This is a genomic window from Halomonas sp. Mc5H-6 (genome assembly GCF_024124705.1).
GTDB lineage: Bacteria > Pseudomonadota > Gammaproteobacteria > Pseudomonadales > Halomonadaceae > Vreelandella > Vreelandella subterranea.
In genome coordinates this window covers 1-57,671 of record NZ_JAMXSI010000009.1, presented here as the reverse complement: position 1 = coordinate 57,671, position 57,671 = coordinate 1, and the positions used below count along the sequence as shown (strand labels likewise).

General features: G+C 59.5%; 44 protein-coding genes (1 of these 44 running past the window's edge). 34 read left to right on the top strand and 10 right to left on the bottom strand.

Annotated features, from left to right (window positions below):
* From NH395_RS13295 to NH395_RS13275, 6 genes are all read left to right on the top strand, one after another.
* Positions 1-1,679, top strand: the 3' portion of a protein-coding gene (locus NH395_RS13295; protein ID WP_253025518.1) for a DEAD/DEAH box helicase family protein. Its footprint begins 991 nt before the window's first position; the window shows 1,679 of its 2,670 coding nt (coding positions 992-2,670); its start codon lies off the left edge, out of view; its stop codon occupies positions 1,677-1,679.
* A complete protein-coding gene (locus NH395_RS13290) occupies positions 1,676-3,262 on the top strand; it encodes a restriction endonuclease subunit S (RefSeq protein ID WP_253025516.1) in 1,587 nt (528 codons plus the stop codon). The genes NH395_RS13295 and NH395_RS13290 overlap by 4 nt, the downstream gene beginning before the upstream one ends.
* 64 nt (positions 3,263-3,326) lie before the next feature.
* Positions 3,327-4,322, top strand: coding sequence for an ATP-binding protein (locus NH395_RS13285; RefSeq protein ID WP_253025515.1), 996 nt, complete (start codon positions 3,327-3,329; stop codon positions 4,320-4,322).
* Between the two features lie 15 nt (positions 4,323-4,337).
* Complete coding sequence (locus NH395_RS13280) at positions 4,338-6,839, top strand: S8 family peptidase (RefSeq protein ID WP_253025514.1); 2,502 nt, start codon at positions 4,338-4,340, stop codon at positions 6,837-6,839.
* A gap of 173 nt (positions 6,840-7,012) precedes the next feature.
* Positions 7,013-7,141: a Fic family protein gene (locus NH395_RS18485; protein WP_366065879.1), complete on the top strand. Its 129-nt coding sequence runs from the start codon at positions 7,013-7,015 to the stop codon at positions 7,139-7,141.
* The gene (locus NH395_RS13275) at positions 7,141-8,613 is read left to right on the top strand and encodes a class I SAM-dependent DNA methyltransferase (RefSeq protein ID WP_253025513.1); all 1,473 of its coding nucleotides are present in this window, start codon (positions 7,141-7,143) and stop codon (positions 8,611-8,613) included. The genes NH395_RS18485 and NH395_RS13275 overlap by 1 nt, the downstream gene beginning before the upstream one ends.
* 28 nt (positions 8,614-8,641) lie before the next feature.
* Here the strand turns inward: NH395_RS13275 and NH395_RS13270 are convergent, their stop codons facing one another.
* From NH395_RS13270 to NH395_RS13255, 4 genes are all read right to left on the bottom strand, one after another.
* Complete coding sequence (locus NH395_RS13270; protein ID WP_253025512.1) at positions 8,642-9,010, bottom strand: hypothetical protein; 369 nt, start codon at positions 9,008-9,010, stop codon at positions 8,642-8,644.
* A gap of 116 nt (positions 9,011-9,126) precedes the next feature.
* A complete protein-coding gene (locus tag NH395_RS13265) occupies positions 9,127-10,320 on the bottom strand; it encodes a Xaa-Pro peptidase family protein (RefSeq protein ID WP_253025511.1) in 1,194 nt (397 codons plus the stop codon).
* Between the two features lie 57 nt (positions 10,321-10,377).
* On the bottom strand, positions 10,378-11,058 hold the full coding sequence (locus tag NH395_RS13260; protein WP_253025510.1) for a lysozyme-like domain containing protein: 681 nt from the start codon (positions 11,056-11,058) through the stop codon (positions 10,378-10,380).
* A 94-nt stretch (positions 11,059-11,152) separates the two neighbouring features.
* The gene (locus NH395_RS13255; RefSeq protein ID WP_253025509.1) at positions 11,153-12,571 is read right to left on the bottom strand and encodes a PLP-dependent aminotransferase family protein; all 1,419 of its coding nucleotides are present in this window, start codon (positions 12,569-12,571) and stop codon (positions 11,153-11,155) included.
* 238 nt (positions 12,572-12,809) lie between these two features.
* Between NH395_RS13255 and NH395_RS13250 the strand changes: the two genes are divergently transcribed.
* The gene (locus NH395_RS13250; RefSeq protein ID WP_253025508.1) at positions 12,810-14,225 is read left to right on the top strand and encodes an APC family permease; all 1,416 of its coding nucleotides are present in this window, start codon (positions 12,810-12,812) and stop codon (positions 14,223-14,225) included.
* A 57-nt stretch (positions 14,226-14,282) separates the two neighbouring features.
* Entirely contained in the window at positions 14,283-15,734 is a 1,452-nt protein-coding gene (locus NH395_RS13245; protein ID WP_253025507.1) for an NAD-dependent succinate-semialdehyde dehydrogenase, read from the top strand.
* 33 nt (positions 15,735-15,767) lie between these two features.
* On the opposite strand, the gene NH395_RS13240 is transcribed toward NH395_RS13245, so the two are convergent.
* Positions 15,768-17,348, bottom strand: coding sequence for an FAD-binding domain-containing protein (locus NH395_RS13240; RefSeq protein WP_253025506.1), 1,581 nt, complete (start codon positions 17,346-17,348; stop codon positions 15,768-15,770).
* A 137-nt stretch (positions 17,349-17,485) separates the two neighbouring features.
* Between NH395_RS13240 and NH395_RS13235 the strand changes: the two genes are divergently transcribed.
* The 8 genes from NH395_RS13235 to NH395_RS13200 all read left to right on the top strand — a co-directional run bounded on the left by NH395_RS13235 (position 17,486) and on the right by NH395_RS13200 (position 27,507).
* Positions 17,486-17,788, top strand: a complete 303-nt coding sequence (locus NH395_RS13235; protein WP_066314808.1) for an antibiotic biosynthesis monooxygenase — start codon at positions 17,486-17,488, stop codon at positions 17,786-17,788.
* A 293-nt stretch (positions 17,789-18,081) separates the two neighbouring features.
* Positions 18,082-19,224: a GlxA family transcriptional regulator gene (locus NH395_RS13230; protein WP_253025504.1), complete on the top strand. Its 1,143-nt coding sequence runs from the start codon at positions 18,082-18,084 to the stop codon at positions 19,222-19,224.
* A gap of 265 nt (positions 19,225-19,489) precedes the next feature.
* The gene (locus tag NH395_RS13225) at positions 19,490-20,467 is read left to right on the top strand and encodes a dipeptidase (protein ID WP_253025502.1); all 978 of its coding nucleotides are present in this window, start codon (positions 19,490-19,492) and stop codon (positions 20,465-20,467) included.
* A gap of 187 nt (positions 20,468-20,654) precedes the next feature.
* Positions 20,655-21,200 carry a DUF5943 domain-containing protein gene (locus NH395_RS13220; protein ID WP_092824483.1) on the top strand — a complete coding sequence of 182 codons (546 nt, stop codon included), beginning with the start codon at positions 20,655-20,657 and terminating at the stop codon, positions 21,198-21,200.
* A 24-nt stretch (positions 21,201-21,224) separates the two neighbouring features.
* The gene (gene dgcA, locus NH395_RS13215; RefSeq protein WP_253025500.1) at positions 21,225-23,309 is read left to right on the top strand and encodes a dimethylglycine demethylation protein DgcA; all 2,085 of its coding nucleotides are present in this window, start codon (positions 21,225-21,227) and stop codon (positions 23,307-23,309) included.
* Between the two features lie 109 nt (positions 23,310-23,418).
* The gene (locus tag NH395_RS13210; RefSeq protein ID WP_253025499.1) at positions 23,419-25,434 is read left to right on the top strand and encodes a (Fe-S)-binding protein; all 2,016 of its coding nucleotides are present in this window, start codon (positions 23,419-23,421) and stop codon (positions 25,432-25,434) included.
* On the top strand, positions 25,431-26,708 hold the full coding sequence (locus NH395_RS13205) for an electron transfer flavoprotein subunit alpha/FixB family protein (protein ID WP_253025497.1): 1,278 nt from the start codon (positions 25,431-25,433) through the stop codon (positions 26,706-26,708). Before NH395_RS13210 ends, NH395_RS13205 begins: the two co-directional genes overlap by 4 nt.
* Positions 26,698-27,507 (top strand): electron transfer flavoprotein subunit beta, encoded by an 810-nt coding sequence (locus NH395_RS13200; protein ID WP_092824474.1) that lies wholly within the window; start codon positions 26,698-26,700, stop codon positions 27,505-27,507. The genes NH395_RS13205 and NH395_RS13200 overlap by 11 nt, the downstream gene beginning before the upstream one ends.
* 74 nt (positions 27,508-27,581) lie before the next feature.
* Here NH395_RS13200 and NH395_RS13195 read toward each other — a convergent pair whose 3' ends face one another.
* The 3 genes from NH395_RS13195 to NH395_RS13185 all read right to left on the bottom strand — a co-directional run bounded on the left by NH395_RS13195 (position 27,582) and on the right by NH395_RS13185 (position 32,062).
* Positions 27,582-28,469: a DMT family transporter gene (locus NH395_RS13195; protein WP_199284109.1), complete on the bottom strand. Its 888-nt coding sequence runs from the start codon at positions 28,467-28,469 to the stop codon at positions 27,582-27,584.
* A gap of 107 nt (positions 28,470-28,576) precedes the next feature.
* Positions 28,577-30,328: a sodium:solute symporter family protein gene (locus tag NH395_RS13190; RefSeq protein WP_253025495.1), complete on the bottom strand. Its 1,752-nt coding sequence runs from the start codon at positions 30,326-30,328 to the stop codon at positions 28,577-28,579.
* Between the two features lie 153 nt (positions 30,329-30,481).
* Positions 30,482-32,062: a BCCT family transporter gene (locus NH395_RS13185; protein ID WP_253025493.1), complete on the bottom strand. Its 1,581-nt coding sequence runs from the start codon at positions 32,060-32,062 to the stop codon at positions 30,482-30,484.
* Between the two features lie 244 nt (positions 32,063-32,306).
* On the opposite strand from NH395_RS13185, the gene fdhA reads away from it, so the two are divergent.
* The 3 genes from fdhA to fdhF all read left to right on the top strand — a co-directional run bounded on the left by fdhA (position 32,307) and on the right by fdhF (position 38,242).
* Positions 32,307-33,497 carry a formaldehyde dehydrogenase, glutathione-independent gene (gene fdhA / locus NH395_RS13180; protein ID WP_092824470.1) on the top strand — a complete coding sequence of 397 codons (1,191 nt, stop codon included), beginning with the start codon at positions 32,307-32,309 and terminating at the stop codon, positions 33,495-33,497.
* Between the two features lie 161 nt (positions 33,498-33,658).
* The gene (locus NH395_RS13175; RefSeq protein ID WP_253025491.1) at positions 33,659-35,377 is read left to right on the top strand and encodes an NAD(P)H-dependent oxidoreductase subunit E; all 1,719 of its coding nucleotides are present in this window, start codon (positions 33,659-33,661) and stop codon (positions 35,375-35,377) included.
* 12 nt (positions 35,378-35,389) lie between these two features.
* Positions 35,390-38,242: a formate dehydrogenase subunit alpha gene (fdhF, locus tag NH395_RS13170; protein WP_253025489.1), complete on the top strand. Its 2,853-nt coding sequence runs from the start codon at positions 35,390-35,392 to the stop codon at positions 38,240-38,242.
* Positions 38,243-38,314: 72 nt separating this feature from the next.
* Here the strand turns inward: fdhF and NH395_RS13165 are convergent, their stop codons facing one another.
* Positions 38,315-39,601 (bottom strand): aromatic ring-hydroxylating dioxygenase subunit alpha, encoded by a 1,287-nt coding sequence (locus NH395_RS13165; RefSeq protein WP_253025487.1) that lies wholly within the window; start codon positions 39,599-39,601, stop codon positions 38,315-38,317.
* A 363-nt stretch (positions 39,602-39,964) separates the two neighbouring features.
* On the opposite strand from NH395_RS13165, the gene NH395_RS13160 reads away from it, so the two are divergent.
* The 15 genes from NH395_RS13160 (at position 39,965) to NH395_RS13090 (ending at position 57,251) form a co-directional block, all read left to right on the top strand.
* A complete protein-coding gene (locus NH395_RS13160; RefSeq protein ID WP_199284102.1) occupies positions 39,965-41,071 on the top strand; it encodes a hybrid-cluster NAD(P)-dependent oxidoreductase in 1,107 nt (368 codons plus the stop codon).
* A gap of 25 nt (positions 41,072-41,096) precedes the next feature.
* Entirely contained in the window at positions 41,097-42,131 is a 1,035-nt protein-coding gene (locus NH395_RS13155) for a GlxA family transcriptional regulator (protein ID WP_092824454.1), read from the top strand.
* Positions 42,132-42,363: 232 nt separating this feature from the next.
* Positions 42,364-43,665 carry a serine hydroxymethyltransferase gene (glyA, locus tag NH395_RS13150; protein WP_253025485.1) on the top strand — a complete coding sequence of 434 codons (1,302 nt, stop codon included), beginning with the start codon at positions 42,364-42,366 and terminating at the stop codon, positions 43,663-43,665.
* Positions 43,666-43,690: 25 nt separating this feature from the next.
* Positions 43,691-44,941 (top strand): sarcosine oxidase subunit beta family protein, encoded by a 1,251-nt coding sequence (locus NH395_RS13145; RefSeq protein ID WP_253025483.1) that lies wholly within the window; start codon positions 43,691-43,693, stop codon positions 44,939-44,941.
* 14 nt (positions 44,942-44,955) lie between these two features.
* Entirely contained in the window at positions 44,956-45,315 is a 360-nt protein-coding gene (locus tag NH395_RS13140; protein ID WP_066314862.1) for a sarcosine oxidase subunit delta, read from the top strand.
* Positions 45,312-48,362, top strand: coding sequence for a sarcosine oxidase subunit alpha (locus NH395_RS13135; RefSeq protein WP_253025481.1), 3,051 nt, complete (start codon positions 45,312-45,314; stop codon positions 48,360-48,362). Before NH395_RS13140 ends, NH395_RS13135 begins: the two co-directional genes overlap by 4 nt.
* Complete coding sequence (gene soxG, locus NH395_RS13130; protein ID WP_199284100.1) at positions 48,355-49,017, top strand: sarcosine oxidase subunit gamma family protein; 663 nt, start codon at positions 48,355-48,357, stop codon at positions 49,015-49,017. The genes NH395_RS13135 and soxG overlap by 8 nt, the downstream gene beginning before the upstream one ends.
* 63 nt (positions 49,018-49,080) lie before the next feature.
* Positions 49,081-49,947 (top strand): formyltetrahydrofolate deformylase, encoded by an 867-nt coding sequence (purU, locus tag NH395_RS13125; RefSeq protein ID WP_066314869.1) that lies wholly within the window; start codon positions 49,081-49,083, stop codon positions 49,945-49,947.
* Positions 49,948-49,983: 36 nt separating this feature from the next.
* A complete protein-coding gene (locus NH395_RS13120; protein ID WP_199284099.1) occupies positions 49,984-51,363 on the top strand; it encodes an L-serine ammonia-lyase in 1,380 nt (459 codons plus the stop codon).
* Positions 51,364-51,520: 157 nt separating this feature from the next.
* Complete coding sequence (locus NH395_RS13115) at positions 51,521-52,894, top strand: aspartate aminotransferase family protein (protein WP_290443831.1); 1,374 nt, start codon at positions 51,521-51,523, stop codon at positions 52,892-52,894.
* A gap of 20 nt (positions 52,895-52,914) precedes the next feature.
* Complete coding sequence (locus tag NH395_RS13110; RefSeq protein ID WP_253025469.1) at positions 52,915-54,411, top strand: CoA-acylating methylmalonate-semialdehyde dehydrogenase; 1,497 nt, start codon at positions 52,915-52,917, stop codon at positions 54,409-54,411.
* Between the two features lie 100 nt (positions 54,412-54,511).
* Positions 54,512-55,132: a TetR/AcrR family transcriptional regulator gene (locus NH395_RS13105; RefSeq protein ID WP_092824418.1), complete on the top strand. Its 621-nt coding sequence runs from the start codon at positions 54,512-54,514 to the stop codon at positions 55,130-55,132.
* Between the two features lie 69 nt (positions 55,133-55,201).
* Positions 55,202-55,741, top strand: a complete 540-nt coding sequence (locus NH395_RS13100) for a hypothetical protein (RefSeq protein ID WP_253025467.1) — start codon at positions 55,202-55,204, stop codon at positions 55,739-55,741.
* Entirely contained in the window at positions 55,728-56,660 is a 933-nt protein-coding gene (locus NH395_RS13095) for a nucleotidyl transferase AbiEii/AbiGii toxin family protein (RefSeq protein WP_253025465.1), read from the top strand. The genes NH395_RS13100 and NH395_RS13095 overlap by 14 nt, the downstream gene beginning before the upstream one ends.
* A 135-nt stretch (positions 56,661-56,795) precedes the next feature.
* Positions 56,796-57,251 (top strand): NUDIX domain-containing protein, encoded by a 456-nt coding sequence (locus NH395_RS13090; protein WP_253025464.1) that lies wholly within the window; start codon positions 56,796-56,798, stop codon positions 57,249-57,251.
* A 6-nt stretch (positions 57,252-57,257) separates the two neighbouring features.
* On the opposite strand, the gene NH395_RS13085 is transcribed toward NH395_RS13090, so the two are convergent.
* Positions 57,258-57,557, bottom strand: a complete 300-nt coding sequence (locus NH395_RS13085) for an Lrp/AsnC family transcriptional regulator (RefSeq protein ID WP_253025462.1) — start codon at positions 57,555-57,557, stop codon at positions 57,258-57,260.
* Between the last annotated feature and the right edge of the window lie 114 nt (positions 57,558-57,671).

Below are 57,671 nucleotides of genomic sequence, written 5' to 3'. Positions count from 1 at the left end.
AAAACGTGGTCAGCGAATACACTCACGAAAAAGCCGTTGCCGACAAGGTCAACGTGGGCAACGAGATCTACCTGATCGAGACCGAAATCACCCAAGGCGGTGAGACGCTCAAGCCTGAGCAGCTTATTGAGAAACGCGAACGCGATACCCGGGCTAAACGTTGGGAAACCCAGGATGACGAGCAGGCCTACGCTGCTACCCAGCTCGACCGTTCAGTCGTTAATCCCGACCAGATCCGCACCGTCATTCGTGCGTTCCACGACAAATGGCGCGAGATATTCCCTGGCCGCATCGAACTCCCCAAAACGCTGATTTTCGCCAAGACCGATAGCCACGCCGACGACATCCTCCAGACTGTCCGCCAGGAGTTTGGTGAGGGCAACGACTTCTGTCGCAAGATCACCAATGGCGCGAAGAACCCGAAATCTTCACTTTCGGCCTTTCGCAACGATTATTACCCGCGCATAGCCGTCACCGTGGATATGATTGCTACCGGCACCGACGTAAAACCGCTCGAATGCCTGATCTTCATGCGCGACGTAAAATCGAAAAACTATTTCGAGCAGATGAAGGGGCGTGGCACCCGGGTGATGAAAGCCGACGACCTTAAAAAGGTATCGCCCTCTGCTCAAGCCAAGACCCACTATGTGATTGTGGATGCGGTAGGCGTGACCAAGTCGCTCAAAACCGCCAGCCAGCCGTTAGATTCCAAACCCTCGATTCCCTTCAAGGATCTCGCCATGGGGCTGATGATGGGTGATCGTTCAGAAGAAACCGTCAGTTCGCTTGCTTCCCGTCTTGCGCGGCTCGACCATAAGCTTGGCGCTGAAGACCACCAGAAAATTACAGACGAGGCGGGCACATCGCTCACTGCCATCGTGAGTGATCTCTTCGATGCCATTGACCCTGACAAGGTGGAAGCCGACGCCAAGGCCGCCGGCCACCCCGAGCCGGATGACGCCGCCATGCAAACCGCACGGGAGGAACGCATCAAGCAGGCGGCCAATATATTCACCGGCCCACTGATTACCTTGATGGATACCGTTCGACGCGATAACGAGCAAACCATCGACCACGACAATCTTGATACACTGCTGCGCACCGAATGGGCAGGCGATGTAGCGGAAAATGCAAAGCAGATCGCCCAGGAGTTCGAGGAATACCTTGATGAAAACCGCGACCAGATAGAGGCGCTGACCATCTATTTCAACACCCCTGCCCGCCGCTCGGAAGTTACCTTCGCCATGGTCAAGGACGTGCTGAAAAAGCTCACCGATGACCGCCCGCGGCTGGCTCCGCTAATCGTGTGGAAGGCCTATGCACACTTGGATGAGTATAAAGGTAGCAACCCCGCCAGCGATCTCACAGCGCTGGTGGCGCTGATCCGCCGGGTGACGGGGCTAGACCCAACGCTGACGCACTACTCTGAACGCGTGCGGCGTAACTTTCAGAACTGGGTGTTAAACCGCCACGCAGGCCACGGCGAAAAATTTACTGAAGAACAGATGGCATGGCTACGCATGATCCGCGACCACCTTGCCACCTCTTTCACCATCGAGCGCGATGATCTCGACATGGCTCCCTTTGACAACCAAGGCGGTCTGGGGCAAATGTACGCCCTTTTTGGCGATGGTATGGACGATATGATGACTGAAATTAATAAGGCGTTATCGGCATGACGGATTTGCCATGTGGTTGGATCAATACATCGCTTTCAGAGATTTGTGGTATCAATCCTCGCCTGGATAAGTCTGCTTTCGAGAAGGATGAACTCGTATCTTTTATCCCCATGCCTGCTGTTGAGGCGGAGACCGGCAACGTCGACGTTTCAGAGGTACGTACGTTTTCGCAGGTCAAACAGGGCTATACACCATTCAAAAAGGATGATGTTCTTTTCGCTAAAATTACTCCGTGTATGGAAAACGGAAAAATGGCGATTGTTCCTGAGATGGCTAGCGAATACGGCTTCGGGTCTACCGAATTCCATGTGTTGAGACCAGCAAAAGACATTGATCCCCGGTTCATCTATCACGTCGTTTCTAATCAGAGCTTTCGCTATCATGCCGAACACAACATGACCGGTGCTGTAGGACAAAAACGTGTCCCGGTCACGATTCTGGAAGAGCATGAAATTTGGTTGCCCCCTATCAAAGAACAACTTCGCATCGTAGAGAAAATCGAAACGCTTTTCGACGAAATAGATAAAGGCGTCGAGAGCCTGAAAGCGGCAAAAGCTACCCTCGGCTTCTACCGCCAGTCGCTACTGAAATCTGCTTTTGAAGGTCGCCTTACCGCCGACTGGCGCGAACAAAACCCTGACAAGCTGGAAGACCCTGAAACACTGCTTGCCCGTATCCAGGCTGAGCGCGAAACACGCTATAAAGCTGCGCTGGACGACTGGCAAGAAGCTCTTGATGCTTGGCGAACTGGTGGCGAATTTGGCAAGAAACCTGCGAAGCCGAAGCGGCCAACAGGTGTAAAAGCACAGCATATTTCAGATGAAAATAGCCCATACTTTCCATGTGATTGGGGTAATGCTCGCTTTGGTACCCTCAACGTGACTGTCTCAGATGGCCCGTTTGGTTCAAATCTTAAGACCAGCGACTATACCAGTAAAGGTGTAAGGGTTATTCGTCTCGAAAATATTGGCTATGGTGATTTTCTCGAAGATAAGTGCTCTTACGTTTCAGAGGAGAAGTACGAAACAATCAAGAAACACTCCGTTTATCCAGAAACAATTGTTATTTCATCATTCGTCACGGATGCCGTGCGTTCTTGCATCGTACCGAAGAGCATTCCTCTGGCTATCAATAAAGCAGACTGCTTTGCTGCTGTGTTGAAAGGCGATCAAACAAACCTAACTTTCGCGGCATACTATTTTCAAAGTCCGCAAGTTTTTAACCAAGTCAATGGTCTTATACATGGTGTTGGTCGCCCACGGATCAACACAACACAAGTGAAGGAGCTTCATTTCCCAATCTGCTCGCCCGCCGAACAAGCCGAAATCGTCCGACTCCTCGACGAAAAACTGGATGCCGCCGATGCCCTGGAGGCTGAGATCGACGCTAGCCTCACTCGTGCAAGCGCGCTTCGCCAATCCATTCTGAAAAAGGCGTTTTCTGGTCAGTTGGTGCCTCAAGATCCCAACGATGAACCGGCTAGCGTACTGCTAGAGCGAATCAAGGCGGAAAAAACTGTCAGTCGGGGTGAGAGGGCAAGCTCGAAGCGTGGACGTAACGCTGGTAAAAAGGCAACCGCGTGATCGAACTCGTCGAGAACCTAGCGCTTTCAAGGTACACTCATGCTGTATCGAGGAGGGCAATCTCATGGCCAGTGCAAATCAATTAAAAGCATTACTTCAGTCGCACCTGGAGGGCAATGACTCGCGCTTTTATTCTGTGGCGATGCAGGTGGCAGCGCACGAGGCAAAGCAGGGCCATGGAAAGCTGGCGGAAGAAATTCGTTCCCTTGTCGACCAAGCCAAATCGCGTCGTAATGTAACCTCTGAAGGTAAAACCGTTCCCATCAGCAAGCCACGGGGTGAATTGGCTAACCTGCTCAGTGTGAGCTATCCCAAGTCACGTTTGGTCGATATGGTGTTAGATGAGGACTTGGAGCAGCAGTTACATCGTATTATTCGCGAGCAGAAGCATGCGTCTGAAATCCTGTCTCATGGTTTGCAGCCACGCAGAAAAATACTGCTGGTCGGGCCTCCCGGGACAGGTAAAACGATGACCGCTTCGGTCCTGGCTGGTGAGCTTGGTCTGCCGCTTTTCCAGGTTAGGCTTGATGGCCTGATCACCAAGTTCATGGGGGAAACCGCTGCCAAGCTAAGACAAATCTTTGAATCGACCCACCAAGCCCGGGGGGTGTATTTTTTTGATGAATTCGACGCGATTGGTTCCCAACGAGGATTAGCAAATGATGTTGGGGAAGTCCGGCGGATCTTGAATAGCTTTTTGCAGATGATCGAGCAGGACGACTCGCATAGCCTCATCATAGGTGCCACTAACCATCCGGATATTTTAGATAACGCGCTGTTTCGCCGGTTTGATGACTTGCTGCATTACGAGCTTCCCGACGACATTCACATCGCCAGCATATTAAAAACACGCTTACACCGTTTGGCGGTCAAAAACACCTCATGGAAGCGATTAGCATCGAAGGCGCTTGGCCTTAGCTATGCAGAGTTGACCCGAGCGGCGGATGAAGTCTTGAAAACAGCCTTGATCGAACGTGCTGATAAAATTCATGAAAAAGATATATCCCATGCGTTGGAAGAGCGTCGGCAACTGTCCAATCGGTTAAATAAAATAAGCTGAAGTTAAGGACATCGCATGCCGGATAACGAGAGGAATAACCGCCCCCACTTCATTTTCCAGAATAATGGTGAAACTGAACGCTTTGTATCGCCCACTACAGGTGGCGGTGGTAGCGATACTCCCCCCAGAGATCGACAAGCGCATGGCAATGCACTGTTACACAAGCTTCAGCAATTAACACCGGCCTTGGAAGACGCCGTAGCACGGCAGCATCAAGCGGGCATTGATGAAGGTGTGGGTCTGCAAATTGAATTTGAAAGCTTTCCAGACGTTGAGTTGGCTTTTGAATCCCTTGCTCGCGAGGCCTCGGGTATTGAGCTTCGCAACGTCAGGCAGGATGGCAACAAGACGTTTGCCACTGTGTTTGTGCCCGATGGGAAGCTCCATTTTTTTGAAAAACGTATCACCGCTTATCTTGATCAAAGTAAAGATAAAAAGAGCGGCCCCGCGCATAGTAAGTTGCTGAATGCTATTTCCGAGATTCGTGCTGCGACCCTGCAAGCCCTATGGACTGATACGCCTGATGCCATGCCAACAGCCGACGATGAGCAGCTTTGGTGGGAAGTGTGGCTGCCAACAAGAGGTGATCGGCAGGCGGTTATCAGTCAGTTCAGGCAGATGGCCGCTGGGTTGAGCTTCCGCTTGGCACCAGGGGAGCTATATTTCCCCGAACGGTCAGTGTTGCTTATTCATGGTTCAGTCGGTCAGATGAAACGGTCGATGCTGACGTTGAACAGTATCGCTGAATTGCGACGTGCCAAGGAAACGGCAGAGTTCTTTGATTCTATCTCCCCCGGTGAGCAACCAGAATGGTTTGACGATCTAATCGCTAGGTTGACAGTACCAACTGAAAGCAATGATGTGCCTTATATATGCCTCCTTGATACCGGCGTTAATAATGGCCATCCGTTGCTGCGGCACGTTGTGGAAGACGCTGATCAACACAGTGTGGAGCCAGATTGGGGCATTGATGATTCTGATGGGCATGGTACGGGCATGGCGGGTATTGCTGCTCTAGGTAATTTAGTCGATGTCTTATCTACTCAACACCCGATTTCAATTGCCCACAGACTCGAATCGGTGAAATTGATTCCGCAAGATGGTTATAACGGTGGCGATGCCCAACACCACGGGTACCTGACAGCGGAAGCAGTGGGTCGCCCTGCTGTGACAGCACCGCACCGGAAACGCGTTTTCAGTATGGCCATTACGGCGAAAGATAATCGCGACCGAGGTCGCCCCTCTGCATGGTCAGCCGCACTGGACAGACTTGCTTATGACGCCGACGAGCAGGGCGAAGCGCCTAGATTGTTTGTCATTTCTGCTGGAAACATCAAAGACCCGAATGCCTGGATGGAATATCCAGATAGTAATTCCTCTGATGCGATACATGATCCTGGACAAGCGTGGAACGTTTTGACAGTGGGTGCCATGACCCATTTGGTAAGTATTACAGAACCGGACACGGAACATTACGCACCCATCGCCGAAGAAGGTGGGTTAAGCCCTTTCAGTACCACCTCTCAAACCTGGCAGCCATATTGGCCTCTAAAGCCAGATGTGGTGTTCGAAGGAGGCAACGCTGCAAGAGATGGTTTAGGTGCCGCATGGATGACAAGCTTAAGCCTGCTGACCACCCATGCTCATACGAATGACCGCCTATTCACTTCGGCGAATGCGACCAGTGCTGCCTCTGCACTTTGTGCAAGGATGGCGGCCCAGTTAATGGCCAGCTATCCCGAGCTTTGGCCGGAAACCATTCGCGGCCTCATTGTGCATTCAGCGCAATGGACCGACGCAATGAAACGAATGTTCTTACCCGTTCGGGGTGTTCCTTCCAAGGCACAAATGACTCAACTGGTAAGACACTGTGGTTTCGGTGAACCCGATCTGGAGCGAGCTCTCTGGAGCGCAGACAACTCACTAACGTTGATCTGTGAAGAATCGCTCCGCCCATTCAAGCGTGAAGGTGGAAAAGAACCAAAGCTAAGGGATATGAACCTTCATCGTCTTCCCTGGCCCTTGGATGAGCTTGAAGCGTTGGGCGAAACACCCGTTGAAATGAGAGTGACACTGTCATATTTCATTGAGCCTAACCCCTCAGCGCGTGGTGTTGCATCGCGCTATCGGTATGAATCCCACGGACTACGTTTTGATGTAAAGCGCCCCCTGGAAAGTGAAGATGATTTCAGGGCTCGCATCAACGTGGCGGCCCGGGACGATGAAGAGCGATTGCCAGGAAACGATAACGATCCTTCCTGGGTAATCGGCAAAAAGAGTCGGCATAAAGGTTCGCTGCATTCTGATATCTGGAAAGGCAGCGCGGCCGATTTGGCCAGCCGGGGTGCTATCGCCGTTTATCCTTCAGTGGGGTGGTGGAAAACAAGGCCCGCACTTGAACGCTACGACCAGCGAGTACGATATTCGCTTATTGTTTCGATAAGCGCTCCTGGTGTCGACATTGATTTGTATACGCCAGTGGCCAACCAGATTGGTGTGTCAGTGGTTATAGAGTAATTAAAGCTGAAGGCGGCGTGCCACTGCTCTATTCGTTTGCCTGTTCAAAGGGGATTCGTAGTCGATACAGAGGGCAGTAGCCGAAGTCGCCCCCGAAGTCACCCACTAAGTCACTGACCAAGAGGGGGCTAAGCAGGGACGAAGTAAGGAGCAAGTAGGTTTGCTCCATTCTTGTGCTGAATCCACTGCCTGATACAGGGTTGATTGAAAAGACTCAAGTCGACTCGCCACGTAGTGCAACTCAGAAATACCGATTAACAGTTTTAGGCCAGCAAGTGCTTGCCACCAAGGATACCTATTGATGAACACTGCCCCCATTATTTCCAAGGTCTGGAGTTTTTGCACCACGTTGCGCGACGACGGCGTAGGCTATGGTGATTATCTGGAGCAGCTAACCTATCTTATTTTCCTCAAGATGGCTGATGAATATGCCAAGCCGCCTTACAACCGCGATGTGGGCATTCCTGAAGGGTACGACTGGGCGAGCCTGACCCGCCTGCGCGGGGCGGAGCTGGAGGTTCATTACGTCACCCTGCTGCGCAAGCTGGGCGAGCAGAGAGGCATGCTGGGCCAGATCTTCACCAAGGCGCAAAACAAAATTACCGACCCGGCCAAGCTGTACCGTCTGATCGATATGGTAGACGGCACCAAGTGGGTGACGTTGGGCGCTGATGTAAAAGGGGATATCTACGAAGGCCTGCTGGAGCGCAATGCCGAAGACACCAAATCGGGCGCGGGCCAGTATTTCACCCCTCGTGCGCTAATTCGCGCGATGGTTGAGTGCATGCGCCCTGAGCCCGGTAAAACCATCGCCGACCCTGCATGTGGCACAGGTGGTTTTTTTCTGGCGGCTCATGACTTTCTGACGAACGCCAAAAATTACGCCCTGGACAAAGATCAAAAAAGCTTCCTCAAGCACTCGACCTTTTATGGTAATGAGATCGTGGCTGGCACGCGCAGGCTCTGCTTGATGAACATGTTCTTGCATGGGATCGGCGAAATTACTGGCGATACGCTGGTGTCCCCTGCCGATGCATTGATATCGCCGTCCGATGAGACCTTTGATTATGTGCTGGCCAACCCGCCCTTTGGCAAGAAAAGCTCAATGAGCTTTACCAATGCTGAAGGGGAGCAAGCAGCCGAAGAACTGACTTACAACCGACAGGATTTTTGGGCGACCACGTCGAACAAGCAGCTCAATTTTGTGCAGCATATTAGGACGATGCTGAAAACAACCGGACGAGCGGCCGTGGTGGTGCCGGACAACGTGCTGTTTGAAGGTGGCGCTGGCGAAACGATCCGCCGCAAGCTTTTACAGACCACAGATCTTCACACAATTTTGCGTTTACCAACCGGTATCTTCTATGCACAGGGCGTCAAGGCTAACGTTCTTTTCTTCGATAACCGCCCCGCCAGCCCTGATCCGCAAACGTCTAAGGTTTGGTACTACGATTACCGGACTAACGTGCACCACACGTTGAAACAAAAACCGCTGACCTACGCTCATCTAGAGGATTTTATTGCCTGCTACAACGCTAGCAATCTCCATGAGCGCACACCTACTTGGAGCGAAGAAACGCCAGACGGTCGTTGGCGGGCATTTGACAGAGAAGAGCTGCTTGCGCGGGATAAAGCGAGCCTGGATATCTTCTGGCTCCGCGATGCCTCAATGACGGATCTGGAAAACTTGCCTGAGCCTGAGATGTTGGCAGAAGAGATCATGGAAAATCTCCGCTCAGCGCTAGCGAGCTTTGAGGCTGTCAACGAACAATAACGCTCGAAGGCTCATTGGCGTGTCACTGTCACCTTTGCCAGGGCCAGCGGCGTTTGGCGGGCGTATCAATCTGCTGTAGCGCTGAGGATAGCGGCAGCATGATGGCGGCGAGCTGGCGGTGGCAGACGGCGCTGCTGAGCACCCCGGGGCACTGTCTGAGCAACAGCTCGCACTGCTGTGAGGCGATGTATAGCTGTTCGGTAACGGCGGGGGCAAACAACGGTTTTGCCTGTTGGCAGCAGTGGGTGAGCTCGCGGGATAGCATCGAGAGCATGCCGGTATCCAGCCAGCAGGGGAGCGGGTCGTCCAGGCGTCCGGCAATGGAGTGCTGGACGGCTTCAAACGAGGTGCGCAAGAACATGATGGTGTGGCGAAGCTGCCGCTGCTCGCTGTTCATGGGAATAACCTAACACTGTCGCCAATGGTTAAATGCGAAAAATAGTATTTCTCATCTGTGGTGACGATAGCGCTAGTCAATCAGCCTGTCAATGCAGCGGCTATAAGGGGTCGCTTTCAGGCTGAATTAGCCGCCTGGTAAAGCTGCCAATCGTTAGTGGTCAGTGGCTTGGCGCCCTGCTCGGTGACGACCACCGTATCGCTGAGCCCGACGCCCCATTGCCCGGGCACTCGCAGGCAAAGCGGCAGGTGAAAGACCATGTTGGCCTCAAACTGACGCCTTTGCCCCTGGGCGATATAGCCGGTGCCCTCCACCCAACTGGGTGGAAACTGCGCGCCCACGGCATAACCAAACACGCCGGAGAAAAACAGCTGGTCGCGCTGGGGTGCCAGCAGGGCATCGGCGGCCCGGGCGGCATCGTCAAAGGTGTTGCCAGGGCGCATGGCGGCGCATAGCGCCTCAAACATCGAGCGGCACAGGTCACGGGTGGCGGAAAGCGCGGCACTGGGTGTGCCGGTGACCGCCGTGCGCATCATGGGTGCGGTATAGCGCTGATAGGCGGCGCCGAACTCCAGAAAGACAGGCTCATCAGGCTGAATAATGCGCCGTTTGTGATTGACGTGAATCACGCCGATACGATGCCCACTGGTCACAATCGGCTGCAGGCTCATAAACTCGCTGCCGTTTTCCAGCAGCGCTTTGGCGCCAACGGCGGCGATATCGTTGTCGGTCATGCCGGGGCGAATGACCTGCATGGCAGCCTCTAAACCGGCGGCGGTGATGCGGGCACTCTCCTGCAGCATGTCGAGCTCGGCGGTGCTTTTCACAATCCGGACCGCATCCAGCAGGTCGCCCGCCTCGCAGAAGCGTTCCTTGCCCACCGCGTCGGCGAGGGCGTGCATGACGCCAACGCGCAGCCCGCTACTCCAGCCATCGATACCGATGCGCTGGCAGTTGGCAAGCAGGTCGGCAAGCGGGGTGAGAATTTCATCCGCGTTTTCCCAGCGATAGCCAATGATCTCGTCCACGCGTGCGGTGACAACCGCTGCGCCGGTTTCAATCGAGGCGACTTGAAGCACCAGGCGCTCCGGCGTGCACACCAGGCACGCATGCACCGAGACCTCGAAGGTATGGTAGCCGGTCAGGTAATTGATATCGGCGGGATCGGTCAGCAGCAGCGCATCGACCCCGCGGCTCGCCATCGCGCGGCGCACCTTGTCCAGGCGCGCCTGATATTCGCCGTGCGGAAAGGGCAGTTCACTCTGGGCGAGTGTCTCGGCCAGGGCTTCGCGGTAGTGATGATAATCCATGGCGGCCTCCAACATTAGGTAGGGTCAGTATAGGAGCCAACCGCCAGAATGCACCCGCTAACCTGTACGGCAGAAGGGCCACACCTGATAAAACTTGCGGCATTGGAATTCCGCCTCGCAGCTGTTGAGTTGCGACTGGTAGCGGCTGGCCCGGGTGGCCACCTGCCTGGCCGCTCGCTGTACGGCGGGTTTACCCCGGTAGCTGCCGCGTTGGTAGCCACCCGCACCTTCGTGATAGGCCAGATAAAGATGTTCGGGGTTGCTCAGTGAAATACCGGTTTGTGCCCGGGTGCGCTGGTTGTACCAGCCAATAAAGTCGGTGGCGTGTTTCATGTGTGTGCGGCGGGAAAACAGGCTGCCAGCCTGATCCTCGTATTCGCCCCACACCGGGTCTTGCGCCTGGGCGTAACCTTTGGCGGAGGACGGTCGCGGGCCGGGGATAAAGCCCAGGTAGTATTTGCGGTCCGGACGAACATGGCTGCGAAACGACGATTCCTGCTGGATGAACGACATCTGCGTGGCAATGGGCGTTCCCCAGCGCTCCTGGGATTCCCGGGCGTAGTCGTACCAGGTCGGCTGCTCGCGGAAAATTTCGCAGATATTGCTCTGATCCTGGGGCGGGTTGGGCGCGAAGGTGGCGCAGCCCGAGAGCACCAGCACCAAGGCGAGTGCTACCCAGAGGCGGAGCGTCGGTAACGCCGACGTATTTAGGCGAAAGCCATCAACAGGGCGAAGCATGAAAGGCGTCCTTGTGAATAAATGATTGTCGATAATGCGCTGTGAATAAGTGTTGGAAAGTCTGTGGGTAAATCATCGGGGCGTGGTTCAGCCATTAGCGCAACAAAGCCTCTAGACAGCGACGCAGGCGTTGGGCTTCACGCACTAATGTTTCTCCCGAGAGCATCCCCACACCCATCACCAGGCCTACCCTTGGATCGTGCTTGGCGCATACCGGGCTCAGCGGGCGCACTACCAGATGTTCTTTTAATAATGTCTGGGCGATCTGTACATCGTTGATGCCCGGCTCAAACTCGATGCAAAGACTGATGGCGCTGCTTGGCATTGAGACACTGCGCACCTTCGGCAGGGTGCGCAACTGATCATGCAGCACCTGCTGGCGGCCTAGGTAGTCGCGCTGAATGCGGTGGCACCAGGCATCCAGATCGCCGTCAAACATGAACTGCGCCAGCACGGCTTGATCCAGCATGCGGCCTTCGCGGAACAGCTCACTGCGCAGGCGGTTCATCGGTTCGGCCAGATGCCGGGGGACCACCAGATAGCCCAGGCGCAGCCCAGGGAACATCATCTTGGAAAACGAACCAACCAGCAAGTGGCGCTCGGAACGCGGGTCGAAGAGCAGGTTGGCGTGGTCGTCGCGATTAAACTCGTAGTCGTCCTCGATTACGTAGGTGGGCGATAAGGCATCGCAGAGGCGGCGCTTATGCTCGGGGTTAGTGGGTACGCTGAGCGGGTAATGATGAGAACCGGTCAGGTAGACCAGGGGGCTCGCATTTAACGCGCTGGGTAGCCGGTGGCCCTCGTCAGGCCGCCAAGGCAGCATTTCAATCGTAAGCCCTGCGGCGCTGAACACATTGCGCGCTCCCCAGTAGCAGGGTGATTCAATGGCAACACTATCCCCCACGTCTGCAAGCGCCATAGCGCATAGCTCAATGCCATTATGGGTACCGTCAGTGATAATGATCTGTTCGGTATCGCAGTGAACCTTGCGCCAGCGTGCCAGAAAATCGCGAATCGCTCGCTTTAGCGGGCCATAGCCGCCGGTGGAGTAAGACAGCAGAAGGGCGTTCTGCGGCACCGTCACGCTTGCATAAAGCTGACGCCACTTGCGCATCGGGAACTGGGCAATGTCGGGAATGCCGGGAACGAAGGACCCGTTTTGAATCATGCTGGCGCCAGGGCCACTCAATACGCGCTGGGCACGCTCGGAAAGCTGAAGGCGGGTTGGCACTTGGGTCGCCGCGGCCACGGGCTTGTTGGTCCAGGTGCCCTGACCATGGGCCGTTTTCAGCAGTTGTTCATCGAGCAGTGTCTTGATGGCCTGGGCCAGGGTTTGGCGGGCCACGCCCACGGTGCTTGCCAGGGCACGGTGAGAGGGTAACCGAAGCCCGGTGGGCCATTGTCGGGTAATCGCCTGACGCAGCGCCAATTCAATGCGTACCTGCTTGCTTAGCTGCTGGGGCTGGTGGGCATACAGATGGGCAAAGTGGTGCAAAGCCTCCTTATGGTCCATCTTGAAGGTCTCCTGTTGTGCGTTAAGGCGGCTATTACCGGTCTGTGCGACGAAAGTCGCCGATATAGTTTGCACCTATTCGGTGCATTGTAATAGTGGTCTAGTCGAAATCCGAAGTGGTCCACTCGCGTTGTGTCTGCCGCCTGCTAGCGTGCGCTTATACTGTTTTTGACAGGCTTCAGAAACCGCGCCTCAGAGCGCTGATGACAACCTCCAATAAATTGCAGGACTCTGTGTTATGACAACGTCTTCTTCAGAACAAGCCAAGCTCGTCCGGGTGTTGGCCCGCGGTGACGTATTAGCCCTGGCATTTGGTGCCATGATCGGTTGGGGCTGGATTGTCCTCACCGGCACCGCGATTCAGTCGGCTGGCAGTGTAGGGGCCATTCTCGCTTTTATTATCGGCGGGTTAGCGATTGTACTCGTTGGCCTGACCTATGCGGAGCTGGCCTCGGCCATGCCCAAAGTTGGCGGCGAGCATGTCTACAGCTACCGGGCGCTTGGCCATTGGCCGTCTTTCTTCTGTACCTGGGCCATCATCTTGGGCTATTTGAGCGTGGTCGCGTTCGAGGCGGTGGCCTTGCCGACAGTGGTAGAACACCTGGCACCGAATTATGCGGTGGGGCATTTGTGGACCATCGCCGGATGGGAAGTCAAAGCTACCTGGGTCGCGGTTGGCGTGGGCGGCTCGATTGCCATGATGATCATCAACTACTTCGGGGTAAGTACCGCCGCACTGCTGCAGAAAGTCGTCACTGGCGTCATTCTGTTAGTCGGGGTGATGTTCGTCACCGGCTCGCTGTTTGAGGGTAACACCGCCAACATGATGCCGCTGTTTTCGCAGTCTGAAGGCAGTGTCATGGCGGGTATTATCGCGGTCATCGTGATGGTGCCGTTTCTGTTTGTCGGCTTTGATGTCATCCCCCAGGCCGCGGAAGAGATCAACCTGCCTTACAAGGCAATCGGCAAGGTGCTGATGGTGTCGGTGATTCTGGCCGTGGTGTGGTACTCGCTGATTATTCTGGCCACCAGCCTGGCCCTGGATAGCGACGCGATCGCCGCCAGTTCGCTCAGCGTCCCCGATGCCATGGAACGTCTATTTAATGCGTCCTGGGCCGGTAACCTTATGGTGATAGCCGGTATTGCGGGTATCATTACCAGCTGGAACGCGTTCTACATTGGTGGCTCGCGGGCCATTTATGCGCTTGCCAATGCGGGCATGTTGCCTGCCACGTTCGCCAAGCTGCACCCGCGCTACAAAACGCCCACCAACGCGATCTTTCTGATGGGCTTTCTCTCCTGCCTGGCGCCGCTGTTCGGTCGTCCTGCGCTTGTGTGGATCGTCAACGCGGGAGGTCTGGGGATCGTACTGGCGTACCTGTTTGTGGCAGTGTCTTTCATGGTCTTGCGCGTACGCGAGCCGGATATGCCTCGTCCTTTCAAGGTGAGCAACGGCAAGCTGTGCGGCACGCTGGCGATCATTCTGTCCTTCGGCATGGCGTGTCTCTATCTACCGGGTAGCCCGGCAGCGCTGGGCGTTGCGGAATGGACGATCTTTGCCGTTTGGGTATTGCTCGGTATCGGCCTGTATATGCACGCGCTGCATACCTACGGGCGCGACTATAGCGATCGCCATATGCGAGCGGATCTATAAACCTTTGCCAAGTCGTCGAGATATGTTTTCAAGACCAAGGCTTTTCAGGAGCAATGTATGAGCTTTATCGAACAGTGGTTGCATGATGGCGTACCTGCCTTGGTGGGCGGCGAATGGCGCAAGGGCCAGCAGACCTTCGTGGTGGATAACCCCGCCACCGGCGAGACAATCGCCCAGGTGGCCGATTTAGGCGCTGACGATACCCGTGATGCCGTGGCGGCCGCCTACGAGGCCGGGCCTGCCTGGCGCGCGACACCGGCAAAACAGCGCTCGGCCTTGTTGCGCCGCTGGTTTGAGCTGATCCATGAACACGCCGACGACCTGGCCCGCCTGATGACCCTGGAGCAGGGCAAGCCGCTGGCGGAAGCCAAGGGCGAAGTCGTCTACGGTGCCTCCTTCATTGAGTTCTTCGCCGAAGAAGCCAAGCGCATGGCCGGGGAAACCCTGCCCAGCCACGGCGCGGACAAGCGCCTGCTGGTGCTGCGCGAGCCGGTCGGTGTGGTCGCCGCCATCACCCCGTGGAACTTCCCGCTGGCGATGATTACCCGCAAGTGCGCCCCGGCCCTGGCCGCGGGCTGCACCGTGGTCATCAAGCCCGCCGAAGCCACGCCGCTCACCGCCCTGGCGGCCGCTTACCTGGCGCTGGAAGCGGGCTTGCCGACGGGCACCATCAATGTGGTGACGGCATCGAAACCGGCAGCGGTGGGCGAAGTGCTCACCACTGATCCGCGGGTGCGCAAAGTCTCGTTTACCGGCTCTACCCCGGTGGGCAAGCACTTGCTTGCCCAGTGTGCCAGCACGGTTAAGAAAACCGCCATGGAACTGGGCGGTAACGCGCCCTTTATCGTCTTTGACGACGCCGATATCGACGCCGCCGTGGATGGCGCCATAGCGTCTAAATTCCGTAACACCGGGCAGACCTGCGTGTGCACCAACCGCTTCCTGGTGCAGGACGGTATTTATGAGGCGTTCGTCAGCAAGCTCACCGAGCGTGTTCAGGCCCTCCAAGTCGGCGATGGCCTGACCGAGGGCAGCGTCATCGGCCCGCTGATCAACCAGGCGGCAGTCGACAAAGTTCAGCACCATGTAGACGACGCCTTGAGTCAGGGTGCGCGCCTGCTGTGCGGTGGCAAGCCTCACGCTGCCGGCGAGCGTTTCTTTACCCCCACGGTACTGGCGGACGTGACCACCCAAATGGCCGTGGCCGACGAAGAGACCTTTGGCCCGGTCGCGCCGGTGTTCCGCTTCCAGCGCGATGAAGAAGCTATCCAGATGGCCAACGACACGCCCTTTGGTTTATCCGCATACTTCTACGCCACGGATTATCGCCGCATCTGGCATACCATGGAGCAGTTGGAATACGGCATGGTCGGCGTCAACGAAGGGCTGATCTCAACCGAGCTGGCGCCGTTCGGCGGCGTAAAAGAGTCCGGCCTTGGCCGCGAAGGCTCGCACCATGGGTTGGATGAGTTCACCGAGCTCAAGTACGTCTGCGTAGGCGGCTTGTAAGTCAGCATTGTTCAAGACATTGCTAACCAGCACCTAAGCGTTATCGAGCCCGCCATCGTCAAACAGCGAAAGCTGCTGGCGATTGGCGGGTTTTGCTTTTTTAGCGCGCTTAGCAGATGGTCGCCTCTGACTGGCAAGCTTATCCACAATGGCTTGGCTGTCTTCTCTTGCCTCGGGCGTGCGTCTGAGGTCATACAGCATCTTCTTCCAGTGGCGCGCCTCGGCTTCAAAATCGTTGGGGATGGGGTAGTTTACGTTTGGCTGAAAACCGAATCGCCGGCGCAGGCTTTCCGGCAGTGCCCAGGGCTTGGCGCGCCACTCTAATGGCAGTGCCGTTAATTCGGGCACCCAGCGGGCGACAAACTCGCCGTCGGGGTCATTATCTTCTGCCTGCTTGATGGGATTGTAGACCCGCAGCGCATTGGTGCCCGTGGCGCCAGCCTGCATTTGAACCTGGGGGTAGTGGATGCCCGGCTCGAAGTCGGTAAATAGCCGTGCCAAATGAAGAGCAGGTTCATACCAGTGCAGCCCCAGGCCAAAGGTGGCGTGGGAGATCAGCATGGCGCGCATGCGAAAGTTGAGCCAGCCGGTGGCGATCAGGCTGCGCATGCAGGCATCCACCAGCGGCACGCCGGTTTGGCCGTTCTTCCAGGCAATCAGGTTGGGGTGGTCGGGGTCGCGTTCCCGGAGGCCGCGCAGCGCCGGGTGGAGGGTTTGCGACTCGATGCTCGGCTCACTTTCCAGCTTTTGCATAAAGTGGCAGTGCCAGTAAAGCCGCGAGGTAAAGGCGCGCAGCGAGCGAGCCCAGGCGGTGTCGTCTGCATGCTTTTGCCGCTGGCGGCGCAGCGACTGGACCACTTCGCGCAGGGAGAGCGTGCCCCAGGCCAGATGGGGCGAAAGCCGCGAGCCAAACGCCCAGGCAAGCAAAGGCTTGGACAGCGAGCCGCGATAGCGCCGCCCGCGTTGAGTGACAAAGCTGCGCCATAGCGCGCGTCCTTCGTTGCGGCCGCCTGGCTGACGCTCGGGGCAGGGTGCTTTATCAAATCCAAGCGTCAGGCCGTGGAGCTGATCCACGTCAATGTGGTGGAAGGCTTGCCACCCCTCGGCCACTTGGGCGTTTTGCGGGGCCGGGAAGGTAGGCGCCGTCATTAGCGCTTCCCACTGCTTTTCCCAGGCGTTGCGATTTTCCGACCTGGACTTTAGGCCTCGCACTACGCCATGCTGGCGTGCTTCCTGCCACTCAATACCGTGTTGACGGCACCAGCGATGGACCCTTTTATCGCGCTCAAAGCTCCAGTCATTGCCGGTTTCCTGGTGGGAATGAAGAACCATGTCGCCATAGCGGGCTTTCAGCGTAGCGAGCAGTTCAAGCATATTGCCCTGCCAGAGGCACAGCGGCAGGCTTAGTGTCTTCAGTGCGTTAGAAAGGTCGATAAGCGAGTCAGCGGCAAACTGCCAGTGGCGCAGGGCGCTATCCGGCGCTTGCCACTGCTCGGGTTCGATGGCGAAGACAGGCAGCACGGGGCCCGCCGCGGCGGCGGTGGCGAGCGGCGCGTGATCATGGATACGTAAATCGCGTTTGAACCAAACAACCTGAACAGGTGCCTTAGCCATACCTTACCTTGGCGGTTGAGGGCTTTTCGCGACTAAGTCTATTCGCCGCTAGGCCACGACGTTACCATCAAGCCACCGTTTGCGTAATCAACTCAACAGGATCCGTCCAGCAGGACCCGTTCAAGAGGAGAGGCATCATGTATATCGCCATGAACCGTTTTCGTATTGCCCCAGGCCGTGAAGAGGACTTTTTAGAGGTGTGGCGCAACCGTGATTCTCATCTGGAAGACGTGCCGGGCTTCAAGCAGTTTCATATGCTGCAGGGCGAAAGCCAGGAAGACCACACCGTGTTCATCTCCCACAGCGTTTGGGAATCGGAAGAGGCCTTCCGCGACTGGACTCGCTCAGACGCCTTTCGCAAGGCTCATGCCAATGCCAAGTCGCCCGAGGGCATTTATCTCGGCCCGCCCAAGTTTGAAGGTTATGAGGTGGTGCTGTAAGGCGCTCATTAATCAGGTATCGCATGGCCATTCGGCCATGCCTATCCACCCTTCTGACGAGCCATCACAGCAAGCGGTTTGAAAGCGACATCGAGCGTTTTATTTGCGACTCGCTGCCAGATTTGCGAGATAAAATTTGTCGTGTTTTAAACGATTCGTGCCAATATACGACTAATAGAGCAGTACCCATGCGTGAGTGACAATGTGACTCAGCAACGGGAAGCCGAACAACGCCAGCGACGCCTATACCAATAAGAAAACTTGATAACTGAAAGGTGACCGAGGTAGGAAAGATGGACTCTCATCAAGCAAATGACCAGACAGCAACACCAAATCGTTCGGGCGAACCGCAAACGCTGGGCTTTCTACTGTTGGATAACTTCACATTGATTTCCCTGGCCTCTGCCATAGAGCCGTTGCGGATGGCCAATCAACTGGCCGGGCGCGAGCTGTACCGCTGGTATACCCTGACCCAGGACGGCTTGCCCGTGCGTGCCAGCGATGGTTTGCAGGTAACTCCTGATGCCTCCATGCATTCCCCGTTATCGCTCGAGTGGGTGGTCGTTTGTGGCGGCGTAGGTCCTCATCGCAGTGTCACCCGCGAGCACGTGCGCTGGCTTCAGTCCCAGTCGCGCCAATTGAGGCGTTTAGGCTCGGTGTGCACTGGCAGCTGGGCGCTTGGCCAGGCGGGGCTGCTTGACCACTATGAAACCAGTATCCACTGGGAGTGTTTGGCGTCGATGCAGGAGGCGTTTCCCAACGTTATTCTGAACGCCAACCTATTCACGATTGACCGTGACCGTTTCACGTCTTCGGGGGGAACCGCGCCACTCGATATGATGCTTAATCTGATTGGTCATGACCATGGGCGCGAGCTGTCGGCGGGTATCTCCGAAATGTTTATCTGCGAGCGCGTGCGTAACGAACAGGATCAGCAGCGTGTTCCTCTGAAACACGTGTTGGGCACGACCCAGCCCAAGCTGCTTGAGATTGTGGCGCTGATGGAGTCCAACCTTGAAGAACCGATCGAGCTCGATGAGCTGGCAAGGTACGTCAATGTATCGCGCCGCCAGCTAGAGCGGTTGTTCCAACGCTACCTGCTGTGCTCGCCGTCCAAGTATTACCTGAAACTACGGTTGGTGCGTGCCCGGCAATTACTCAAGCAAACCCCGTTGTCGATCATCGAGATTGCCTCTGTGTGCGGTTTCGTTTCGACCCCCCATTTTTCCAAGTGCTACCGCGAGTATTTCGGTGTGCCGCCGAGAAACGAACGCCTGGGCGGGTTTGAGCGCAAAAGTGATGGGAGCAAGTCGCCACCGTTAATCAGACAGTGGGGGGGCGAATCGAATGCGCTAGAGCCTTCCTCGTGCGCTCAGCAGGCGCTTGCCAACGCACAGGGAGAACCGACTTTTGCCAGCGTACTGCTGGTGAGCTGATAGCCACTGCGTCACCCCCTTAAAACGTGCTGCCCGGTGTCGGGCAGCACGTTTTTTTATGGCCGCGATGTTTACTTCCAGCATGATTCTGCCCCGCGTGACCTTGCCCGGCATGACGTTGCGATAAATGTCTTGAAGGGGCGCCAATGTAGGGGTGTGTTTGCGACACCATGACGCTTTTGGAATTTCCGCTGTCGTTTCCAAGAGCAGCCCACCCCGACGTCAGCGCTATGCTCGCTACATTCATCAATGTCGGAGCTTAGCCATGTCCCCTACAGAATTGCACGATGACGCTATCGTCATCGATGGTCTGATCATCGCCAAATGGAACCGTGAGCTGCTTGAAGATATGCGGCGCGGCGGTCTGACCGCTGCCAACTGTACGGTTTCGGTATGGGAAGGCTTCCAGGCGACCGTCGATAATATCGTCAGATCCAACCAGCTGATGGCCGAGTGCAGCGACCTGGTGCGCCCGGTGCGTACCACGGCGGATATCACCCGGGCCAAGGAAGAGGGCAAGACGGGCATCATTTACGGCTTTCAGAATGCCCACGCCTTCGAGGACCAGATCGGGTATGTCGAGATCTTCAAGCAGCTCGGCGTAGGCATCGTGCAGATGTGCTACAACACCCAGAACCTGGTGGGGACCGGCTGCTACGAGCGCGATGGCGGTCTGTCCGGCTTTGGCCGTGAGATCGTCGCTGAAATGAACCGCGTCGGCATCATGTGCGACCTTTCTCACGTCGGTGCCAAGACGTCCGAGGAAGTCATCCTCGAGTCCAAGAAGCCGGTCTGCTACTCCCACTGCCTGCCCTCCGGGCTCAAGGAGCATCCGCGCAACAAATCCGATGAAGAGCTGAAGTTCATTGCCGACCACGGCGGCTTTGTCGGCGTCACCATGTTTACCCCGTTTCTCAAGAAGGGCGTCGATTCCACCATCGACGATTACTGCGAGGCCATCGAGTACATCATGAACATCGTGGGGGAGGATGCCATTGGTATCGGCACCGACTTCACCCAGGGGCATGACCATGAATTCTTCGAGTGGTTGACCCATGACAAGGGCTATGCCCGCCGCCTGACGGACTTTGGCACGATCATCAACCCTGAGGGGATTCGCACCATCGGGGAGTTCCCCAATCTGACCGAGGCGCTCCTGAAGCGCGGCATGAGCGAGTCCCAGGTGCGCAAGATCATGGGCGAGAACTGGGTGCGCGTGCTTAAGGAGGTTTGGGGGAGCTGATGAGCCCGACTCACGCGGCTTTACCGGCGATAGGCCTACGAGGGGGCGCTGTGAATCCCTCCCTGGACGCTACTTTTGCCATCCATGGCAAAAGACCCCCTCTACGGCCTATCCCCGGCGCCGCTCCCCTTGCAGAACGGCTAATTAGCCACTTCATAACAATCAGCGAGATCTGAGGAATACAACCGTGACCAAAATGGCCCCCGCACTGCCTATCGAAGTGGATAGCGAGACCGGCGTCTGGACGAGCGACGCACTGCCGATGCTGTATGTGCCGCGACACTTCTTTATCAACAACCATGTCGCGGTAGAAGAAGCGCTGGGTGCCGAAAAGTACGCAGAGATCCTCTACCACGCCGGTTACAAGAGTGCCTGGCACTGGTGCGAGAAAGAAGCCGAATGCCATGGGATCGAGGGCGTGGCCGTCTTCGAACATTACATGACGCGCCTCTCCCAGCGCGGCTGGGGGCTCTTCATTACCGAACACATCGACCTCGATGCCGGTACGGCAAGAGTGCGCCTGGAGCACAGTGCCTTTGTTTACCAGCTTGGCAAGACGGGAAAAAAAGAAGAGTACATGTTCACCGGCTGGTTTGCCGGGGCCATGGACCAGATTCTTGCCGCGCGTGGCAGCGACCTGCGTACCGTCGCTGAGCAGACACAGAGTGCCGCTGAGCCTGGTTGTGATGTGGGTGTCTTCAACGTTGGGCCGCTGAACGACGCCACCCGCTAACCGCGGGAATGAGGAGAGAAAATCATGGCATTTGACGCAATTTTCGAGCCGATCGAGATCGGCAAGCTGACCATTCGCAATCGCGTGGTCAGCACCGCCCACGCCGAGGTACACGCCACCGACGGGGGCATGACCACTGAGCGCTACGTCAGGTACTACGAGGAAAAGGCCAAGGGTGGCTGCGGCCTATCCATCTGCGGCGGCTCCTCGGTGGTGTCCATCGACAGCCCCCAGGGCTGGTGGAGCTCGGTCAATCTTTCCACCGACCGTATCATCCCGCACTTTCAGAATCTGGCCGACGCCGTGCACAAGCATGGCGGCAAGATCATGATCCAGATCACCCACATGGGGCGCCGCTCGCGCTGGGACGGCTTCGACTGGCCGACCTTGCTGTCGCCGTCAGGGATCCGTGAACCGGTACACCGCTCCACCTGCAAGACCATCGAAGAGGAAGAAATCTGGCGCATCATCGGCGACTTCGCTCAGGCGGCTCGCCGGGCGAAGGAAGGCGGGCTGGACGGCGTCGAGCTTTCCGCGGTGCACCAGCATCTGATCGACCAGTTCTGGAGCCCGCGGGTCAACAAGCGCGAGGACGAGTGGGGCGGCAGCTTCGAGGGGCGCATGAAGTTCGGCCTGGAGGTGCTGAAGGCCGTGCGCGCCGAGGTAGGGGATGACTTCTGCGTCGGCATGCGTATCTGCGGTGACGAGTTTCACCCGGACGGCCTCTCCCACGACGACATGAAGCAGATCGCCGCCTACTACGATGCCACCGGCCAGGTCGACTTCTTTGGCGTGATCGGCTCCGGCTGCGACACCCACAACACCCTGGCCAACGTGATCCCCAACATGTCCTACCCGCCGGAGCCTTTCCTGCACCTGGCGGCAGGGATCAAGGAAGTGGTCAGCGTGCCGGTGATCCATGCCCAGAACATCAAGGACCCCAACCAGGCCCAGCGTATTCTCGAAGGGGGCTATGTGGACCTGGTGGGCATGACCCGGGCGCATATTGCCGACCCGCACCTGATCGCCAAGATCAAGATGGGCCAGGTGGACCAGATCAAGCAGTGCGTGGGCGCCAACTACTGCATCGACCGCCAGTACCAGGGCCTGGACGTGCTGTGTATCCAGAACGCGGCGACATCGCGGGAATACATGGGCCTGCCGCATATCATCGAGAAGACCGAGGGCGCCAAGCGCAAGGTCGTAGTGGTCGGCGGTGGCCCCGGTGGCATGGAGGCCGCCCGCGTGGCCGCCGAGCGCGGCCACGATGTCACCCTGTTCGAGGCGGCTGAAGCGCTGGGTGGGCAGATCACCATTGCCGCCCAGGCCCCGCAACGCGACCAGATCGCCGGTATCACCCGCTGGTTTCAGTTGGAACTGGCTCGGCTTGACGTCGACCTGCGACTGGGCACCCGCGCCGACGAGGCGACGCTGCTCGACCTGCGTCCGGATATCGTGGTGCTGGCGACGGGCGGCCAGCCCTTCCTCAGTCAGCACCCGGAGTGGGGCTACTCTGAGGATACCGGGGAAAGCCTGGTGGTCAGCACCTGGGATGTACTCTCCGGCAAGGTGGCCCCCGGCAATAACGTGCTGATCTATGACGCCATCTGCGAATTTTCCGGTGTCTCGGCGGCGGATTTCCTTGCCGAAAAGGGTGCCAAGGTGGAGATCGTTACCGACGATATCAAGCCCGGCGCGGCGGTGGGCGGTACCACCTTCCCCACCTACTACCGCAGCCTCTACGAGAAAGAGGTGATCATGTCCTCCGACCTGATGCTGCATAAGGTCTACCGTGAAGGTGACGGCCTGGTGGCAGTGCTCGAGAATGAGTACACCGGTGCCCTGGAGGAGCGCGTGGTCGATCAGGTGGTTGTGGAGAACGGCGTGCGTCCCGATGAGGCGCTTTATTATGACCTCAAGGAGCAGTCCCGCAACAAAGGCCAGGTGGACCTCGAGGCGCTCTACGCCGCCCAGGCGCAGCCCTGCCTGATGGAAGAGGGCGGCGCCAATAGCGATGGCTTCCTGCTGTTCCGTCTGGGCGACTGCACGGCGCCGCGTAATACGCACGCCGCGATCTACGACGCCCTGCGGATCTGCAAGGATTTTTAACCACCAGTTGGAAGCCAGAAGCTGGAAGCTGGAAGTGAATCGCAGCTCTTTGCCCTTTTCTTCCGGCTTCCGGCTTCCAGCTTCCAGCTCGCCCGTTAGGTGAGCTGTGATGCTAAATACAATACTTCCGATACTGATTTTTACTGCCCTGGCCCTGGCGGTGATCGGTGCCTTGCGGCGTATACGCCTGTGGCGTCAGGGGCGGCCAGCACCCGTCAACCTGTTCAAGGGGCTGGCGGCGTTGCCGCGCCGTTACCTGGTGGACCTGCACCATGTCGTTGCCCGCGACAAAATGATCTCCAATACCCACGTGGCCACCGCCGGTGGCTTCGTGGCCGCCGCCGTACTGATGATCCTGGTGCATGGCCTGGGCATCGCCAACCCGCTGCTGGGTGGGTTACTGCTGCTTGCCAGTGCCTCCATGTTCGTCGGCAGCCTCTTTGTGGCGCGGCGGCGTATCAATCCTCCGGCGCGCCTCTCCAAAGGCCCCTGGATGCGCCTGCCCAAGAGCCTGATGGCGTTTTCGGTTAGTGTCTTCCTGATCACCTTGCCCACGGTGGGCCTGCTACCCGAAGGCTTGCTTGAAGGAAGCGCCAGTTGGTTCCTCGTGGTGGTGCTGGTTGGCTTAGTGGCCTGGGGCCTGGGCGAAATGTTCTTCGGCATGACCTGGGGCGGGCCCATGAAGCACGCCTTTGCAGGTGCCCTGCATCTGGCTTTCCACCGTCGGCCGGAGCGCTTTTCTACCAAGAAAGGGGGCGGCGGCCGTTCAACGGGCCTCAAGGCGCTGAACCTGGAGGACGAGACGGCGCCCCTGGGCGTGGAAAAGCCCGCCGATTTCACCTGGAACCAGCTGCTGGGCTTCGATGCCTGTGTACAGTGCGGCCGCTGCGAGGCGGCGTGTCCGGCCCTTGCCGCGGGTCAGCCGCTCAACCCCAAGAAACTGATCCAGGACATGGTCGTCGGCATGGCCGGTGGCAGTGATGCCCATTACGCTGGCACGCCTTACCCCGGCAAGCCGGTGGGTGAGCACCACGGTACCCCCCATGGGCCGATCGTGGCCCCTGCTGCATTGCCGGAGGGGGCATCGCTGGTGGACGCCGAGACCCTATGGTCGTGTACGACCTGCCGCGCCTGTGTCGAAGAGTGCCCGATGATGATCGAGCACGTGGATGCGATTGTCGATATGCGCCGCCACCTGACGTTAGAGCGAGGCAAGACCCCCAACAAGGGCGCCGAGGTGCTCGACAATCTGATCGCCACCGACAACCTCGGCGGTTTTGATCCCGGCTCACGGCTCAACTGGGCCGCGGATCTCAACCTCCCTCGCATCGCAGACCTCCAACAGGTCGATGTGCTGTTGTGGCTGGGTGACGGCAGCTTCGACATGCGTAATCAGCGCACCCTGCGTGCACTGGTCAAGGTGCTGCGCGCCGCCGAGGTGGATTTCGCGGTCCTGGGAGACGAAGAGCGTGACAGCGGTGACGTGGCACGGCGTCTGGGCGACGAAGCAACGTTCCAGTCCCTGGCAAAGCGCAATATCGCCACCCTTTCCAAGTACCGCTTCCAGCAGATCGTCACCTGTGACCCCCACAGCTTTCATGTGTTGGGCAACGAGTATGGCGAGCTGGGGGGCGTCTATGAGGTACGCCATCACAGCACCTTCATTGCTGAATTGTATGACGCGGGTCGGCTGACCTTCTCCCCCTGGAAGGGCGGCAGCGTCACCTATCACGACCCCTGTTACCTGGGGCGCTATAACGGCGAGTTTGAGGCGCCCCGCAACGTGCTCAAGGCGCTGGGCATCGAGGTCAAGGAGATGGAACGTTCCGGTTTCCGCTCGCGCTGCTGCGGCGGCGGTGGCGGCGCGCCCATTACCGATATTCCCGGCAAGCAGCGGATTCCCGACATGCGCATGAATGACGTCAAGGAAAGCGGCGCCGAGCTGGTCGCGGTGGGCTGCCCCCAGTGCACGGCGATGCTTGAGGGCGTGGTGGATACCAGCGCCGAGGTGCGCGATATCGCTGAACTCGTGGCCGATGCCCTGGTGGAGCGCCCCGCCGGGGAGGCGTCCGGCGCGTCCCGCCAGCCCGCTGCAACGCCGACAGCTGAAGAGGTGATCGTATGAGTGAGACTATTCGCCGCGATCCGCGTCGTGAGTGGATCGCCCGCAACCGTCTGCATCCCGAGCATGCCAGTGTGCTGCTCGAGATGGGCAACGCAGCTCTCAGCGAGTGGCCGGGGCCCAACGGAGTGGTGCGCAAGAACCCCCGTGCAGTGGGCTTTATCGGCCCCAATGGCATCAAGCGTATTGACCGTAGCGGCCTTCAGCAAGGCGGGCAGGCCGCCGCGACAACAGCAGCGCCTCAAGACAGCCGCCGAACAGTGACCATTGAAGATCCCGCCTTCCTGGTGGCCGTGGTGCCTGATATGACCGGCGGGCGATTGTCAGGTCACGATAAGGACCTGCTTGGGCTGGCCCGGCAAGTGGCGGATGCCGATGGCGAGCATCCCGGCGCCGTGGTGGCGATTGTGTTTGGCGAGCATAAAGAAGCGGCACTGGGCGACGCCGGTATTGATCGCGTGGTGCACATGGATGACGAGGTCTACACGGGCTTTGCCCCGGAGGCGCGGCTGGCGGCCTTGAGCGCCGTAGAGCGGGAGATGGCACCCCGCTTCTGGCTGGTGCCCGACTCACCGCTCGGTGGCGGCGAGCAGGGGCGGCGCCTGGCCGTGCGGCTGGGCGAGCGTCCAGCGACCCAGGTCTGGCAGGTCGAGGCGGATGAACATAGCGCTACCGGGTGGCGTTGTACGGCACGCGGTGCCGCGGGGACGCGCGATATTACCCGCCACCTGCCACGCGTCGTGCTGGCGCTGGCGGAGTGCGCCGAGCCGGTCAGCGAGACCCGCCATGCCGCCCAGCCGGTCGAGCTGAACCAGCCGCTGCCCGACGTGCTGGGGCGCATCGAGGACATGGGCGAAGTCCCTGTCGACCCCGCCAGCGTGTCACTGGCAGAGGCGGAATTCATTCTGTCGGCCGGGAATGGTGTCAAGGATTGGGAGGGCTACCACCACGCCGCCCAGGTGCTCGGTGCGGCCAAGGGAGCATCGCGCGTCGCCGTGGACGATGGATTCATGGCCCGCGATCGTCAGGTAGGCGCATCGGGCACCTGGGTGTCCGCGCGCGTCTATGTGGCGGTGGGCATTTCGGGGGCCATACAGCACCTCCAGGGTATTCAGACCTGCGAGAAGGTCGTTGCCATTAACCTGGACGAGCGGTGCGATATGGTCAAGCGCGCCGATCTCGCCGTCATCGGCGACGCCGGCGACATCCTCGCCGCGCTGGTCGCACGTGTCGAGCGTTATCGAGAACAGCAGCAGGAGAATCGCGATGCCGCATAACGTCAACACATTGAATGACGCTGAGCTCAGCGTTGCTGTTCTAGTGTCGGTGGGGCGTCATCCGCTGACCGGGCGGGCGCGGCGTGCCGACCATGATGCCCGCGCGGTGGAAATGGCACTGTCCCTGGGTGACGCGAGCGTTCAGCTCATGCATGCAGGCGATGGTGGTGAAGCCTGCGGGGACGCCATGCGTGGCTATCTGGGGATGGGCATTAGCAGGGTCAAACGCATTAATCAGGACCCGGACGCGGATGTCGTTCCGGCCTTGGCCAACATACTGCGCTTCGCCGCGCCGCAGCTGGTGCTGACCGGGACGCGCGCCGAGACCGGAGAGGGCTCGGGCCTGGTGCCCTATCTGCTGGCCGAGACACTCGGCTGGACGGTGGTCAGTGGCCTGGCGGAAATCGAAAGCATCGAGCAGGGGGTCGCCACGGTGCTGCAGGCCTTGCCACGGGGCAAACGCCGCCGCCTGAAGGTACGCTTACCGGCCATCGCTACGGTGGATAGCAGTGCCCCGGCCGCGCGCCAGAGCGCCTTCGGCCCGGCACGACGCGGTGAATTGGCGGATTGTGCCTGCGCCAGCGTGACCGATGAACTGCAAACCCAGTGGCGTGTGCAGCCCGCACGCAAGCGGCCCAAACGGCTAAAAATCGTCAAGTCAGCCTCGGCGCGTGACCGTTTCAAGGCAGCGGCGGCCAAGGCCGACAGCGGCGGCGGACAACTGTTGAACGATGTGACACCCGAACAGGGCGCCGAGGCGATTTTCACGCTACTCAAGGAGGAAGGCGTGCTGCGCTGAGGTGCCTTGATCACACTGTATCCAATCGCCTTTTAAGCTCGCCCTCGCGGCGGGCTTTTTCATGGCTGGGCGGGCTATTTACCAACCCAGCCCGGATACAGCTCAAGGCGCTGGCGTTCCAGGTGCAAGCCGCGCCAGGCGTGCAGCACCAGCACCGTGATCACGACCGCCCCTCCCATGAGCGTCGAGGCGCCAGGCGTCTCGCCCAATAGCCACCACACCCACAGCGTGCCCAGTGCGGTTTCGACCAGGTAGAACAGTGCCACCTCCGTCGATGGCAGGTAGCGGGTGGCGCTGTTGATCAGCACCGTGGCCAGGGGCATCTGTATCAGCCCCATCAACGCCAGTACGCCATAGCGTTCGGCGTCCAGGGTCAGCGGTGACGCCATGGGCAGGGCAATGGCCGCCGAAAGCAGACCGCCGCCAGCGACCACCGTCATGGTGTCAATCGCTGGATAGCGGCGCAGCAGCGTCAGGTTACCGCCAATGGCCGCCGCTGCCGCCAGGGCGTAAAGGTTGCCTGCCAGCATTCCCATGGCCCCGTCGCCCATGAAGACCAGACTCATGCCCAGCATGCAGACGGCAATGGCCACCAGGGTTCGCAGCGCGACGCTTTCGCCCAGAAAAATCCGCGAGAACAGCGCGGCAAACAGCGGCGCGGTACTCAGGATCACCACCACGTTGGCCACCTTGGCGTTCATGACCGCCAGCACAAACAGGCTGGATATCAGCCCCAGCAACAGGGCGGAGGCCAGTGAGGAAACCGGGTGACGGCTCAGCATCGCCAGCCGCTTGCCTGCCCAGCACACAAGCCCCAGCACGCAGCACATCAATAACCCGCGCCAGAACACGATGGTCCAGCCGTCGGTGCGTGCCAGGCGTATCAGCAAACCGTCGAAACTGAGAAACACTACGCCCAGCACCACCATGACGAGACCACGCTGGTAATGACTAGTCGGCATTGTCGGACTCCCGGCCGTGAATACAAAGAGGACCGCCCACCGGTCAGGTGGGCGGTTGGGGCATTCAGGCGGGCCAAAGGTCTTTGGCTCGCCTGATTTTCCTGTGCCTAGGGGGTGTCGACCTTGGCCGCAGGCGCCGCAGCGGCGTTCTGGGGGCGGGGGCGCACCACCCGGTAGCCGACGGCACCGGCAAGCAGCAGCATACCGCCGCAGCCGACTGCCAGCAGGTAGCCACCCTGCACCGCCCCGGCGGAGAGCCCGAAGCGCTCGGCGTAGCCCGCCAGGGTGACCGCGTATTGTTGCCACAAGAACAGCCCGATGGCGATCCCCGAGAGCATGGTGCATAGCGCGATCCACCGGGTGCCGGACACCCAGCCGCTCAGTGCCCGGGCATCGAATTCATGCAGGAATGCCCGGTAGTCTGCCTCGGGCTGGCTGACGCGGGTCAGGGTGGAGGCAAGCACGATAGCTGCCAGTGCCATCAGTGTGCTCAACAGCACCGGGTGCAGGTAAACCGGCAGGCTGACCCACTCGGCCTGCACCATCAGCGACAGGGCCAGGTTGCCGACAAACCCCACCGCCAGGCCCCAGCTGGCCCCGGCGGCGGTAATCCGCCGACTCCAGATGCTCATCAGGGCCACCGCCCCCCAGGAGGAGGCAAACAGCGTGGCGGCAAACCAGACCACCGCCATCACCGCCGGTGGCTGGAAGAGCGCCAGCAGCAGCGCGATCAGTCCCGCTGCAAGTACCGCGATCCGGCTCTTGCGCAAGGCCGACTTTTCGTTCAGCGAGGCGGGCAGAATATCGTTGGAAAGGCTAAAGCCGATGATCGACAGGAACGTCGAGCAGGACGACATTCCGGCCGCGAATACCCCCGTCAGAATGACCACCCCAAGCCAGGCGGGCAGGATATTGAGCGCCACCCAGACCATGGAGCGTTCAGGGTCGAGGGTCGGGTCGTAGAGGTTGATCGCCGCACCGGTCATCATCATCAGCGCATAGAAGACGCCGAGCGCCACCGCCGTCAGCATGGCCGAGCGCATCACCACGTGCTCGTTACGTGCCATCAGGTAGCGGCTGGACTGCCAGGGACTGGCCGCCAGCACCGCCGCCCAGACGAGGCCCAGGGTCAACCCCCAGACGAGCGCCTCGCCGGGGGAGGAGAAGCTGGCATCAGGTCCTTCGATCACCCCGTGCCACAGGGCAATGCCAGGCTTGTCGGTCTGGCTCAGCAGGCCCTCGACAACGCCGCTCCAGCCCCCCAGGTCGTGGATCACGTAGAGCGACCCACCCACTGCGGCCAGCGAGAAGATCACGAACATGACGGTGTCGGTCAACATCACACCGGGCGAGCCCGAATACAGAATAAAACCGGTGTAGGTCGCCCACACCAGCACCAGCCCCACCCAGTAGGGCATGCCGGTCAGCTCGGCGAACATGATGCCCGCACCCTGCATGACCCCCAGCAGGTACGCGCCCAGGCCGAACACCGTGGTAAGCCCGGCAATGACCTGAACGCGCCTAGAGGCAAAGCGTTTGCCAAAAAACTCCGGCACGGTCTTGGCGCCGCTGCGGCGCAGGTAACGGCCGAACACCAGCGCGCCCAGCAGGCAGCCCGAGGTGCTCACCGCGGCAAAAATCAGCATGACGAACGGGTAGCCCTGGTAGGCAAAGCCCGTTTCGCCGAGAAAGGCGCTGGTACTCAGGTAGCTGGCCACCAGCGTGCCCAGGATAAAGAAGGTAGGCGCATTGCGACCGGCGACCAGATAGTCATCCAGCCCCTTGACGCGTCGTCCGGCCAGATGGCCGATGACAAAATAGCCGACCAGGCTCAACAGTATTGCGGTGGTATAAATCATGAGCATAACCATGGGGTTGTTGACATTGTTCGGGCATGATGCAGCGCTTTGTCGGCGCGCTCATTGTTGCCAGCGGCACCCAATGCAGCAATAACGACACGCGCATAAAAGGGGCGCCATGATAATGGCGCCCCGATAACAGCAGAGTGTCGATCAGCGCGCCGGTGTGGGCACGGCGTTGAGCTCTCGCCACTCCTTGTGCAGCCCCATGTAAAGGCTGAAACACATCACCAGCAGCACCAGCGTGAAGGGCAGCCCGGTGGCCACCGCGCCTGCCTGCAGCGCGCTGAGTGCCGTGTTGCCGCCGCCGTACAGCAGCACGCCGGCAATCACGCCCTCAAGCGCGGCCCAGAATACCCGCTGGCCCTTGGGCGCATCGGTCTTGCCACCGGCGGTGATGTTGTCGATCACCAGCGAGCCGGAGTCCGACGAGGTGATGAAGAATACCAGCACCAGAATGATCGCCAGCGTCGAGGTAATGCCGGTCAGGGGCAACTGCTCCAGCATGTGGAACATGGCCAGCGAAACGTCGCCAATGCCGTTGGCCAGCTCGCCCACGCCGTTGGAGGCCTGGAAAAGCGCCGTGCCGCCAAAGGCGCTCATCCACACCAGGGTGACCAGCGTCGGCACCAGCAGCACCGCGATCAGGAACTCGCGCACCGTGCGTCCCTTGGAAACGCGGGCGATGAACATGCCGACGAACGGCGACCAGGAGATCCACCACGCCCAGTAGAAGATCGTCCAGCCGTGGTACCAGGTATCGTCTTCGCGGCCAATCCAGTTGGACAGCGGCAGCAGATGGCCCACGTAGTCCAGCGCCGTGGTGCCGATCCCGGTCACGATCATCAGCGTCGGCCCGGCGATCACCACAAACAGCAACAGCAGTGCCGCGATGACCATGTTGATGTTCGAGAACAGCTTGACGCCGCCGTCGATGCCCCGCCATACCGAGAACAGCGCAATCACCGTCACGGCCACGATAATCGCCAGCTGGGTACCGATGGTGTTGGGAATGCCGAACAGGTAGGCCAGTCCACCGGCGGCCTGGGTGGCGCCAAAGCCCAGCGAGGTGGCCAGGCCGAAGATGGTGGCCAACACGGCAAAGATGTCGATGATGTGTCCCGCCCAGCCCCGGGCCCGCTCGCCCAGAATCGGGTAGAAGGCGGAGCGCAGCGTCAGCGGCATCCCCTTGTTATAGGCAAAGAAGGCCAGGGAAAGGGCCACCACGCCGTAGATCGCCCAGGGATGCAGGCCCCAATGGAACATGGTCGCCCCCATGGCGGCGCTGGCGCCCATCGGCGTCCCCGCGGGTGCATTCAGGGGCGTGCCGTACCAGTCGGTGTAGTAGGCCACGGGCTCGGCTACGCTCCAGAACATCAGGCCGATGCCCATGCCCGCCGCAAACAGCATGGCGAACCAGGAGGTGAGCGAGTATTCCGGCTTGGCTTCCTTGCCGCCCAGGCGAATCCGCCCCAGCGGCAGGCAGATAAGCACCAGGCAGAACACGACAAAGATATTGCCCGCGATCATGAACAGCCAGTCGAAGTGCTCGATCGACCAGTTCTTGGCAAGCCCCAGGTGGCTATTGGCAGCATCCGGGTAGATGAGCGCGTAAAGAATGAAGGCCAGAATGGCCAGCGCCGACAGCGGGAAAACCGGATTATGAAAATCCAGCCCCATTATCTGAGTGTTGTCCTGTCCGGGCGACAGGACCGGGTCGTCATTGTTGTTCATCAGGGTTCCTTGGTGGCTCTTGTTAGGCGTCGGTGAGGTGTCCGCGTCACCGACCCTGCAAATTGTTGGGCCTGTTTCAGAACAACAGTGTCGTGAAAGCGACCTCCATCTATCCGTCCTGACGGGGATGTCTCGAATAGATATGTGAATGCCTTTGCTGAGCAAGTTCCGGAAGGTGGAGGAGATAGGCTGGATAAGCGCAATTCACTCTATCGAGCAGAATAATAATCCACAGGAGCCAGCCATGAATGCAGCCAATCGCGGAGTCGTCTACAAGGGGCCGGGTGAGGTCGCCGTTGAGTCTATCGCTTATCCCGAACTTGCCCTTGGCAATCGCAAGTGCGAGCACGGCGTGATTCTCAAGGTCGTCACCACCAATATCTGCGGCAGCGATCAGCATATGGTTCGCGGCCGCACCACTGCCCAGCCTGGTCTGGTGCTCGGCCACGAAATCACCGGCATGGTGGTCGAGGCCGGTCGCGACGTTGAATTTATCAAGCCGGGCGATCTGGTCTCGGTGCCGTTCAATATTGCCTGTGGCCGCTGCCGCAACTGCAAGTCCGGCCAGACCGGCATCTGCCTCAACGTCAATCCATCGCGTCCCGGCGCCGCCTATGGCTACGTGGACATGGGCGGCTGGGTCGGCGGACAGACCGAATACGTGATGGTGCCCTATGCCGATTTTAATCTGCTGAAGTTCCCGGATGCCGATCAGGCCATGGAGAAGATCAAGGACCTGACCCTGCTCTCCGATATCTTCCCCACCGGCTTCCACGGCTGTGTGACCGCCGGTGTCGGCCCGGGCAGCACCGTCTATATCGCCGGAGCGGGTCCCGTCGGGCTGGCGGCGGCGGTTTCCGCCCAGCTGCTGGGCGCTGCCTGCGTGATCGTCGGCGACATGATCGAAGAGCGCCTGGCCCAGGCCCGCAGCTTTGGCTGCGAGACCATCGACCTGACCCAGGACGGCGACATGGCAGACAAGATCGAGGTGATTCTCGGCGAGCGTGAAGTCGATGCCTTCGTCGACTGCGTCGGCTTCGAGGCCCACGCCTGCGGCTGCAACCATGGCAAGGAAGCGCCTGCCACGGTGCTCAACTCGGCAATGTCGCTGACCCGCGCGGGCGGCCAGATCGGCATTCCGGGCCTCTACGTGACCGAAGACCCCGGTTCTGAGGACAAGGCGGCCCAGCAGGGTGCTTTGAGCATGCGCTTTGGCCTCGGCTGGGCCAAGTCCCACAGCTTCCATACCGGCCAGTGTCCGGTGATGAAGTACCATCGCCCACTGATGCAGGCTATCCTGTTTGGCAAGGTCAACATCGCCGATGCGGTCAATGTCCAGATGATCAACCTGGATCAGGCGCCCCAGGGCTATGCCGACTTCGACGGTGGCGCAGCCAAGAAATTCGTCATTGATCCCCATGGCAGTGTGGCCTGAGAACGCGTTGACTGAGCCGCTGATGAACGTAATAGCTGCGAAACAGACCGCCGCTGCCTGAAAGCGGGGGTGTGATAGACAGTACCGCCCTAGACGGTGCCCGCAGGGTGCCGTCTTTGTGCATTCGGCACCATCCCTATCAAGATAATAATGAGTAACCCATGACCGTCCAGACCGTGACCCCCAAGCGCCGCTTCCGTGGCAAGCCCCGTGGCCGTGATCTCGATCCCAGTCTCCTTGAGGGGTTGCGTGACCTATTGGGCGACGAACGCAAGGATGCCACGCTGCGCCGCCGGGACCTGCTGATCGAACACCTGCATGCCATACAGGACGCTCGGGGCCATCTGCTGCTGGCGGAGCTGCGTGCCCTGGCGACCTACATGAACTTGCCCATGGCGGCCGTCTACGAGACCGCTACCTTCTATGCCCACTTCGATGTCATTCACGATGACCAGCTGCCGCCACCGGCGGTGACCATCCGTGTTTGCGACTCTCTCGCCTGCCAGTTGGCTGGCGCCGAGGCGCTGAAAGCACAGTTGGAAGCCAGCATGGATATCGAGCAGGTACGTGTTCTCAGAGCGCCCTGCATGGGGCGCTGCGACACGGCGCCGGTGGCCGAGGTGGGGCATCATCATGTGTTGTCTGCCACCCAGGCGCGCGTCGCGTCGGTGATTGAGGAAGGGCACTTCCATCCCGAGCCCGTCAACTGGCAGCGCCTTGACGACTATCGCGGCGGGGGTGGCCTGGCATTGCTTCAGGCCTGCCGTGCAGGCGATGTCACGGTAGACGAACTGATGGAGGCGATGCAGCAGGCCAATCTGCGTGGCCTGGGCGGCGCAGGCTTTCCGACCTTCAAGAAGTGGTACTTCGTGCGCCAGGAGGCCGGGCCCCGCTATTGCGCCATCAACGCTGACGAGGGCGAGCCCGGTACCTTCAAGGATCGCTATTACCTGGAGCGCTCGCCGCACCAGTTTCTGGAAGGGGCGCTGGTCAGCGCCTGGGCGGTCGACGCCGAGGCGCTGTATATCTACCTGCGCGATGAGTACCCGGCCTTGCATGGCGTGCTGCGCGAGGCCATTGGCGAGCTGGAGGCCGCGGGTCTGGTGGCACCTGGCTATATCGTGCTGCGCCGCGGCGCGGGCGCTTATATCTGCGGCGAAGAGTCGGCGATGATCGAGTCCCTGGAGGGCAAGCCGGGCAAACCCCGCCACCGCCCGCCGTTCGTGGCCCAGAAGGGGCTCTTTGACCGACCAACGCTGGTCAATAATGTCGAGACCGTCTACTGGATTCCGCTGATCTGGCAGCGTGGTGCCGAGGCGTTTTCCAGCCAGGGCCGACACGGCCGTGTCGGGCTGCGCAGTTTCTCGGTCTCGGGCCGGGTCAAGCGCCCCGGCGTGCATTTGGCACCGGCGGGGATCACCCTCAACGAGTTGGTCGAGGAGTACTGCGGGGGCATGGCCGATGGCCATCGCCTGGTGGCCTATCTGCCCGGTGGCGCCTCTGGCGGTATCCTGCCCGCGTCGAAGGCCGATGTTCCCCTGGACTTCGACACCCTCCAGGAGCACGGCGGTTTTATCGGCTCGGCGGCGGTCATGGTGCTGTCCGACCAGGACGACCTGCGTGCGGTGGCCACCAACCTGCTGGCCTTTTTTGCCGATGAGTCCTGCGGCCAGTGTACCCCCTGCCGGGTAGGCACCGAGAAGATGCTGACCCTGCTCGAGGGTGACGAATGGGACGCCGCGGTATTGACGCGTCTTTCCCAGGTGATGATGGATGCCTCCATTTGTGGCCTCGGCCAGGCGGCCCCCAACCCTGTGCTTGGGCTGCTCAAGGATTTCCGCGGCGAGCTGGCCGCCCAGAATGTGATTATCAAGGGGTAAGGGAGCATGAGCATGAGTACTAGCGAACAAGCCTTTACTCTGACGCTGGATGGCGTTGACGTCAGTGCGTACCACGGTGAAAGCCTCTGGCAGGTCGCCAAGCGCGCTGGCGAGACCATTCCGCACCTGTGTTTCAAGGACGCCAGCGGTTACCGCGCCGATGGCAATTGCCGGGCCTGCATGGTGGAGATCGAAGGCGAGCGCGCCCTGGCCGCCAGCTGTCTGCGCATGGCGACGCCAGGCATGGTGGTCAAGAGCGCCAGTTCCGAGCGCTCGCGCACGGCCCGGGAAGGGGTCATGGAGATGCTGCTGGTCGACCAGCCAGCCCGCGAAGACAGCCCCGACCGTTCCAGCCATTTCTGGGCCATGGCCGACCAGCTGGCCATCGATGCCACGGCGGTACGCCGCAAGCTGCCCAGGCGCGACGAGCGACAGGCGCCCACCGTGCATCATGTGGCGCCACGTAAAGACGCACTGACGAAGGACGACAGCCACTCTGCCATGAGCGTCAATCTCGACGCCTGCATTGAGTGCAACCTGTGTGTGCGCGCCTGCCGCGAAGTGCAGGTCAACGACGTTATCGGCCTGGCGCACCGCGGCGCGGCCTCGAAGATCGTCTTCGATTTCGACGACCCCATGGGCGACAGCACCTGCGTGGCCTGCGGCGAGTGTGTTCAGGCCTGCCCCACCGGCGCCCTGATGCCCGCCACCGTGGTCGATGAGGCGGGCCACGGTGACTCCGCCGCGGCCGATCGCCAGGTCGACTCGGTATGCCCCTACTGCGGGGTGGGCTGCCAGCTTACCTACCATATCAAGGACGACGAGATTCTTTATGTGGAGGGCCGCGAAGGGCCCTCCAACGAGAATCGCCTGTGCGTCAAAGGGCGCTTTGGTTACGACTATCCGCGTCATCCGTCGCGGCTTACCGTGCCGCTGATTCGCCGGGAGGGCGTGGCGAAAGGGCTCGACCCGGACTTCGACCCCGCCCAGCCCCTGACCCATTTCCGTGAGGCCAGCTGGGATGAGGCGCTGGATTTCGCCGCCAAGGGGCTTGTTGACCTCAAGGCCGCCCATGGCTCTGACGCCTTGGCGGGCTTCGGCAGCGCCAAGTGCTCCAACGAAGAGGCGTGGCTGTTCCAGAAGCTGGTGCGCACCGGCTTCGGCTCCAACCATGTGGACCACTGCACCCGGCTGTGCCACGCCAGTTCAGTGGCGGCGCTGATGGAGTGCATTGGCTCCGGTGCCGTGACCGCCTCTTTCATGCAGGCCAGCCAGGCCGATGTGGTGATCCTTATCGGCTGCAACCCGGCGGTCAACCACCCGGTGGCGGCCACCTTCTTCAAGCAGGCGGCCAAGCGCGGCACCAAGCTGTTGATCCTCGACCCCCGTGGCCAGGCGCTGGATGCCTACGCCCACCAGAGCGTGCGCTTCTCGCCGGGGGCCGACGTGGCGCTGTTGAACGCCATGCTCAATGTGATCATCAGTGAAGAGCTCTATGACAGCGCCTATATCGCCGAGCACACCGAGGGCTTCGAGGCCCTCAAGACGCACACGGTGGACATGACCCCCGAGGCAATGAGCGGCCTGTGCGGTGTCGAACCCGAGACCATCCGCGAAGTGGCCAGGCTGTACGCCACCGCCGAGCGGGCGATGATCTTCTGGGGCATGGGTATCTCCCAGCACACCCACGGCACCGACAACGCCCGCGGCCTGATCTCGCTGGCGCTGGCCTGCGGCCAGACCGGGCGCCCCGGCACCGGTCTGCACCCGCTGCGTGGCCAGAACAATGTTCAGGGTGCCTCCGATGCGGGCATGATCCCCATGGTGATGCCGGATTACCAGCCGGTCAGCGATGCGCAGGTGCGTGCGGCCTTCGAGGAACTGTGGAATACCCAACTGGACCCTACGCCGGGTCTTACCGTGGTGGAAATCATGGACGCTATCGCCGCGGGCACCATTCGCGGCATGCTTATTCAGGGCGAGAACCCGGCGATGTCCGACCCGGACCTCGACCACGCCCGGGCGGCCCTTGCCAAGCTTGAGCATCTGGTGGTGCAGGACCTCTTCGTCACCGAGACCGCCCAGTTCGCCGATGTCATCCTGCCAGCCTCCGCCTGGCCCGAGAAGAACGGTACGGTGACCAACACCAATCGCCAGGTGCAGATGGGGCGCGCGGCCTTGCCGCTGCCGGGGCAGGCCAAGCCGGACTGGTGGATTACCCAGGAGATTGCCAAGCGATTCGGCCTGGACTGGAACTACCAGCACCCGCGGGACGTCTTCGCCGAGATGCAGCAAGGCATGGCCTCGCTGGACAATATCTCCTGGGAACGCCTGGAGCGCGAGCAGTCGGTCACCTACCCCTGCTCGGCGGAGGACGCGCCGGGCGCCGACGTGGTCTTTTCCGAGGCCTTTCCCACCGCCAGCGGCCGGGCTAAATTCTCGCCCACCCGGCCACTGCCGCCGAATGAGCCGGTGGACAATGACTACCCAACCGTATTGACCACCGGCCGCCAACTGGAGCACTGGCATACCGGTTCCATGACGCGCCGCGCCAAGGTGCTGGATGACCTGGAGCCAGAGGCGGCGGCGACACTGGCGCCCGCTGAGTTTGCCAGGCTGGGAATGGCGCCGGGCGACGACCTGACCATTGCCACCCGGCGAGGGTCCGTTACGCTCAAGGCGCGGGTCGATCCCGGCATGCCAGAAGGCATGGTCTTCCTGCCCTTCTGTTATGGGGAGGCCGCGGCCAATCTATTGACCAACCCGGCACTGGACCCGGTTGGCAAGATTCCGGAGTTCAAATATGCCGCCTGCCGGTTGAGCTGCCATTCTCCCAGTAAAAAAGAGGCACCGTTAAGCGTCTAAAAAAGCATGGCCCGCGTCAGCGGGCCATGTCCTTCAAGTCACCATCCTGGCAGTTTTAGCCTTGGGCTGAATTCACCCCTGGGCTAATTGCAGCGAAGGCGTATCGTATTCCAGGTTTTCGAGCATCCGGGTGGCATACCAGTCGACAAAATCGATCACTCCGAACTCATAGGTCTCGGAGTAGGGGCCGGGCTGGTAGGCCTTGGAGTTGATGCCCCGCTGGTTTTCTTCGGCGAGTTGACGGTCCTGGTCGTTGGTCGCGTCCCACACCCGGCGAAGCTGGTCGGGGTCGTAGTCAACGCCTTCTGCGGCATCCTTGTGCACCAGCCACTTGGTGGTCACCAGGGTTTTCTGGGGGCCAAGGGGCAGCACGCGGAAAACGATGGCGTGGTCACCCATGAAATGGTTCCAGGAATTGGGTAGATGCAGGATGCGCAGCGACCCCATATCGGCGTTGGGCAAGCGGCCCATCAACTTGTCGCAGCCGGGCTTGCCATCCATCGTCATCGAGACAATGCCATCCAGCATGGGGGTTCGCGTCATGCGGTTACGCTGGCCAAAGCGCTGCAGCTGGTAGGGGACTTGCTCACGATCCCAATCTGCCTGCTTGCGCGCCACCAATGCCTTGTAGGCGGGCGTGGCGCGGGGGTCGTCGGTGTCATCAAACTCCTGCAACGAGTTCAGCAGTTCAGGGTGCGCGCCGTTGCAGTGGTAGCATTCGCGGTTGTTTTCAATCACCAGCTTCCAGTTGGCTTGCTCGACGATGCTGGACTCCGTGGCGACCTTGACGTTATCCATCTGGTACGGCTCAAGATAATGCTCGAGCGTTTCCAGGAACTCGTCCATGGCGGGCGGTTCATCGCTTAGGTTGATAAAGATGAAGCCCCCTGCCGTGCGGACATGGACCGGCTTGAGGCCAAATTGATCAAGGTTGAAGTCGCTGCCCATATCGCTCCCGGCGAACAGCAAGCGTCCATCAAGCTCGTAGGTCCACTGGTGGTAGGGGCAAACCAGTTTTGCCACCTTGCCCTTGTCCTTTGTGCAAAGCCGTGACCCGCGGTGGCGGCAGACATTGTGGAACGCATGAATCGTGCCCTCACCGCCGCGCACGATGACGATGGGATTATCACCGACGTCCAGCGTCATGAAGTTACCCTTGGTGGGTATCTCGCATGTCATCCCGGCGAACAGCCACTCTTTCTCGAAAATCTCCTGCATATCAAGCGCGAACAGGCGGGCGTCGTTATAAAACGGCTGCGGAAGCGAAAAGGTGCGCTTTCTTGTCTGCAGCATCTCGACCGTTGACTCACGAGCCGCGGCAAGTGGGTCTTCCATTGTATTCAGCACATGTTTTTCCATACCAGTATCCTCGTAAACCACTGCTTCCCCCTCAAGGGCTGCGAGTCGGCCGTTAGTCAAGATTGCTCAATCTTGTTGTTCTGTCGCGTAACCTGGCGCTTTGTTCATACCCGACCTGCATCGAGTGACAGATTGTGTGGCAGGCGCCTCACTGCCGGTTATCCAGCCGCGACATCAGGTGATGTAGTGACGACTAAAAAGGCGATTTGCAGACGATAAAGAGTGTCACGAGGTAAGAGCGCGTCGCTGTCAGGCAAGTCGGTTGGCAGGCGCGTCCCCAAAATGCAGCTCAACGGTACTGGCCGCATGAAGAATGCGGTTGAGTGATGCATAGCGATGAAGGCTGGTCAGGCAGAGGCGACAATGACAACTAACTACTTCAACCCGGTCACGACCCAAACCTGGACCAACGGCCGACATCAGGTACGTTGCGTGAAGGTGATCCAGGAAACCCAGGATGTACGCACGTTCTGCTTCATGGCCGAGCAGCCGGTGCTGTTCTTCTTCAAGCCGGGGCAGTTCGTGACGCTGGAGCTCGAGATCGACAATGAGTCGGTCATGCGCTCCTATACGATTTCCAGCTCCCCCTCCATCCCTTACAGTTTTTCGATCACCGTCAAGCAGATTCCGGGGGGCAAGGTCTCCAATTGGCTGCATGCCAATTTAAAGGTCGGCGACGAACTGGTCGTGCATGGGCCGGTCGGCGATTTCAACTCGATCGATTTTCCTGCTGAAAAGGTGCTGTTTCTTTCCGGGGGCGTTGGCATTACCCCGTTGATGTCGATGACCCGCTGGCTGTTCGATACCAACGCCAGCGTCGATGTTGAATTCGTGCATAGCGCCCGCGCCCCTCGCGATGTGATTTATCACCGCGAGCTGGTGCACATGTTTTCGCGCATCCCTGAGTTCAAGCTGCATATCATTTGCGAGAGCAAGGAGGATATCGGCGAGGCCTGGGCGGGCTACCGTGGCTATCTCACCCAGCCGCTGTTCGAGCTGATGGTGCCGGACTTCATGGAAAGGGAGATCTTTTGCTGCGGTCCACCCCCTTACATGAACGCCATCAAGAACATCCTGCGTGCCAACAACTTCGACATGAATCACTACCACGAGGAGCTGTTTGGCGCCACGCCGCTCGACGTTCGTGAGGATGTGCGCGAGCTGGCCGAGCAGGCCGAGGTCGAAGCCGAAAACGTCGATACCAGCGAACTGCACAGCATCGAGTTTGCGTCGACGGGCAAAAGTGTCCGCATCCAGCCCGAAGAGACGGTTCACTCGGCGGCGGCGAAGCTTGGCCTGCATATTCCCAAGGCCTGCGGTATGGGGATTTGCGGCACTTGCCGGGTCGCGCTCAAGTCGGGCGAAGTGGAAATGGAGCATAACGGGGGGATTACCGAAGAGGACATTGAAGATGGCTACATCCTGTCTTGCTGTAGTCGTCCGAAGGGCAACTTAATCGTGGATTTCTAGTGGCACATGATAGGTGTATTCGCTGATGACGACGCTGCCGAACAAGCCACTGGCCATTGGGTTTGTGCTCTTGCACCGCTTTACGCTCTTTCCATTCGCCGCCTTCGTCGACTGCCTGCGCCTGGCCGCCGATGAAGGCGACCGTAGCCGCCAGCTACGTTGCCACTGGCATTTCATGACCAGTGGTGGGCAGGCGGCACTCTCCAGTTGTGGCGCGACGATCTCACCCTGTGAAGCGTTTCGCGACCCAGGTGAGTTTGACTACATCGTGGTGATCGGCGGCGTCCAGGAGGAACAGGACGCCACCGATAGCGCCGCCCTCGCTTACCTGCGTCAGGCGGCAAAAGTGAATGTGCCATTGATTGGCGTGTGTACGGGCGTATTCGCCCTGATTCAGGCGGGTTTGATGACGGGGCGTCGCTGCTGCATCAGCTGGTATCACCATCGCGACATGCATCACCGTTTTCCTGGTGCAGAGCCTGTTGCGGATCGCTTGTTCATCGACGATGGCGACAGGATCACCTGTGCCGGAGGAGCCGCTGCGGCGGATCTTGCGGGCTACCTGGTAGAAAAGCATCTGGGTAAGGCGTGGGCGATGAAGAGCCTGAACATCATGCTGCTTGATGAAGCCCGAAAAGGCGCCCATCCCCAACCGCAACCCGTCGTATTCGGCAAGGTCGACGACCGGCTGGTACGCCGTGCCATCGCAGTGCTCGAGCAGCACCTCGGGGAGATCATCTCGATGGATGAGCTGGCCGGGCGGGTGGGGACATCCCGCCGCAACCTGGAGCGTCGCTTTAGCGACGTTCTGGGCGTTGGCCCCCAGAAATTCGCGCGGGATTTGCGCCTTCGCTACGGCGCCTGGCTACTGCATTACACCGGCAAAAGCATTACCGAGATAGGTGAACGCTGCGGCTTCGCCGATACGGCCCATTTCTCACGCCATTTCCGTACCGCCTTCAATATGACGCCGTCGGAAATGCGCAAACGTGCTGGCTCGCCTGGCAATGATCAGGTCGATCCTTTCTTTCTTCATATTGATGGCCGCCTGGCGGTCTGAGGTGGCTTTCTCAGGCCGCCTGGGAAGCCCCCTAAAACCGTCGGTCGAACAATGGGTTGCTGTTTTACATGCCGGGCGTTCATGAAATATGTCGCATTTGTTCAATTTATTTCAGCGAGCCTTGCGTATTAATAGTAGTCAGCTAACGCACTGGCATACCCGGCTCAACCGGCTGTCACTTCAGCAACCAGATCGTCCATGTCGCAGCTGCCGATAACAACAGGAGATGTTTATGAACCCTTCCACACTTGCCAACTTCGATTCCCAGATTTCGGCGGCCATCGCTGATGAGGTAGCGCGTCAGGAAGCGCATATCGAACTGATTGCTTCCGAGAACTATGCCAGCCGGGCGGTGATCGAGGCGCAGGGCACGGTGCTCACCAATAAATACGCCGAGGGCTACCCGGGTAAGCGCTACTACGGTGGCTGCGAACATGTGGATGTGGTCGAACAGCTGGCGATCAGTCGTGCCTGCGATTTGTTTGGTGCTGAATATGCCAATGTTCAGCCACACTCCGGCGCCCAGGCCAATGCGGCGGTTTTCATGGCGCTCATCAAACCCGGCGATACGGTGTTGGGCATGAGCCTGGCCCATGGGGGGCACTTGACCCACGGTGCCGCACCCAACTTTTCCGGTAAGCATTACCATGCCGTGCAGTACGGCCTGATTCCGGAAACCGGCGAAATCGACTATGCAGAAGTTGAGCGTCTGGCACGTGAGCACCAGCCGAAGATGATCATTGCCGGTTTCTCGGCGTATTCGCGGGTCGTCGACTGGCGTCGTTTCCGCACCATCGCCGACGAAGTCGGTGCCTGGCTGATGGTCGACATGGCCCATGTCGCGGGTCTGGTGGCCGCCGGTCACTACCCGAGCCCGGTTCCCTACGCCCATGTCGTCACCACGACCACTCACAAGACCTTGCGCGGCCCAAGGGGCGGGCTGATTCTTTCCGATCACGGTGACGCCGCGCTGTACAAAAAGCTCAATGGCGCCGTCTTCCCGGGCCAGCAGGGTGGCCCGCTGATGCAAGTGATCGCCGCTAAAGCGGTCGCCTTCAAGGAGGCGATGAGCCAGGACTTTGTGCAGTACCAGCAGCGCGTGATTAACAACGCCCGTGCCATGGCGAATGTGTTCATGGAGCGTGGCTTTGATGTGATCTCCGGCGGTACCGATGATCACCTCTTCCTGCTGTCGCTGATCAAGCAGGGCGTCACCGGCAAGGACGCGGATGCGGCCCTGGGTCGGGCGCATATCACCGTCAATAAGAACGCCGTGCCCAACGACCCGGAAAGCCCCTTCGTCACCTCGGGGCTGCGTATCGGCACGCCCGCCGCGACATCGCGTGGCTTCGATGAAACGGAGTGTGCGGAACTGGCCGGCTGGATCTGCGATATCCTCGACGTGCTGGCCGAGCGCGGCAACACAGACGCCGTGGAAAGCGAAGTGCGTGACAAGGTCGCCGCGCTGTGCGAGCGCCATCCGGTTTATGGCGAGAGCCGTGAACCCCAAGTAGCGGCCGAGACGGCGCTGTAACGCCATTACGAATCAGGAGACAACCATGCAACGTTATTCAGGATTCGGGCTGGCCAAGCACGCGCTGAGCCATCATGAGAACTGGGAGCGCCAGTGGCGTAACCCCACCCCCAAGAAGCAGTACGACGTGGTGATCGTCGGCGGCGGCGGCCACGGCCTGGCCACGGCCTACTACCTTGCCAAGGAGCACGGTATTACCAATGTTGCCGTGGTCGAGAAAGGTTGGCTGGGTGGCGGTAATACCGCGCGTAACACCACCATCGTGCGTTCCAATTATTTGTGGGATGAGTCGGCAGCGCTCTACGAGCACTCCATGAAAATGTGGGAAGGGCTATCCCAGGATCTCAACTACAACGTGATGTTCTCCCAGCGTGGGGTGATGAACCTGGCCCACACGCTCCAGGACATGCGCGATGTACAGCGCCGGGTCAACGCCAATCGCTTGAACGGTATCGACAGCGAGGTACTCACGCCGGAGCAGATCCAGGCCATCGTGCCGGTGATGGACTGCTCAAAAAATGCCCGTTACCCCATCCTGGGCGCCTCATGGCAGCCGAGGGCGGGCGTGGCACGCCACGACGCGGTGGCCTGGGGCTTTGCCCGGGCGGCGGACGCGCTGGGCGTGGATATTCTGCAGAACACCGAGGTAACCGGCTTCAAGATTCGCGATGGACGTATCTACGGCGTGCATACCAATCGCGGTGATATCGAAGCGAAAACCGTGGGCTGTGTGGCCGCGGGCAATTCGGGCGTACTCGCCAAGATGGCAGGCTTCCGGCTGCCGCTGGAGTCTCACCCCTTGCAGGCCCTGGTGTCTGAACCGCTCAAGCCGGTGCTGGACACGGTGGTCATGTCCAACCATGTGCATGGCTATATCAGCCAGACCGACAAGGGTGACCTGGTCATTGGTGCGGGCATCGACGGCTACAACGGTTACGGGCAGCGTGGTAGCTACCCGACCGTCGAGCACACGCTTCAGGCGGTGATCGAGATGTTCCCCATCTTTTCGCGGGTGCGCATGAATCGCCAATGGGGCGGCATTGTGGATACCTGCCCGGATGCGTGCCCGATCCTTTCCGCCACACCGGTCAAGGGGTTGTACTTCAACTGTGGCTGGGGCACCGGCGGCTTCAAGGCCACCCCGGGATCAGGCCATGTGTTCGCCTGGACGTTGGCAAAAAACCAGGCGCATCCCATTGCGGCGCCGTTCTCTATCAATCGCTTCCACACCGGTGCGCTGGTGGACGAGCACGGCGCCGCAGGCGTGGCCCACTAAACGGAGTCAGTACCATGTTGCATATTTACTGCCCTTATTGCGAAGAGCTCCGCGAAGAAGAGGAGTTTCATCCCAAGGGCCAAGCTCATATCACACGGCCAGCAGACCCCGACGCCTGCAGCGACGAAGAGTGGGGCGACTATCTGTTTTTCCGTGATAACCCGCGCGGCATCCACCATGAAATGTGGGTGCACGCCATCGGCTGTCGCAAGTTCTTCAATGTCACGCGTAACACGGTGACCTACGAGATTCTTGAGACCTACCCCATGGGCGAACAGCCGCACTTTACGGCGGAGTACCCCGAGGGCAAGCCCGCCGATCAGCTCAATGACGCACAACAAGAGCCGTCGCGCCAGGAAGGAGTTCACGTATGAGCCAGTCGCTGAAACAGCCGAATCGTGTTCGCGAAGGGGGGCGAATTGATCGCGCCCAAACGTTGAGCTTTACCTTCAATGGCAAGCAATACCAGGGCCATGCCGGTGATACCCTGGCCTCGGCGCTGCTCGCCAACGGGGTGAACATCGTCAACCGCAGCTTCAAGTATTCTCGGCCCCGGGGGATCGTCGCAGCGGGGGCTGAAGAGCCCAATGCCCTGGTGCAGTTAGGCAGCACTGAAGCCGCCCAGGTGCCCAACGTGCGGGCCACGCAACAAGCCCTTTTTGATGGCCTGGTGGCGCGCAGTACCAACGGTTGGCCGAACGTCCAGCGGGATGTCATGAGCCTGTTCGGCAAGCTTGGCGGGCAGTTTATGCCGCCGGGGTTCTACTACAAGACGTTCATGGCGCCTGCTTCCATGTGGATGACCTACGAGAAGGTCATCCGTAAAGGAGCGGGGCTTGGCCGCAGCCCGATGGAGCGCGATCCGGATCATTACGATCACCTCAACCAGCATTGCGATCTGCTGGTCGTGGGTGCCGGTCCGGCAGGGTTATCCGCGGCGCTGACGGCGGCGCGAAGCGGTGCCCGTGTGATCCTGTGCGATGAGCAGGAAGAAATGGGCGGTTCGCTGCTCGATAGCCGCGAACAGCTCGATGGCCAACCGGCCCACCACTGGGTCGAGGGCGTCGTGAGCGAGCTTGCCCAGATGGCGAACGTCACCCTGCTGCCGCGTACCACGGCGAACGGTTACCACGACCATCACTTTGTCACGCTGCATGAGCGGCGCACCGAGCACCTTGGCGAGACGGCGCCGCTCACCGATGGGCAGCGGCCGAGCCGTTCGCGCATGCACCGCGTGCGGGCCGGGCAAGTGCTGCTGGCGACAGGTGCCCATGAGCGGCCTCTGGTGTATGGCAATAACGATGTGCCGGGCAACATGACCGCGGGTGCGGTGTCCACCTACATTCGTCGTTATGGCGTGGTACCCGGCAACAAGCTGGTGCTTTCGACCACCAACGATTACGCCTACCGCGCGGCCCTGGACTGGCTCGATGCCGGCCGTGAAGTGGTCGCCATTGTCGATGCCCGCAAGGCCCCTGAAGGTGACCTGGTCGAACAGGCCCGGGTGCGCGGTGTGCGCATTATCGAAGGCGCCGCAGTGCTGGAAGCCAAGGGCAGCGACCGGGTGACCGGCGCCCGCGTCGCCACCATCGATGCGGAAACCTTCAAGGTTACCGGCTCCTCAGACACCTTGTCGTGCGACACCATCGCCAGCTCCGGCGGCTATAGCCCGGCGATTCACCTGGCGTCGCATACCGGAGCACGGCCAACCTGGAACGACGAGATTCTCGGTTTTGTGCCCAGCCTGGTCAAAGGCGTGCATGCGGCGGGCAGCGTGCGGGGCTTTCATCAGCTCGCGGATGGCCTGGCAAATGGCTGTTCCGCAGCGGCTGAGGCGCTATCGGCGCTGGGCTTTGCGGCAACGCCTGTCGAGCTGCCACAGGTCAACACCTACCGGCAGGGTGCCGCCTGCGCGCTGTACCAGGTGCCCCATGAAAAACCGACCCTGCGCGGCCCCAAGCAGTTCGTGGATATGCAGAACGACGTGACCGCTGCCGCGATCGAGCTGGCGACGCGGGAAGGATTTGAATCCATCGAGCACGTCAAGCGCTATACCGCGATGGGCTTTGGCACCGACCAGGGCAAGCTTGGCAATATCAACGGCATGGCCATTGCGGCACGCTGCCTGGGTAAAACGATCCCGGAAGTGGGGACCACCGTGTTCCGGCCCAACTATACGCCGGTGACCTTTGGCGCCATTGTGGGCCGTCACTGCCGTGACCTCTTTGACCCCGAGCGCTATACCGCCATGCACCAGTGGCACGTGGAGCAAGGGGCCGAGTTTGAAGACGTGGGTCAGTGGAAGCGCCCCTGGTACTTTCCACGAACCGTCAATGGCAAGACAGAATCGATGCACGACGCCGTGGCCAGAGAGTGCCTGGCGGTCCGCCAGGGGGTCGGCATTCTGGATGCCTCGACGCTGGGCAAGATCGATATCCAGGGCCCGGACGCCCGCGAGTTCCTGGGGCGGGTTTACACCAACAAGTGGGCCAAGCTGGCGCCTGGGCGGGTCCGTTACGGTCTGATGTGCAAGGACGACGGCATGCTGATGGATGATGGCACCACCAGCTGCCTGGGCGAGAACCACTTCCTGATGACCACCACCACCGGCGGTGCAGCGGGTGTGATGGAGTGGCTGGAGCTGTGGCACCAGACCGAATGGCCCGACTTGCAGGTGTATTTCAATTCGGTGACTGACCATTGGGCGACGATCACGGTTACCGGTCCTGAGGCACGCAAGCTGCTTGCCGAGATCACCGATATCGACCTGGATCGCGAGACCTTCAAATTCATGGACTGGCGCGAAGGCACGGTGGCCGATGTCCCCGCCCGGGTCTTCCGTATCTCCTTCACGGGCGAGCTGTCCTTCGAAATCAATGTGCAGGCCAACTATGCGCTGCATGTCTGGAAGACGCTGTTCGCGCACGGTGAAAAATACGATCTGACCCCCTATGGCACCGAGACCATGCACGTGCTCAGGGCCGAGAAGGGACTGATCATTGCAGGACAGGAGACGGATGGCTCGGTCACGCCGGAAGACCTCGGCATGCAGTGGGCGGTGGGCTACGACAAGCCTTTTCCGTGGATCGGCAAGCGAGCCCTGACCCGTTCGGATACGCGGCGCGTGGATCGCAAGCAGATGGTCGGGCTTATGCCCAAGGACCCCTCGGTGGTGCTGGAAGAAGGCGCGCAGATAGTGTTTGACCCTGACCACGCCATCCCCATGCCGATGGTGGGCCATGTAACGTCCAGCTATTACAGCCCGATACTCGAAAGCGGCTTTGCACTGGCGGTGATCAAAGGCGGGCATCAGCGGATGGGCGAGATCGTCTATTTGCCGATGGTCGATGGCAAGACCCATGCCGCCGAAATCGTCAGCCCCGTCTTTTACGACCCCAAGGGAGAGCGTCAGCATGTCTGAACATACGTCTGCAACCACGGCAACCGGTATCAATATGTACGATGTTCGCCCTACCGCCGAGGTGCCGGCGGAATCCCCGTTGGCCTGGTCGTACCATCACACGGGGCATCCCGGGGTTTCACAGCGCAGCCGCGTGGTGATCCGTGAGCGCGCCCTGCTAGGCCATGTGGTGCTGCGCGGCGGTGCCATTGTGCTTGATGAAGCGGTCCGGCAGGTGCTCGGTTTTGGCCTGCCGGCGCGCCCCAATACCCTCAGCCAGGATCCAAGCGGCGAACGCTCTGCCCAGTGGCTCTCGCCGGACGAGTGGCTCGTCATCGTCCCCGGTGGCGAAGAGTTTTCCCTGGAAGCCAAGTTGCGCGAGGCGCTGGGCGATGCTCATTATGCCATCGTCAACGTCAGCGGCGGTCAGACGCTGCTTGAGCTCGAAGGCGAGGCCGCCACTGAGCTTCTGATGAAATCGACGCCCTACGACGTGCACCCAGCGGGATTCCCGGTGGGCAAGGGTGTGACCACGGTCTTTGCCAAAAGTAACCTGATCCTGCGGCGTCCTGCCGAGGACCGCTGGGAGCTGGTATTGCGCCGCAGCTTTGCCGATTACCTGTATCGCTGGCTGCTGGATGCGAGCCAAGAGTATGCCATCGGCGTTGATGACTGATGAGTGGAGGTCGGCAAATGCCGGCCTCGACTTTTCCTCACTGAGGGGGAGGGAGAACCTGCTATGCAAGATAAAAATAACCGTTGGATATTGGCGGCTCAGTGTGCAAGTCGGCTTGGCACCGTCGACGTTGTGACGCGTTTTCTAAAAGAACAACGCTGTTACATCACCGAACAACAGTCATTTGACGACCGGCTCAGCGAGCGGTTTTTTATCCGCACCGAGTTCCGTCCCGAGGACGAGACGTTCGATGCGGACGCCTTTCAGTCGGCGTTCGCCGAACGGGCGGCTGACTTTGCGATGAGCTTCGAGCTGACGGCACCCGAGACGCGTATACCGGTGGTGATCATGGTGTCCAAGGCGGATCACTGCCTCAACGACTTGCTCTACCGTTACCGCATAGGCCAACTGCCCATCGATATCCGCGCGATTGTTTCCAATCACCCGGATTTGGCGCCCCTGGCCGAATGGCATGGCATTCCTTACCGCTATCTACCGATTACCCCGCAAACCAAGCCAGAGCAGGAAGCACAGGTCTGGGAAGAAATAGAGGCCGCCGGGGCTGAACTGGTCATTCTCGCCCGCTATATGCAGGTGCTCTCGAGCGGCATGTGCCAAAAGTTAACGGGCAAGGCAATCAACATTCATCACTCGCTGTTGCCCGGCTTCAAGGGGGCTCGCCCTTATCATCAAGCCTACGAGAAGGGGGTCAAGCTAGTGGGCGCAACGGCTCATTATATTAACGATGACCTCGACGAAGGGCCTATCATTACCCAAGGGGTCGAGCCCGTCAGCCATACCGACTACCCGGAAGACCTGGTAGCCAAGGGGCGGGATGTCGAGTGTTTGACGCTTGCCCGGGCGGTGACCCTCCATGTGGAGCGACGTGTCTTCCTGCATGCCAATCGCACCGTGGTTTTTGACCGCTAGTCGTATAATGACAACATCTCTGTAAGGTAGACAAGCATGTCAATCAGTGTTTTCGATCTCTTCAAGATCGGCATCGGGCCATCGAGTTCACATACTGTCGGCCCAATGCGGGCCGCTTTTGACTTCATCGGTGAACTTGGGGCAAGTGAGCTGCTGAACGACGTCACTCGCGTTGAGGTGCACCTCTTCGGTTCTCTCTCCTCAACAGGGGTGGGCCACGGCACGGATCACGCCGTCATCATGGGCCTGATGGGGAAAAGGCCAGATGAAATCGATCCGGATGTTATTGGCCCCTCGATCAGCGCGTTGAAAGCCTCTGAGGTGCTGCTCCTGAACAGCCAGTACAGCGTTCCCTTTCAGTGGCAGCGTGACATGCAGCTGTTCGAGGAAAGCCTGCCGCATCATCCCAATGCCATGCGGCTGATCGCCCATGGACAAAACGGTGAGCTGTACCGCAATACCTATTACTCGGTGGGCGGAGGTTTCGTGGTGGATCAGGCCCAGGCAGATCAAGGTCAACTGGACAGCGATACCACCGAGCTTCCCTATGACTTTCATACCGCGGCCGACTTGTTGACCATGTGTCGGGATAGCGGCCTGCGAATCAGTGAGCTGATGCTCGAAAACGAGCGCGCCTGGCGCAGCGAAGCCGAGATACGCCAAGGGCTTTGCGATATCTGGGCGGCGATGAAAGCCTGTGTGAACAAAGGACTCGAGGCCGAAGGCGTGTTGCCCGGCGGGCTGAATGTTCGTCGGCGGGCGCGTTTGCTGCATCAAAGATTGCAGGCAGTGGATGAAAATCCGTCAGTGATTACCACGACGATGTCGGCAATGGACTGGGTCAACCTCTATGCGCTGGCGGTCAATGAAGAAAATGCCGCGGGTGGTCGCATGGTGACGGCGCCGACCAATGGTGCCGCGGGTATTATTCCGGCGGTATTGCACTACTACATGCACTTCCGCGAAGGGGCCAGCGAGCGAGACGTCGTCGACTTCCTGCTGGCGGCAGGTGCCGTGGGCATTCTGTGCAAGAAAAACGCCTCGATCTCGGGTGCCGAAGTAGGCTGCCAGGGCGAAGTTGGCTCCGCGTGCGCGATGGCCGCCGCTGGCCTTGCGGAACTGATGGGCGGCAGTGTCGCGCAGGTCGAAAATGCCGCTGAAATCGGCCTGGAGCATAACCTCGGGCTGACCTGTGACCCCGTCGGCGGCTTGGTCCAGGTGCCCTGCATCGAGCGCAACGCCATCGCGTCAATAAAAGCCATCAACGCCGCCCAGATGGCACTAAGGGGGGATGGCGAGCACTTTATCTCGCTGGATAAGGTGATCCGCACCATGCGTGATACCGGCGCTGATATGCAGGATAAATATAAGGAAACCTCGAAAGGCGGGTTGGCGGTTAATACGATCGAGTGTTGATGAGGGGCCCGTTCAAGTTTGCAGGCTGTGAGGGGTAGCTTCGCCATGCCGTGTTACGTATAGATTGTCTAACGTGAACAAAAGGAAAGCATGATTTTATAAACGTGTTCAGTCGGCCACGCTGAGGCCATGCCTCACAGCGATGGAGCTGGACACCATGTTTGGACTAAAAAGCAAAACCACCCCTCAGGCTTCAGCGGATGCTGCTGGCGACCACGCGCCCGATGGCGTGCTGAATCAGCATTACTGGATGCCGTTTAGCTCGAATCGGGATTTTCGCGCCAACCCGCGTGTCATCACCGGGGCGGAAGGGCGTTATTACATCGACGACCAGGGCCGCAAGCTTTTCGATTCGCTTTCCGGCCTGTGGACCTGCGGCGCGGGCCACAACCGGGAAGAGATTCAGAAAACCGTGGCGGCGCAGTTGGGTAGCCTCGACTTTGCCCCCGGCTTTCAGATTGGCCACCCGCTGGCCTTCAAGCTAGCGGAAAAGGTGGCCAGCCTGACGCCTGCCGGGCTTGACCATGTGTTTTTCACCAACTCGGGCTCCGAGGCGGCCGATACCTCGGTCAAGATGGCCAAGGCCTACTGGCGCCTAAAGGGAAAGCCCGAAAAGACTCGCATGATCGGCCGCGCCAAGGGCTATCACGGGGTTAACATCGGCGGCACCAGCCTCGGCGGCATCGGCCCCAATCGTAAGCATTACGGCCCGTTGATGGACGTAACGCACCTGCCGCACACGCTCCAGGCGGGTCATGCCTTCACGAAAGGCCAGGCGGACTCAGGCGCTGAGCTTGCCGATGCGCTGCTCGATCAAATCGCGCTCCACGATGCCTCGACCATTGCCGCGGTGATTGTCGAGCCGATGTCCGGCTCGGCGGGGGTGATCGTGCCGCCAAAGGGCTATCTGGATCGGCTGCGCGAGATCTGCACCGCCCACGATATTCTGCTGATTTTCGACGAGGTGATCACTGCCTTCGGGCGCAGCGGCGCGACCACCGGTGCCGAGGCCTTTGGCGTCACGCCGGATATCATGAACGTCGCCAAGCAGATCACCAATGGCGCCATCCCCATGGGCGCAGTAATTGCGTCCAGCGAGATTTTCGACACCTTCATGCACGCGGGCGGCCCGCAGCACGCCGTCGAGTTTCCCCATGGCTATACCTACAGCGCCCACCCGGTGGCCTGCGCCGCGGGGCTTGCTGCGCTTGACATGATGGAGCGCGACAACTTCCCCGCTCAGGTCACTGCCATTGCACCTACCTTTGAGCAGAAGCTTCATGCCCTCAAAGGCCGTCAGCACATTGTGGATATCCGCAATTACGGCCTGGCCGGGGCGCTTCAGCTAGCACCCCGCGACGGCGACCCAACGATTCGCCCCCGCGATGCGCACATGGCGCTCTGGGAAGCAGGCTTCTACGTGCGCTACGGCGGTGACACGCTGCAGTTTGGTCCTCCGTTTGGCACTACCGAGGCCGAGCTGGAGCGGCTGTTCGACGCCGTGGCGACCACCCTGGATGCGCTGGCATAAATGATGACGGAGAGTAGAACATGAACGTTGTTTCCCACCTGATTAACGGTGATTTGATCGAAAGCCAGCGCACGCTGGACGTGACCAATCCCTCGACGGGGCAAGTGATTCGCCAAGTGGCAGATGCCAGTGCCGCCGACGTCGAGCAAGCAATTGCCGCCGCCCAGGCGGCGTTTCCCGCCTGGCGCGATACGCCGCCCAACAAGCGCGCCCAGGTCATGTACCGCTTCAAGCAACTGCTGGAAGATAACGCCGAGCACCTGGTACAACTGGTCAGCGAAGAGCACGGCAAAACCCCGGAAGACGCCATGGGCGAGCTCAAGCGGGGCATCGAGAACGTCGAGTACGCATGTGGCGTGCCGGAGCTGTTGAAGGGCGAGTACTCCCACAACGTCGGGCCGGGCATCGATGCTTGGTCCAACTTCCAGCCCCTGGGCGTGGTGGCGGGCATTACCCCGTTCAATTTCCCCGCCATGGTGCCGCTGTGGATGTACCCCATGGCGATAGCCTGCGGTAACACCTTTATTCTCAAGCCGTCGGAAAAAGACCCTTCGGCGGCGATGGCGGTAGCTGAGTTGCTGCAGCAGGCCGGGTTGCCCAACGGCGTGATGAACGTGGTGCACGGCGGGCGTGAAGCCGTGGAAACGCTGCTCGATGCCAAGGCCGTCAAAGCCATTTCGTTTGTCGGCTCCACCCCGGTGGCCGAGGCGATCTATACCCGTGGCTCCGCCGCCGGTAAGCGTGTGCAGGCCCTGGGCGGCGCAAAGAACCATGCCGTAGTGCTACCGGACGCCGACCTGGAAAACGCCGCCAATACGCTGATGGGCGCTGCATTTGGCAGCTGCGGCGAGCGCTGCATGGCGATCTCGGTCGCCGTATGTGTCGGCGATGAGACCGCCAATCGACTGGTGGAAACCATGCTGCCCAAAATCGCCCATCTGAAAGTCGGCCCCGGCACCGAGAAAGGCCTGGACATGGGGCCACTGGTGACGGCAGAGCATCGCGATAAAGTGCTGAGTTTCATCGAAGACGGCGTCAATGCCGGGGCAACGCTGGTCGCCGATGGTCGTAAGTTGGCAGTGCCGGGCCATGAAGAAGGCTACTTTGTCGGTGGCTGCCTGTTCGATAACGTCACCGCCGAGATGCGTATCTACCAGGAAGAGATCTTTGGCCCGGTACTTTGCGTGGTGCGGGTCGGCAGCCTGGACGACGCCATGCAACTGATCAACGACCACGAATACGGCAACGGCACCTGCCTGTTCACCCGCGATGGCGAAGCCGCCCGCCGCTTTACCGACGGCATTGAAGTCGGCATGGTCGGTGTCAATGTGCCGCTTCCGGTACCGGTGGCTTACCACAGCTTTGGCGGCTGGAAGCGTTCGCTGTTTGGTGACCTTCACGCCTACGGGCCCGACTCGGTACGCTTCTATACCCGCCGCAAGGCGGTTTCCCAACGCTGGCCTTCCGTGAGTGAAGCCACACAGGCGGAGTTCTCTTTTCCTGCCAATCAAAGTTGACGCGCCACAGTAACTAAGACATCTTCTCAGCACCGTCGCACTGCGATGGTGCTTTTTTGGTGCGTCTTCTAGGCGTAAGACATGAAAGGATGAGTGCAGCGTGGCAAGAACCCAGGACGAAATTCGGCAGACCAACGTGAAAAAGATTCTCCAGGCGGCGGAACAGCTGTTTGCTGAAAAGGGCTATGCCGGGGCATCAATGGGCGAAATCGCCCAGATGGCCGATATTCCAAAGTCCAACGTGCACTACTACTTTTCGACTAAAAAAGCGCTCTACCAGGATGTGTTACTGGAGCTTTTAGAGGTCTGGAAGCAGGACGCGCTATGCTTCGAACTCTACGATGACCCCCGCGTGGTGCTCTCCACCTATATTCGCGCCAAGATGAACCACTCCCGCAATCGTGCCCACGGCTCAAAAGTATGGGCGGCCGAGGTGATGCAGGGCGCCCCGATCCTTAAAGAACGCCTGCGCGACAACCTCTACGAATGGGCCAAGCTCAAAGAGTCGAAAATCCGCGAGTGGGTTGAAACGGGCCAGATAAACCCCGTCGAGCCGTCCTACCTGCTCTACATGATCTGGGCCTCCACTCAGCACTACGCCGACTTTGACTACCAGATCTGCCTGCTCAACGACGACCAACCGCTTGACGACCTACAGTTCGAAAAAGCCGTGCAGTCGGTGACCTCGGTCATACTTCGGGGGATCGGGCTGACGGCGTGAGCGAAAAAGTGGCTTGAAGGCATTTAAGTGTACATCTATGCTATGTATATATAGTCTAGGTGTGCATTTATGAATCACATGGTCGCCCGCCAACGCTTGGATGCATGGGATCGCCAGGGGCGCACAATCTTCACGCTTCGAGATCTTGCCAAGCTCTTCCATGAAGATAACTCGAAAACGCTACAGGAAGGGGTGAACCGCCTCCGTCGCCATGGAGTGTTGGAGAGTGTTGCGCGGGGCATCTATCATTATACCCTGTCTCGAACGCCAGATGCTTATCGACTGGAGCGTATCGCCCGGGCCATGCGGCGCGGCGAATACAGTTACGTCTCCTTAGAGTCGGCTTTATCTGAATATGGCGCTATCTCACAGATTCCGGTTGATCGACTGACCGTTATGACCACCGGCCGAAAGGGCACTTATCGCACGCCTTATGGCACCATCGAGTTCACCCATACACGCCGCCCAGTCACCGAGCTGATGGGGCGCATGAAAGATATTGGTCGGCCCCTCAAGATAGCGACGCCCGAGGCTGCTTGGGCTGATCTGAAACGTGTAGGGAGAAATACCCACCTAGTGGATATCGAGGTGCTAAATGAGCCGGATTGAGCCGGGTGATTATGAGAAGCTGGTGGCGCAAGCCATGGAGGATCCAGCGCGTAAAGCCATGCGCCCGGTGATTGAAAAGGAACTGCTCCACTTCGATATTCTCTATGCCCTTGATAGAGAAGGCTTGCTCGACACATTGACATTTCAAGGCGGGACTTGCTTGCGACTTTGTCGGGGGTCACTCAGGTTTAGTGAAGACTTGGATTTTGCGGGAGACCGAGACTTCAAACGCGAAAACTTTACGCAGATCAAAGAGTGTCTTGAAGATTATATGAGCAGCCGCTATCGCCTTGAGGTCACGGTGAAAGCACCTAAAGAACTCAGAGACGATCCTCGATACGCCGATGTAAGAGTCGATAAGTGGCAGGTCGCCGTCGTAACCGCACCCATGCGACCAGACATTCCGAAGCAGCGAATCAAGCTGGAGATCGCAAACATCCCTGCTTATACCCGCGAGGCGCATGCTATCCAGGTTCATTATCCTTTTCTCCCTGATGGGTACAGTGATCTATTGGTGGTCACTGAGAGTAACGATGAGATCATGGCGGACAAGCTCGTCTCGTTGGTAAACACCGAAAAGTATGTACGCCATCGGGACATCTGGGATCTGCAGTGGTTGAAGCAGCAGGGTGCAAAACTCAACCTTGATTTACTCCATCGCAAACTGGCGGATTATAGCGTTGAGGATTACTCAGCCAAGGCTCGCTACATGATTGAACGGTTGCCAGCCATCATTTCAGGCACTGCCTTCTACTCAGAAATGACGCGATTTCTACCCACTGACACGCTGGCGCGAACGCTGGATAACCCGCGATTCGCCGACTTTTTGTCGCGAGAACTGACAACAATGCTTGGTTCGGTTGTCGCAACGCTAGACGAGCCTGATCCAAATACACCGCCGGATGAGTTTAAGCTTTGAAGACCAATTTATTGCTAAACGACGACCTGCAGTTCGAAGAAGCCGTGCAGTCGGTGACCTCGGTGATTTTGCGCGGGATTGGGCTGACGGCTTAAGTGAACTAAGTGCTCTAACTAATCTGAATAGGGGGTAATGATGGACAATATCGGACAGCCTGTCATCGGTGCTGGCGCTATTCTTGTCCGGCCTGACGGAGCAGTGCTGCTTGGCTACCGCGATAAGCCCGGCGAGCCGCCAAGCTGGTGTTTGCCGGGTGGACATGTTGATGCGGGAGAGTCATTTGAAGCGGCGGCTGTTCGTGAAATTGCCGAAGAAACGGGGATTTCCGATCTGCGGCGCCCAAAGTTGCTGGCGATAACCCAGAACTTGAATAGCGCCGTCTCTATAGTGACAGGGGCAGTACTTGCCAACGTAGAGCAGGAAGCTGAGGCATTAGTGCTTGAGCCGGAAGTATTCACTCAATGGCGCTGGTTCCGTCCTGGTGCGCTTCCCATGCCGTTATTCCCGGCCAGCCAAGCGGTACTTGCCCACTGGCAGGGCCATGAGCCGCCCGTCGGCTGGCTGACGTATCCCATTGCTTCAGTAGCGTGAATCTTGCTATGTAGAGAGCAAGCTTTCCATCGGTACCGACGTCTCAAACTTATGCCGCTTACGCGACAGTAACGTGCGGAACTTACGCAGGTTGTCGTCGCCATAGAGTACTTGGTCGCAGAAGCGGTCGTACTCATCTAAATCAGCCACCGTCACAATCAATACAAAATCACACTCGCCGGTTACCTGATAGCATTGCTTCACTTCAGGGGCGCTTAGCGCGGATTTTAAAAAGCGCTGGTAGAGCAACTTGTTATCCCGCTCCATCGTCACCTCCACCACCATATGCAGGCTGTAGTGGTTCACTGATTCCGGACACCAACGTAGGTGGTAATATCACCACCATAAGCGAGGTGTCAGATGACCAGGAAACGACGATCTTTTACGCCAGAGTTCAAACAGGAAGCTGCCTGTCTGGTG

Coding starts and splice junctions, on each gene's coding strand:
- glyA (WP_253025485.1), top strand. CDS start 42,364: ATGAACCCTTCCACACTTGCCAACTTCGATTCCCAGATTTCGGCGGCC.
- NH395_RS13195 (WP_199284109.1), bottom strand. CDS start 28,469: ATGCCGACTAGTCATTACCAGCGTGGTCTCGTCATGGTGGTGCTGGGC.
- NH395_RS13155 (WP_092824454.1), top strand. CDS start 41,097: ATGACGACGCTGCCGAACAAGCCACTGGCCATTGGGTTTGTGCTCTTG.
- NH395_RS13225 (WP_253025502.1), top strand. CDS start 19,490: ATGTCCCCTACAGAATTGCACGATGACGCTATCGTCATCGATGGTCTG.
- NH395_RS13200 (WP_092824474.1), top strand. CDS start 26,698: ATGCCGCATAACGTCAACACATTGAATGACGCTGAGCTCAGCGTTGCT.
- NH395_RS13165 (WP_253025487.1), bottom strand. CDS start 39,601: ATGGAAAAACATGTGCTGAATACAATGGAAGACCCACTTGCCGCGGCT.
- NH395_RS13245 (WP_253025507.1), top strand. CDS start 14,283: ATGAGCTTTATCGAACAGTGGTTGCATGATGGCGTACCTGCCTTGGTG.
- NH395_RS13235 (WP_066314808.1), top strand. CDS start 17,486: ATGTATATCGCCATGAACCGTTTTCGTATTGCCCCAGGCCGTGAAGAG.
- NH395_RS13260 (WP_253025510.1), bottom strand. CDS start 11,058: ATGCTTCGCCCTGTTGATGGCTTTCGCCTAAATACGTCGGCGTTACCG.
- NH395_RS13240 (WP_253025506.1), bottom strand. CDS start 17,348: ATGGCTAAGGCACCTGTTCAGGTTGTTTGGTTCAAACGCGATTTACGT.
- NH395_RS13290 (WP_253025516.1), top strand. CDS start 1,676: ATGACGGATTTGCCATGTGGTTGGATCAATACATCGCTTTCAGAGATT.
- purU (WP_066314869.1), top strand. CDS start 49,081: ATGCAAGATAAAAATAACCGTTGGATATTGGCGGCTCAGTGTGCAAGT.
- NH395_RS13190 (WP_253025495.1), bottom strand. CDS start 30,328: ATGATTTATACCACCGCAATACTGTTGAGCCTGGTCGGCTATTTTGTC.
- fdhF (WP_253025489.1), top strand. CDS start 35,390: ATGAGTACTAGCGAACAAGCCTTTACTCTGACGCTGGATGGCGTTGAC.
- NH395_RS13210 (WP_253025499.1), top strand. CDS start 23,419: ATGCTAAATACAATACTTCCGATACTGATTTTTACTGCCCTGGCCCTG.
- NH395_RS13120 (WP_199284099.1), top strand. CDS start 49,984: ATGTCAATCAGTGTTTTCGATCTCTTCAAGATCGGCATCGGGCCATCG.
- NH395_RS13270 (WP_253025512.1), bottom strand. CDS start 9,010: ATGAACAGCGAGCAGCGGCAGCTTCGCCACACCATCATGTTCTTGCGC.
- NH395_RS13160 (WP_199284102.1), top strand. CDS start 39,965: ATGACAACTAACTACTTCAACCCGGTCACGACCCAAACCTGGACCAAC.
- NH395_RS13205 (WP_253025497.1), top strand. CDS start 25,431: ATGAGTGAGACTATTCGCCGCGATCCGCGTCGTGAGTGGATCGCCCGC.
- NH395_RS13090 (WP_253025464.1), top strand. CDS start 56,796: ATGGACAATATCGGACAGCCTGTCATCGGTGCTGGCGCTATTCTTGTC.
- NH395_RS13250 (WP_253025508.1), top strand. CDS start 12,810: ATGACAACGTCTTCTTCAGAACAAGCCAAGCTCGTCCGGGTGTTGGCC.
- NH395_RS13135 (WP_253025481.1), top strand. CDS start 45,312: ATGAGCCAGTCGCTGAAACAGCCGAATCGTGTTCGCGAAGGGGGGCGA.
- NH395_RS13285 (WP_253025515.1), top strand. CDS start 3,327: ATGGCCAGTGCAAATCAATTAAAAGCATTACTTCAGTCGCACCTGGAG.
- NH395_RS13185 (WP_253025493.1), bottom strand. CDS start 32,062: ATGAACAACAATGACGACCCGGTCCTGTCGCCCGGACAGGACAACACT.
- NH395_RS13255 (WP_253025509.1), bottom strand. CDS start 12,571: ATGGACCATAAGGAGGCTTTGCACCACTTTGCCCATCTGTATGCCCAC.
- NH395_RS13115 (WP_290443831.1), top strand. CDS start 51,521: ATGTTTGGACTAAAAAGCAAAACCACCCCTCAGGCTTCAGCGGATGCT.
- NH395_RS13145 (WP_253025483.1), top strand. CDS start 43,691: ATGCAACGTTATTCAGGATTCGGGCTGGCCAAGCACGCGCTGAGCCAT.
- NH395_RS13110 (WP_253025469.1), top strand. CDS start 52,915: ATGAACGTTGTTTCCCACCTGATTAACGGTGATTTGATCGAAAGCCAG.
- NH395_RS13100 (WP_253025467.1), top strand. CDS start 55,202: ATGAATCACATGGTCGCCCGCCAACGCTTGGATGCATGGGATCGCCAG.
- NH395_RS13095 (WP_253025465.1), top strand. CDS start 55,728: ATGAGCCGGATTGAGCCGGGTGATTATGAGAAGCTGGTGGCGCAAGCC.
- NH395_RS13280 (WP_253025514.1), top strand. CDS start 4,338: ATGCCGGATAACGAGAGGAATAACCGCCCCCACTTCATTTTCCAGAAT.
- soxG (WP_199284100.1), top strand. CDS start 48,355: ATGTCTGAACATACGTCTGCAACCACGGCAACCGGTATCAATATGTAC.
- dgcA (WP_253025500.1), top strand. CDS start 21,225: ATGGCATTTGACGCAATTTTCGAGCCGATCGAGATCGGCAAGCTGACC.
- fdhA (WP_092824470.1), top strand. CDS start 32,307: ATGAATGCAGCCAATCGCGGAGTCGTCTACAAGGGGCCGGGTGAGGTC.
- NH395_RS13230 (WP_253025504.1), top strand. CDS start 18,082: ATGGACTCTCATCAAGCAAATGACCAGACAGCAACACCAAATCGTTCG.
- NH395_RS13140 (WP_066314862.1), top strand. CDS start 44,956: ATGTTGCATATTTACTGCCCTTATTGCGAAGAGCTCCGCGAAGAAGAG.
- NH395_RS13275 (WP_253025513.1), top strand. CDS start 7,141: ATGAACACTGCCCCCATTATTTCCAAGGTCTGGAGTTTTTGCACCACG.
- NH395_RS13265 (WP_253025511.1), bottom strand. CDS start 10,320: ATGGATTATCATCACTACCGCGAAGCCCTGGCCGAGACACTCGCCCAG.
- NH395_RS13175 (WP_253025491.1), top strand. CDS start 33,659: ATGACCGTCCAGACCGTGACCCCCAAGCGCCGCTTCCGTGGCAAGCCC.